General features: G+C 64.8%; 55 protein-coding genes (1 of these 55 running past the window's edge). 13 read left to right on the forward strand and 42 right to left on the reverse strand.

The genetic code is table 11. The features are described 5' to 3' along the window. Positions 1-72 precede the first annotated feature (72 nt). The gene (locus tag HUJ28_06490; GenBank protein MBD3619099.1) at positions 73-480 is read left to right on the forward strand and encodes an SRPBCC domain-containing protein; all 408 of its coding nucleotides are present in this window, start codon (positions 73-75) and stop codon (positions 478-480) included. Positions 481-642: 162 nt separating this feature from the next. On the opposite strand, the gene HUJ28_06495 is transcribed toward HUJ28_06490, so the two are convergent. The 8 genes from HUJ28_06495 to HUJ28_06530 form a co-directional block, all read right to left on the reverse strand. After that, complete coding sequence (locus HUJ28_06495; GenBank protein ID MBD3619100.1) at positions 643-1,008, reverse strand: hypothetical protein; 366 nt, start codon at positions 1,006-1,008, stop codon at positions 643-645. 480 nt (positions 1,009-1,488) lie between these two features. Next, positions 1,489-3,417, reverse strand: coding sequence for a PhoX family phosphatase (locus tag HUJ28_06500; GenBank protein MBD3619101.1), 1,929 nt, complete (start codon positions 3,415-3,417; stop codon positions 1,489-1,491). 287 nt (positions 3,418-3,704) lie between these two features. Next, positions 3,705-4,565, reverse strand: a complete 861-nt coding sequence (locus tag HUJ28_06505; GenBank protein MBD3619102.1) for a LysR family transcriptional regulator — start codon at positions 4,563-4,565, stop codon at positions 3,705-3,707. Continuing rightward, on the reverse strand, positions 4,559-5,569 hold the full coding sequence (locus HUJ28_06510) for an NAD(P)-binding domain-containing protein (protein MBD3619103.1): 1,011 nt from the start codon (positions 5,567-5,569) through the stop codon (positions 4,559-4,561). Before HUJ28_06510 ends, HUJ28_06505 begins: the two co-directional genes overlap by 7 nt. Positions 5,570-5,578: 9 nt before the next feature. After that, entirely contained in the window at positions 5,579-6,409 is an 831-nt protein-coding gene (gene phnE / locus HUJ28_06515) for a phosphonate ABC transporter, permease protein PhnE (GenBank protein MBD3619104.1), read from the reverse strand. Between the two features lie 8 nt (positions 6,410-6,417). After that, positions 6,418-7,281 carry a phosphate/phosphite/phosphonate ABC transporter substrate-binding protein gene (gene phnD / locus HUJ28_06520; protein MBD3619105.1) on the reverse strand — a complete coding sequence of 288 codons (864 nt, stop codon included), beginning with the start codon at positions 7,279-7,281 and terminating at the stop codon, positions 6,418-6,420. After that, positions 7,278-8,123, reverse strand: a complete 846-nt coding sequence (gene phnC / locus HUJ28_06525; protein MBD3619106.1) for a phosphonate ABC transporter ATP-binding protein — start codon at positions 8,121-8,123, stop codon at positions 7,278-7,280. The genes phnD and phnC overlap by 4 nt, the downstream gene beginning before the upstream one ends. Positions 8,124-8,263: 140 nt before the next feature. After that, the gene (locus HUJ28_06530) at positions 8,264-9,520 is read right to left on the reverse strand and encodes a DNA polymerase IV (protein MBD3619107.1); all 1,257 of its coding nucleotides are present in this window, start codon (positions 9,518-9,520) and stop codon (positions 8,264-8,266) included. A gap of 376 nt (positions 9,521-9,896) precedes the next feature. On the opposite strand from HUJ28_06530, the gene HUJ28_06535 reads away from it, so the two are divergent. The 3 genes from HUJ28_06535 (at position 9,897) to HUJ28_06545 (ending at position 13,017) form a co-directional block, all read left to right on the forward strand. Beyond that, positions 9,897-10,130: a type II toxin-antitoxin system VapB family antitoxin gene (locus tag HUJ28_06535; protein ID MBD3619108.1), complete on the forward strand. Its 234-nt coding sequence runs from the start codon at positions 9,897-9,899 to the stop codon at positions 10,128-10,130. After that, positions 10,130-10,537 (forward strand): PIN domain nuclease, encoded by a 408-nt coding sequence (locus HUJ28_06540; protein MBD3619109.1) that lies wholly within the window; start codon positions 10,130-10,132, stop codon positions 10,535-10,537. Before HUJ28_06535 ends, HUJ28_06540 begins: the two co-directional genes overlap by 1 nt. A gap of 515 nt (positions 10,538-11,052) precedes the next feature. Next, positions 11,053-13,017: a TonB-dependent receptor gene (locus tag HUJ28_06545; GenBank protein ID MBD3619110.1), complete on the forward strand. Its 1,965-nt coding sequence runs from the start codon at positions 11,053-11,055 to the stop codon at positions 13,015-13,017. Between the two features lie 575 nt (positions 13,018-13,592). Here the strand turns inward: HUJ28_06545 and HUJ28_06550 are convergent. The 7 genes from HUJ28_06550 to HUJ28_06580 all read right to left on the reverse strand — a co-directional run bounded on the left by HUJ28_06550 (position 13,593) and on the right by HUJ28_06580 (position 23,321). Beyond that, positions 13,593-14,405: a hypothetical protein gene (locus HUJ28_06550; GenBank protein MBD3619111.1), complete on the reverse strand. Its 813-nt coding sequence runs from the start codon at positions 14,403-14,405 to the stop codon at positions 13,593-13,595. A gap of 249 nt (positions 14,406-14,654) precedes the next feature. After that, the gene (locus HUJ28_06555; protein MBD3619112.1) at positions 14,655-15,404 is read right to left on the reverse strand and encodes a DUF429 domain-containing protein; all 750 of its coding nucleotides are present in this window, start codon (positions 15,402-15,404) and stop codon (positions 14,655-14,657) included. A gap of 2 nt (positions 15,405-15,406) precedes the next feature. Continuing rightward, positions 15,407-15,931: a bifunctional (p)ppGpp synthetase/guanosine-3',5'-bis(diphosphate) 3'-pyrophosphohydrolase gene (locus tag HUJ28_06560; GenBank protein ID MBD3619113.1), complete on the reverse strand. Its 525-nt coding sequence runs from the start codon at positions 15,929-15,931 to the stop codon at positions 15,407-15,409. A gap of 4 nt (positions 15,932-15,935) precedes the next feature. Further along, entirely contained in the window at positions 15,936-19,091 is a 3,156-nt protein-coding gene (locus HUJ28_06565; protein MBD3619114.1) for a type I restriction endonuclease subunit R, read from the reverse strand. 160 nt (positions 19,092-19,251) lie between these two features. Next, positions 19,252-20,001, reverse strand: a complete 750-nt coding sequence (locus HUJ28_06570; protein MBD3619115.1) for a DUF3800 domain-containing protein — start codon at positions 19,999-20,001, stop codon at positions 19,252-19,254. 9 nt (positions 20,002-20,010) lie between these two features. After that, positions 20,011-21,357: a restriction endonuclease subunit S gene (locus HUJ28_06575; protein ID MBD3619116.1), complete on the reverse strand. Its 1,347-nt coding sequence runs from the start codon at positions 21,355-21,357 to the stop codon at positions 20,011-20,013. Continuing rightward, positions 21,354-23,321 carry an SAM-dependent DNA methyltransferase gene (locus HUJ28_06580; GenBank protein ID MBD3619117.1) on the reverse strand — a complete coding sequence of 656 codons (1,968 nt, stop codon included), beginning with the start codon at positions 23,319-23,321 and terminating at the stop codon, positions 21,354-21,356. The genes HUJ28_06575 and HUJ28_06580 overlap by 4 nt, the downstream gene beginning before the upstream one ends. Before the next feature lie 329 nt (positions 23,322-23,650). Here HUJ28_06580 and HUJ28_06585 point away from each other — a divergent pair, with 329 nt between their 5' ends. After that, complete coding sequence (locus tag HUJ28_06585) at positions 23,651-23,935, forward strand: type II toxin-antitoxin system HigB family toxin (GenBank protein ID MBD3619118.1); 285 nt, start codon at positions 23,651-23,653, stop codon at positions 23,933-23,935. Positions 23,936-23,945: 10 nt separating this feature from the next. Further along, on the forward strand, positions 23,946-24,353 hold the full coding sequence (locus HUJ28_06590; GenBank protein ID MBD3619119.1) for a hypothetical protein: 408 nt from the start codon (positions 23,946-23,948) through the stop codon (positions 24,351-24,353). Positions 24,354-24,780: 427 nt separating this feature from the next. On the opposite strand, the gene rlmD is transcribed toward HUJ28_06590, so the two are convergent. The 3 genes from rlmD to cysM are packed head-to-tail and all read right to left on the reverse strand — an operon-like array spanning position 24,781 to position 27,786. Further along, on the reverse strand, positions 24,781-26,181 hold the full coding sequence (rlmD, locus tag HUJ28_06595; protein ID MBD3619120.1) for a 23S rRNA (uracil(1939)-C(5))-methyltransferase RlmD: 1,401 nt from the start codon (positions 26,179-26,181) through the stop codon (positions 24,781-24,783). Continuing rightward, positions 26,108-26,890: a 3'-5' exonuclease gene (locus tag HUJ28_06600; GenBank protein MBD3619121.1), complete on the reverse strand. Its 783-nt coding sequence runs from the start codon at positions 26,888-26,890 to the stop codon at positions 26,108-26,110. Before HUJ28_06600 ends, rlmD begins: the two co-directional genes overlap by 74 nt. Further along, on the reverse strand, positions 26,890-27,786 hold the full coding sequence (gene cysM, locus HUJ28_06605) for a cysteine synthase CysM (GenBank protein MBD3619122.1): 897 nt from the start codon (positions 27,784-27,786) through the stop codon (positions 26,890-26,892). Before cysM ends, HUJ28_06600 begins: the two co-directional genes overlap by 1 nt. Before the next feature lie 142 nt (positions 27,787-27,928). On the opposite strand from cysM, the gene HUJ28_06610 reads away from it, so the two are divergent. Beyond that, complete coding sequence (locus HUJ28_06610) at positions 27,929-28,693, forward strand: response regulator (GenBank protein ID MBD3619123.1); 765 nt, start codon at positions 27,929-27,931, stop codon at positions 28,691-28,693. A 9-nt stretch (positions 28,694-28,702) separates the two neighbouring features. Here the strand turns inward: HUJ28_06610 and HUJ28_06615 are convergent, their stop codons facing one another. The 14 genes from HUJ28_06615 to rpoE all read right to left on the reverse strand — a co-directional run bounded on the left by HUJ28_06615 (position 28,703) and on the right by rpoE (position 39,619). After that, entirely contained in the window at positions 28,703-29,089 is a 387-nt protein-coding gene (locus HUJ28_06615; protein MBD3619124.1) for a holo-ACP synthase, read from the reverse strand. Continuing rightward, the gene (gene pdxJ, locus HUJ28_06620; GenBank protein ID MBD3619125.1) at positions 29,089-29,805 is read right to left on the reverse strand and encodes a pyridoxine 5'-phosphate synthase; all 717 of its coding nucleotides are present in this window, start codon (positions 29,803-29,805) and stop codon (positions 29,089-29,091) included. The genes HUJ28_06615 and pdxJ overlap by 1 nt, the downstream gene beginning before the upstream one ends. A 19-nt stretch (positions 29,806-29,824) precedes the next feature. Further along, positions 29,825-30,508 (reverse strand): DNA repair protein RecO, encoded by a 684-nt coding sequence (recO, locus tag HUJ28_06625; GenBank protein MBD3619126.1) that lies wholly within the window; start codon positions 30,506-30,508, stop codon positions 29,825-29,827. Between the two features lie 18 nt (positions 30,509-30,526). Beyond that, entirely contained in the window at positions 30,527-31,414 is an 888-nt protein-coding gene (era, locus tag HUJ28_06630) for a GTPase Era (GenBank protein ID MBD3619127.1), read from the reverse strand. Further along, positions 31,411-32,088, reverse strand: a complete 678-nt coding sequence (rnc, locus tag HUJ28_06635) for a ribonuclease III (protein ID MBD3619128.1) — start codon at positions 32,086-32,088, stop codon at positions 31,411-31,413. The genes era and rnc overlap by 4 nt, the downstream gene beginning before the upstream one ends. Before the next feature lie 5 nt (positions 32,089-32,093). Then, the gene (locus HUJ28_06640; protein MBD3619129.1) at positions 32,094-32,465 is read right to left on the reverse strand and encodes a DUF4845 domain-containing protein; all 372 of its coding nucleotides are present in this window, start codon (positions 32,463-32,465) and stop codon (positions 32,094-32,096) included. A gap of 17 nt (positions 32,466-32,482) precedes the next feature. Beyond that, positions 32,483-33,313: a signal peptidase I gene (gene lepB / locus HUJ28_06645; GenBank protein MBD3619130.1), complete on the reverse strand. Its 831-nt coding sequence runs from the start codon at positions 33,311-33,313 to the stop codon at positions 32,483-32,485. Positions 33,314-33,479: 166 nt separating this feature from the next. Beyond that, entirely contained in the window at positions 33,480-35,279 is a 1,800-nt protein-coding gene (gene lepA, locus HUJ28_06650) for an elongation factor 4 (GenBank protein MBD3619131.1), read from the reverse strand. A gap of 5 nt (positions 35,280-35,284) precedes the next feature. Further along, entirely contained in the window at positions 35,285-35,551 is a 267-nt protein-coding gene (locus HUJ28_06655; protein ID MBD3619132.1) for a glutaredoxin family protein, read from the reverse strand. 5 nt (positions 35,552-35,556) lie between these two features. Beyond that, positions 35,557-36,972 carry a DegQ family serine endoprotease gene (locus HUJ28_06660; GenBank protein MBD3619133.1) on the reverse strand — a complete coding sequence of 472 codons (1,416 nt, stop codon included), beginning with the start codon at positions 36,970-36,972 and terminating at the stop codon, positions 35,557-35,559. A 52-nt stretch (positions 36,973-37,024) separates the two neighbouring features. After that, complete coding sequence (locus HUJ28_06665) at positions 37,025-37,492, reverse strand: SoxR reducing system RseC family protein (GenBank protein MBD3619134.1); 468 nt, start codon at positions 37,490-37,492, stop codon at positions 37,025-37,027. Continuing rightward, entirely contained in the window at positions 37,489-38,433 is a 945-nt protein-coding gene (locus HUJ28_06670; GenBank protein MBD3619135.1) for a MucB/RseB C-terminal domain-containing protein, read from the reverse strand. The genes HUJ28_06665 and HUJ28_06670 overlap by 4 nt, the downstream gene beginning before the upstream one ends. A gap of 7 nt (positions 38,434-38,440) precedes the next feature. Next, positions 38,441-39,013 carry a sigma-E factor negative regulatory protein gene (locus HUJ28_06675; GenBank protein MBD3619136.1) on the reverse strand — a complete coding sequence of 191 codons (573 nt, stop codon included), beginning with the start codon at positions 39,011-39,013 and terminating at the stop codon, positions 38,441-38,443. A 24-nt stretch (positions 39,014-39,037) separates the two neighbouring features. Further along, positions 39,038-39,619 carry an RNA polymerase sigma factor RpoE gene (gene rpoE, locus HUJ28_06680; GenBank protein MBD3619137.1) on the reverse strand — a complete coding sequence of 194 codons (582 nt, stop codon included), beginning with the start codon at positions 39,617-39,619 and terminating at the stop codon, positions 39,038-39,040. A 170-nt stretch (positions 39,620-39,789) separates the two neighbouring features. Here rpoE and nadB point away from each other — a divergent pair, with 170 nt between their 5' ends. From nadB to HUJ28_06695, 3 genes are read left to right on the forward strand one after another with little or no spacing between them, the layout of a single operon-like run. Next, positions 39,790-41,454, forward strand: a complete 1,665-nt coding sequence (gene nadB, locus HUJ28_06685; GenBank protein MBD3619138.1) for an L-aspartate oxidase — start codon at positions 39,790-39,792, stop codon at positions 41,452-41,454. A 14-nt stretch (positions 41,455-41,468) separates the two neighbouring features. Beyond that, on the forward strand, positions 41,469-42,281 hold the full coding sequence (locus tag HUJ28_06690) for a sulfurtransferase (protein ID MBD3619139.1): 813 nt from the start codon (positions 41,469-41,471) through the stop codon (positions 42,279-42,281). Between the two features lie 52 nt (positions 42,282-42,333). Beyond that, positions 42,334-43,209 (forward strand): AEC family transporter, encoded by an 876-nt coding sequence (locus HUJ28_06695; protein MBD3619140.1) that lies wholly within the window; start codon positions 42,334-42,336, stop codon positions 43,207-43,209. A 15-nt stretch (positions 43,210-43,224) separates the two neighbouring features. Here the strand turns inward: HUJ28_06695 and HUJ28_06700 are convergent, their stop codons facing one another. The 7 genes from HUJ28_06700 to HUJ28_06730 form a co-directional block, all read right to left on the reverse strand. Further along, on the reverse strand, positions 43,225-44,391 hold the full coding sequence (locus HUJ28_06700) for an MFS transporter (GenBank protein MBD3619141.1): 1,167 nt from the start codon (positions 44,389-44,391) through the stop codon (positions 43,225-43,227). A gap of 120 nt (positions 44,392-44,511) precedes the next feature. Next, entirely contained in the window at positions 44,512-45,270 is a 759-nt protein-coding gene (locus HUJ28_06705) for a glucose 1-dehydrogenase (protein MBD3619142.1), read from the reverse strand. Between the two features lie 21 nt (positions 45,271-45,291). Continuing rightward, positions 45,292-46,233 (reverse strand): SMC-Scp complex subunit ScpB, encoded by a 942-nt coding sequence (gene scpB, locus HUJ28_06710; protein MBD3619143.1) that lies wholly within the window; start codon positions 46,231-46,233, stop codon positions 45,292-45,294. A gap of 54 nt (positions 46,234-46,287) precedes the next feature. Then, entirely contained in the window at positions 46,288-47,118 is an 831-nt protein-coding gene (locus tag HUJ28_06715; protein ID MBD3619144.1) for a segregation/condensation protein A, read from the reverse strand. Between the two features lie 11 nt (positions 47,119-47,129). Further along, positions 47,130-48,347 carry a tryptophan--tRNA ligase gene (locus tag HUJ28_06720; GenBank protein ID MBD3619145.1) on the reverse strand — a complete coding sequence of 406 codons (1,218 nt, stop codon included), beginning with the start codon at positions 48,345-48,347 and terminating at the stop codon, positions 47,130-47,132. A gap of 26 nt (positions 48,348-48,373) precedes the next feature. After that, the gene (locus tag HUJ28_06725; GenBank protein ID MBD3619146.1) at positions 48,374-49,054 is read right to left on the reverse strand and encodes a site-2 protease family protein; all 681 of its coding nucleotides are present in this window, start codon (positions 49,052-49,054) and stop codon (positions 48,374-48,376) included. 73 nt (positions 49,055-49,127) lie between these two features. Beyond that, on the reverse strand, positions 49,128-49,751 hold the full coding sequence (locus HUJ28_06730) for a threonylcarbamoyl-AMP synthase (GenBank protein MBD3619147.1): 624 nt from the start codon (positions 49,749-49,751) through the stop codon (positions 49,128-49,130). Positions 49,752-49,879: 128 nt separating this feature from the next. Here HUJ28_06730 and HUJ28_06735 point away from each other — a divergent pair, with 128 nt between their 5' ends. The 3 genes from HUJ28_06735 to HUJ28_06745 all read left to right on the forward strand — a co-directional run bounded on the left by HUJ28_06735 (position 49,880) and on the right by HUJ28_06745 (position 51,756). Beyond that, complete coding sequence (locus HUJ28_06735) at positions 49,880-50,509, forward strand: septation protein A (GenBank protein MBD3619148.1); 630 nt, start codon at positions 49,880-49,882, stop codon at positions 50,507-50,509. Position 50,510: 1 nt separating this feature from the next. After that, complete coding sequence (locus HUJ28_06740; protein ID MBD3619149.1) at positions 50,511-50,810, forward strand: YciI family protein; 300 nt, start codon at positions 50,511-50,513, stop codon at positions 50,808-50,810. A 97-nt stretch (positions 50,811-50,907) separates the two neighbouring features. Continuing rightward, positions 50,908-51,756, forward strand: a complete 849-nt coding sequence (locus tag HUJ28_06745; GenBank protein MBD3619150.1) for a peptidylprolyl isomerase — start codon at positions 50,908-50,910, stop codon at positions 51,754-51,756. 69 nt (positions 51,757-51,825) lie between these two features. Here the strand turns inward: HUJ28_06745 and ligA are convergent, their stop codons facing one another. The 3 genes in view from ligA to smc are tightly spaced (at most 32 nt apart) and all read right to left on the reverse strand, a layout consistent with a single transcriptional unit that may run on beyond the window. Next, on the reverse strand, positions 51,826-53,844 hold the full coding sequence (gene ligA, locus HUJ28_06750) for an NAD-dependent DNA ligase LigA (protein ID MBD3619151.1): 2,019 nt from the start codon (positions 53,842-53,844) through the stop codon (positions 51,826-51,828). Between the two features lie 32 nt (positions 53,845-53,876). Then, positions 53,877-54,704, reverse strand: a complete 828-nt coding sequence (zipA, locus tag HUJ28_06755; protein MBD3619152.1) for a cell division protein ZipA — start codon at positions 54,702-54,704, stop codon at positions 53,877-53,879. Between the two features lie 6 nt (positions 54,705-54,710). After that, on the reverse strand, positions 54,711-56,498 hold the 3' portion of the coding sequence (gene smc / locus HUJ28_06760; GenBank protein MBD3619153.1) for a chromosome segregation protein SMC. The gene runs 1,719 nt beyond the window's last position; 1,788 of the gene's 3,507 nt are visible here — the last part of the coding sequence; its start codon lies off the right edge, out of view; its stop codon occupies positions 54,711-54,713.

Below are 56,498 nucleotides of genomic sequence, written 5' to 3' on the forward strand. Positions count from 1 at the left end.
TGGCCATGGTGGCCTGAGTCTACTTCTGGGTGCCTTTAGAAATGGGGGGATTACCGAAATACCGGAGTGATCATGAAGATTACGGTAGAAACCCTCGTTATGGCCCCTATTGCCTCGGTATGGAAGGCCTACACCACCCCTGACGACATCATCCAGTGGAACGCGGCATCGGATGATTGGCACACAACCAGATCTACCGTTGATCTCCGGCCAGGCGGCTCATTCTGTTCGCGCATGGAGGCGAAAGATGGCAGCTTCGGGTTCGACTTCGAGGGGACGTACACCAAGGTCGTGCCAAACAGCATCATCGAATACTCGTTCGGTGATCGTACGGCTACGGTCGAGTTCAGCGAGGGCGCTGGTGGCGTGTCTGTACGGGTCTCTTTTGATAGCGAGGAGACGCACTCCATAGAGCAGCAGCGCGAGGGCTGGCAGGCCATACTCAACCGCTTCAAGAAGCATGTCGAAGAAAAGGCCTGATTTCTGGCGGCAAGCCTTCGATAAAAACGAGAAAATGGCGAATTAGGCCATCCTTCCGTTACCCGGTAGTCAGTCGGCTCAAAGAACAACAGCCTTTAATATTAAAGCATCCTTCTCTCTGATCCGGGCTTGCCCTCCCCCACTACAGCCTCCTGGGCCAGATCAACGCCCAATCGAGAAATACAGACAGGTGCCGGGCTCCGGACAGGTCCGAAACATGAGGTGTACGCCCTCGTAGTAGTAACGGCCATGGCGTCGCAGCTCGGGACGGTGTTGCAGGTAGCGGTCCCATTCGTTCCAGGAACGCCAGTGGCCCTGGTAGACGTAGGCCTGGCCACGATGTTCGTGGTGACGGTTCCGGTAGTGATGGCGGTTCTGGTCGTAGGGGCGGTCCCGGTAGCCCTGGTAACGGTCGTACTCCCGGTAGCGTTCATAACCCTGGTCGCGATCACGGTCTGCCGATGATGCCGGCGTGGCCGCCAGCAGCATTGCCGCGAGACAGGTCGCAACAATCGTCATCTTCTTCATGGCGCACCTCGCAAGCCAGATACCCGGCCCGGTATCCGGCTACAGAATCCGATGGGTGAAACCAGCCCACTGGCGGCCACAGGCGTCGCGCCTGCGCCCAGGGACTTCCGTGTAAAGCATAGACGAGCTCGAGGATACTAGTCCGCACGGCAGGAGCCGGGGTTGACGCAGATCACGTACAGAAAAAGGTGACAGATTTATTTTCCTTCGCTGCAGCCGACGCTGAGTGACGGTGGCAATCGGGGGCAGACTGGACTAACTCCTGTTCGCAAGAAGCCGCACGGCTGCCCGCTCCCCGCCGGTATCGTCGATTTGAGCCGGATCGGAAATCGCTCTCTGCCCCGGTTTTTGTGTGCCGCCGGTTTCGATGCACACAGTCAAAGAAGCGGTAGCAGAACGTTCTGGCTCCACACAAACAACGGGCCCCGGCCAGTGTGCACCGGGGCCCGGGTCTTCCGGGCAATCAAGCCTTCTGATGGATTACGAGCCGATCACGCCGCCGTCTTTTCGCGTGATGACGACCGTGGCATCGCGTGGAACCGTGACGCCATCCGGCACGCCGTTGGGCACCGGGAAGTTGGTGGCCGACGGGTCGCCGCCACCGGGGTGCTGGACGTTGATGAACATGGTGCGACGGTCCGGGGTGACGGTGATGCCGGTGATCTCGCAGCCAGTCACGCCGGTGAACAGGCGACGCAATTCGCCGGTCATGATGTCTGCGACCAGCATCTGGTTGTTGAGGCCCTTCTTCTGGCCACCATCGGTCTGGATGAACAGGCGGCCATCCGGGTCGGCCCACAGGCCGTCCGGGTCGCTGAAGGTGTCCTCGTCGTCTGCACCGTGGGTGTCCTCGGCGATCAGGAAGATGTTCCAGGCGAAGGTCCGGCCACCGAAACCATTGGTCTCGCTCCAGCGGATGATGTGGCCATCCGCGTTCGGGGCCAACGGGTTGGCGGCGTCGGCCACGGTACGGCGGCTGTTGTTCGTCAACGCGCAGTACACCTGGTCGTCGGCCCCGACGGTGATCCACTCGGGACGATCCATCGGGGTGGCGCCCACGATGTCCGCCGCGATGCGCGTGTTCACCAGCAGTTCGCCCATGTCGCTGAAGCGCGCTGCCAGCGCCGGCACGTTGAGGCTCAGTTCCAGCCAGCGGCCGGTACCGTCCTCGTCGAAGCGCGCGACGTACAGGGTGCCACGATCCAGCGGGCTTTCGCCGCGGGCACGCATGGCCCGCCAGCTGTCGGCCGAGACGAACTTGTAGATGTACTCGAAGCGCTCGTCGTCGCCGGAGTAGACGACGACACGGCCCTGGTCGTCGACATGCACTGTGGCACCCTCGTGCTTGAAACGCCCCAGCGCGGTGCGCTTGACCGGCATCTGTGCGGGATCGAAGGGGTCGATTTCCACCACCCAACCGAAGCGGTTCTCTTCGTTGCGGTAGTCGGGATCACCCAGGTCGAAGCGCTTGTCGTACAGGTGCCAGCCGTAGCCGGAGCCGTTCTGGCTGAAGCCGTAGCGTACCTGCGACTCGCTTGCGGACCAGGCGGCATCCGTGCTGCCGAAATAACCGTGGAAGTTCTCTTCACAGGTGACGTAGGTCCCCCAGGGCGTATAGCCGTTGGCGCAGTTGTTCACGGTTCCGAGAACCACATTGCCGTTCGGCGTCTGCAGCAGCGGATGCCCGGCAGCCGGGCCGCTCACATTCATCGGGGTGTTCACGTGGATACGGCGGGCGAGTTCGCTTTCGACGGGCATCCAGCGCCCGTTACGGCCGGACTTCTTGATTTCCACCACGGAAACGCCATGGGCGTGCTGGGAAACGCGAACATCCTCCAGACTCTCGGGCGCCGACTTGCCCAGCACGTGGGTGTTGCCGCCGAACTCGTGGTTGAGGCAGAGCACGCCATGGTCGTTGCCCTGGCCGAAGACCATGGCGCGGCCGCGCCACGGGTTGTTCTCACGATCCTCGTCCCAGCCAGAACGCTTGCCCTGTCGGTCCAGGATCGGGAAGAACCACATCCCGTCGTGGCCGATGCCGAACTGGCGCGCCTGGTCCTCGGCGCTTGGCGGCCAGTTGAAGGCCGGGGCACCGGGCTCGATCGGGTCACCCCAGGGAAGAATGATGTCGTAGTCGTACTCGGGCGAGATGGCGGGCACCGGGCCGGTGCCGTCGGCGATGGCTACGGGCGTGAAGTTCATCAGGCCCCGGCCGCTCCTTCCCTGCTTGCCATACTTGTCGCGCAGCTGGTGTTCCATGGCGGACGCCATGGCGCTGGGTGCGAACAGGCAGCTCGCCGCCAGTGCGAGGCCGCCCTTGAGCAGTCCTCGACGCTCGAGGTTTACCTTGAGAACGTCCTGGAAGGGACGATTGCCGGATGTATTACTGGTCGTATCGTCGTCGCGCATGGTCAATGGGCCCCTGATCCGTCATTGGAGGTGGAAACAGCGCCCATTAAGATAGGTGGTCAAGGTTTCAGCACGGTGAAGACGATCTGCGTTCGCAGCTTGCAATCCACATGCCATTCGTGACAGCGCCAGCAGCCTGTCATGGCAGCGACCTGTTACCCGTCTCCAGGGAAGGGTGGCCATATAGGCGAAAGGCAGCCCGGGCCTGAGGGTAGTCATGCCTCCCCATGAGGGGTGATTGCTCTCCGACCCGGTTCTGCGTATGCGCCTCCCCTGCCGCATCCCTGCTAACTGCAGAGATGCCCGACGAATGAGGATACCGGCGGGTGCCTGGCCAGGGTGCCAGGGTAGATCACCATGAGTTCCTTGGCGAGCCCGGGTTCCCTTACCGGAATGGCAACCAGGCTTCCTGCCCGCACCTCTTCCTTCACACAGCTTTCCAGTACGAGAGACGCCCCCAGTCCCGCCTTGACCGCCTGCTTGACCGCTTCGGTGCTGCCCAGCTGCATGGATACGCTGGGGAATGGGCCATGGCCCCCGAAGAAGGTGGCCAGCAGTCGCCCGGTTCCGGTGCCTGGTTCGCCACCGATCAGACTCATGCCGGAAAGTGCGTCCCGATCGATATCGGCCCTGCTCGCCCACGGGTGATCCGGCGGAACGATCAGCACCACCGGCTCGTTCCGCCAGGGCTGCGCGTGGAAGCCGGGTGTCTCGTTCCACCACTCCATCACGGCGACATCCAGCTCCCCGTTGGAGAGTTGTTGCGCAATGGCCGGGTTGGAATCGATCACCAGGTCCACTTCCGGGCCGGTTCCCAGGTCCTTATAGGCCCGAACGTGTGGCTGCAGCATGTAGATCCCGATGTTGGAGCTGGCGCCTATTCGCAGACGGGTGTTCATAACCGATTCCCGCGCCCGCTCATCGAGCCGGAGCATGCTGCGGGCGAATGGCAGCAGGGTCAGGGCGGCCCGGGTGGGCTCGCACCGTGAGCGACCCCGCTGCACCAGCAACACGCCCAGTTGCTCCTCCAGCTTCTGGATGTGCTGGGACAGGGTCGGTTGCGCTATGCCCAGATGGTTTGCTGCTGGCCGGAATCCCTGGTGGTCGATCACTTCCACAAAACTCTTCAACCACACCAGGTTCAGCATGGACTCGCCTCACGGACCCGAGGCAGGTTGATGGCATCGTCCGGTTTCTCACCACGCAGGGCCTGCAATATGTTCCTGGCGGCGCGCTGCTCGATGGCCAGTCGGACACTCCTGACGGCTGATCCGATGTGGGCGGTGAAGAGCGTGTTGGGATGGCTGCGTAATCCCGGGGAAATCTCCCTGGGACGATCCTCTCGCGCCCAGTCCTCCATTTCGAACACGTCGGCTGCATACCCGCCGAGATGGCCAGACTCGAGTGCCTGCAAGACGGCGGATTCGTCCACCACCGACCCACGGCAGGGATTGATCAGGAAGGCGCCGGGCTTCATCTGGGCGAGCCGTGACGCGTTCATGGTATGGAGCGTGTGCTCATTGAGGGCCAGGGCAAGGATGACGATATCGGCCCGGGACAACAGCTGCTCCAGCGTCACATGGGTGACACCCAGATCCTGTTCATCCTGCGCCGACAGCGGCTGGGTTTCCGTGTACAGCACCTCGGCACCCCAGCCATTCAAACGCCGGGAGACGGCCTTGCCAATAGCGCCCATGCCGATGATGCCGCCGCAGGAACCCTCGATGCCGAGACCATAAAACTCGGGCGTCCAGCCAGCAAACTGCCCTGAACGGACATACTGGTCCGCCGCACGCACCTGCCGGGCGAGGCCGATGGTCAGCCCGATGGTGAGTTCCGCGGTCGGCACCGTCAGCAGGTCGGGTACGAATGTCAGCCAGACACCGTGGCGGGTGCAGGCGTTGACATCGAAATTGTCGTACCCCTTGAGTGCGGCCCCGATGACCTTCAACTGATGACAATCGGCCAGAAAGTCCTCGCCAACGCGGTCCGGCATGAAGGCCATTATTGCATCGGCATTGGCCGCCCTGGCCTTGATCTCGTCCCGCGGCAGGGTGGCGCCGGTCTGATTGGTGATGAGTTCGCAATGGGGCTCGAGGCTTTCCAGGATACTGTCATGCACCCGGTGAGTTATCACAACCTTGGGTTTCATATGGGGTCCTTACTTGAACTTTTTACGTAGATGGCCGCTGAGGCTGTCCACCAGGGTCACCATCAGAAGAATCACAATCAGGATGGCGCTGACTTCCTGGTACTGCATGATGCGCAGCGAGCCCATCAGTTCGAAACCGATGCCGCCGGCACCAACCATGCCCATCACGGTCGAGGCGCGGAAGTTGTATTCCCAGCGGTAGATCGACACATCGGCGAACTGCGGCAGCACCTGGGGCAGCACAGCGTGGTACAGCACCTGCAGACGGGTGGCACCGGCAGCATCGGCGGCCTCGATCGGGGCTTCATCCACGTGCTCGATCGCCTCGGCAAAGAACTTGCCGACCATGCCGATGGAGTGCAGCCCGAGTGCCAGCACACCCGGCAGGGCACCGAATCCCACAGCGGCGACGAAGATGATGCCCATGATCAGCTCGGGCACGGAACGCAAGCCGTTCAGAATCGTGCGCGTGACCTGGAATACCACCGGGTGGGGCGAGGTGTTCCGGGCAGCCAGGAACGCCAGCGGCACCGAGACAGTCACTGCAATCGCGGTGCCTGCGATACTCATTGCGAGGGTATCTATCAGGGGCGCGATCCAGTCTGCCACGTTGGTGAAGTCGGGCGGCAATGATTCGCCCAGCAGGGTGCCAATGGCGGGGATGCCATTGGCCAGCGTGTTGAAGTTGAACAGGCCCACATACCAGCTGGCGACAAAGATGATGCCCAGTACCAGCGCCGACTGTCCGATTTTCTTCCGCCAGCCTTTTGCGTGCTCATCGAGCACCGAGACTGACGGGGCCGGCGAGGAATTCGCCGGCTCCGTTGTCGAGTAATCCATGGGTTTCCTCACATCTTGGCAAAATCAAGGTTGAGCAGGCCGCCCATGGCACGGATCACGTTGTAATCCGCGTCGGTGATCGGCGCAAAACCCTCCGCCTTGAGGTTCTTCAGGATCTCCGGATCATCGATCTGGATGAAGGCGTTCTGGATGCGGGTTTTCAGCTCAGGGTTGAGATTGGAACGCATGGCCCAGGGATACTGGGGGAATTCATCGCTGTAGCCGAGCACCTTGACCTTGTTGCGATCAATCAGGCCACGGTCCGTCACGTGTTCGAAGATCACCTCGGACAGCCCGCCGGCATCGGCGTTGCCATTGGCCACGTTCACCGCCACGGCATCATGGGTGCCCACGAAATGGGCTTCGTAATCCTTGTCTGCCTCCAGGCCGGCCTTTTCGAGAAGGACGGTTTTGGGAATCAGATGGCTGGACGTAGAGGCACGGTCACCGTAGGCCATTTTCTTGCCCTTGATGTCGGCGAACGAGTCCAGGCCGGCATCGGCGTTGGCGATGATGATGGAACGGTAGGTGGGCTTGCCGTCCACCACCATGGCCGCGAAGGGCTCGATGTCGCTTTTGCTCTTGGCCATCACGTAGGACAGCGGGCCGAAGTAGGCAAGATCGATACGGCCAAAGCGCATGGCTTCGATCATGGAGGAGTAATCGGTGGTAACGATCAGCTGGATCTCTTTGCCGAGCGTGCGTTCGAGGTAGTCTTTCAGGGGCTGGTTGCGCTTGATCAGTTCCGATGCGTTCTCATCGGGCAGCAAGGCGACCTTCAGCAGATCCGGGTCCGCATCGGCTGCATGGGCCTGCAGGTTTACACCCACCATGATCAAAAGCGCGAACAGGGCGTGGATCATCGTCTTCATTGTGTAATCTCCAGAGGTTGATAAGTAACAGGGTTGGTCTGCGGTTGACGTACAGCGGACTTGTCCTGCTGGGTCGCCGCGGCGGGTGTGCGATGGTAGATCTCGTCCAGGTGGTGCGACTGCATCTGCTCCGGTGCGGCGTCGAACACGATTCGGGCGTTCGACAGGCCGATGATCCGGTTCGCAAAGCGCTGGGCATATTCCAGCTGGTGCAGGGAGATCACGGCGGTAATGCCGTCTTCCTGACAGATGTCCCGCAGCAGGCCCAGCACCCGCTCGGAGGTGGCCGGGTCCAGACTGGCCACGGGTTCATCCGCCAGGATCATGGAGGGCTGCTGGGACAGCGCCCGGGCAATCCCCACTCTCTGCTGCTGACCACCCGAGAGCTGATCCACCCGGCAGAGGGCCTTGTCGGCCAGGCCGACCCGATCCAGGCAGTGCAGCGCCAGTTCCAGGTCGTGTCGGGGCAGCGGCAACAGACTGCGCCAGGTGCCGTGATAGGCGAGCCGGCCCGTCAGCACGTTCTGCAATGCGGTGTATCGCTCGATCAGCTGGTGGTGCTGGAACACCATGGCGGTACGGCTGCGGTGCTGCCGAAGGGTTCTGCGGTTGTTGAGTTCGCCGAATTCCCCGGAGACCACCTTTCCCGTGGTCGGCTGGACCAGAAGATTGAGTGAACGAAGCAGGGTGGACTTGCCTGCGCCGGAAAGCCCCAGCAACACGGTGAATTCACCCTTGTGAAAATCAACAGTGGTAGGTTTGAGCGCGAGGACGTTTCCCGGATAGGTTACGCCCATCCCCTCTACCCGGAGCATCACGTCGGTTGGTTGAGCAGTGGCCATAGGATCACCTTTTGCAATGGATAAGCCCGCTGAATTGCGACTTACAATGAAAAGGTAAAGCTGGCGGATGACAGGGGCGTGTCGCGGGCGTGACAGGTTCGTGAAGTCAGGCGCGTGATCTGTTCTCTTGTTGCCCTCCCCTACACCGTCTTTCGATGCCCGCTCGGCTTCCACGCCGGTGCGATCACGTCCGGCATGTCGGAGCGTTCCAGCAGCCGGGCCGGTGTCAGCGCGAACTCGCCATAGCGGGCGTTCACGGCATCCATCACCTGGTTCTTGTCGCCACCCGCCCCGGCCTCGGCAAAGAGGTCGAGCTGCTGTCGCATCGGCCGCGGGTCGAGGGCGGTCACCTGGATCTGGTGCACGGGTTCGCCCCGCCAGTGGGTCTCGAGGGCGAACTGGCACAGCCGGTAGATGGCCTGGCCGTCATCGCTGGCCGTGGGCAGGCGCAGCTTGTCGCCCCGCCAGCCGTAGTCCCCTTTCCAGCCGACGAGAAAGCGCTGCGCCTCCATGTCATGCCGCCGCAGCCGGGCGCCGACCTTCTCGCTCATGTGCAGGAAGAAGGTGAGCAGCACGCCCCTGTCCCGGGTGCCGGGCGGGACCACCTTGCCATGGCCGATGGTCTTGGGCGGCGGGGCCTCCGGGTGTATCCGGTCCGGGTCCTCGCCCTGGCACATCAGCCAGATCCGCCGGCCCAGGTTGCCGAAGCGCCGGGCCAGCACGCTGACGGGCAGCCGCTGCATCTGCCCGCAGTACTGCACGCCGTGGCTGGCCAGAAAGGCACCGATGCCGTCGGCAATGCCGCTCAGGGCCGTGGTCGGCACGTTCGCCAGGCGCTCGCGCGCCTCCCAGGGCGGGATCACGGTGAAGCCGTCGGGCTTCTGCAGCTTGGCGGCGAACTTGGCGGTGGTCTTGTCCCCGCTCACCCCGATCGAGCACTGCAGGCCCGAGATCGTCTCCACCCGCTGCTTGACCAGCCGGGCGATGCGCACCGGCGTGCCATGCAGCCGCTGGCAGTGGGTCACGTCCAGAAAGGCCTCGTCGACCGAGTACACCTCCACGTCCGGGCAGATGTCGTGCAGGCCGGCCATGATCGCCGTCGAGACGGCCGCGTAGACCTGCGGGCGGCTGGGGCGCTGGATCAGCCCCGGGCAGCGCGCCCAGGCCTCCTTCAGGCGCATCCCCGTGCGGATGCCGTAGGCCCGCGCCTCGTAGGAACAGGTGATGATGGTGGTACCCCGCAGGCCATTGGTGACGGCCACCGGCAACCCCCGAAGCTCGGGGAAGTCCCGCTGCTCCACCGAGGCGAAAAAGGCGTTCATGTCCACCAGCACGATCGCCCGCGGCCAGTGGACGGGGCAGACCAGGGGTGCGGGATCGGGGACGGCGGGCGGCATGTGCGGGCGCAGGTTCTCTATCGGTTCTCCCTATCGTAGGGGCACGGCGTATGCCCTGGCAAGGGCCACGCAGGGGGACCTGCCTAAGCACTTGATTGAACAGAAAAACGCCGCGTAGCGACGTTTGATCAGGACGTGAAAGCGGGTTTGGGGGGCCCAGGGGCGCCGCAGAGAGGGGACTTGCCACAGAGGGCACAGAGGCCACAGAAAGAAAGGTGTGTCCTTGGGCGCCATAGGGCGGGCCGCGCCCGCCATCCCCGCGGAACGCGATCCAGCCAGGCATCTAGGCTGCTACAGTCCAGCCCCCCGAGCCAGGCTGGCGCAATACACATAAACTCGTATAATTTGTGTATCACCAAGCCCGCAGGAGGTCACCATGCAGACCGACGCCGACACCACCCGCACCAACATCGTCATCGACACCCGCCTGGTTCAGACCGGCCTCAGGCTCACTGGCCTCAAGACCCGGCGCGAGCTGGTGGACCTCGCCCTGCGCGAGCTCGTCCGCCACGAACAGCAGAAAAAGCTGCTCGCCCTCAAGGGCAGGATCGAGTGGGAGGGTGACCTGGACGCCATGCGTACCGACATCCCCGAGGACGACGCACGCTGATGCTGGTCGACACCAGCGTCTGGGTGGACTTCTTCGCCGGGCGCGACACCCCGCAGGTGCAGCACCTGGAGCAGGCCCTGCGCGACGGGGCAGACCTCGCCATCTGCGGCATCGTGCTCACCGAGGTGCTGCAGGGCATCCGCGACGACGCCCAGCACGACCTGGTGCGCCAGCACCTGAAGCCCCTGCTCATGTTGCCGATGGACGAAGACACCTTCGTCCTCGCCGCCGCGCTGTTTCGCGGCCTGCGCAAACAGGGGCTCACCATCCGCAAGACCAACGACTGCATCATCGCCGCCACCGCCATCCAGCACGGCCTGCCCCTGCTGCACAACGACCGCGACTTCGACACCCTAGGCCAACACAGCCCGCTGCAGATCATCGACCCGACCACAGCCAATACCTGAGAAGACGCAAGACAGGATTTGCCACAGAGGGCACAGAGGCCACAGAAAGAAAGGTGTGTCCTTGGGCGCCATAGGGCGGGCCGCGCCCGCCATCCCCGCCGAACGCGCTTCAACCTTCGGGCCTAGCCACAGAGGGCACAGAGATCACAGAGGGAAACCGCCCTGGTCGTCATTCCTGCGAAAGCAGGAATCCAGGAGTCCAAAAGAACCGTGGCCGGTACCGGTTGCTGCGGCCTATCCCCGGCTGTTGTGGCCGTCCAGTCAGTCGGTTAGATTGGTCCGACCACCCATCTGGCTGCAGCCTTCATGTCGTCAAGCCCGCGAGCCGATCGTTCACCCGCCGGAACGGCACTGGCACATCAACGCCCCTATTCCCTGACCACGCGATGCCCCCGCTGCGCCCAATAACCTTGCTGTCCGCCACCGTGCTGTGGTCAGCCCTGGCCACGGCACAGGAGCCTGATAGCGCACCGGGGCCTGATAACCCACAGGAGCCTGATGAACAGGCGCCGCTGGTGATCCATATCACGGCCCCCCTGATCGAGACCGAGTGGCAGCAGGCGCCGAGCGCGGTCACGCTGATCGACGATCGCGATATCGGCGATGGACGCGCCCCCATCCAGCCCACCGATGCACTGAACCTGTCGCCCGGCGTGCTGGTGCAGAACCGCAACAACTTTGCCCAGAACCCGCGCGTCTCCATCCGCGGCTTCGGGGCCCGCGCACCCTTTGGCATCCGCGGCGTGCGGGTGCGCCTGGATGGCATTCCCCTCACCACGGTCGATGGCCAGGCACAGATCGATGCCATCGATCCCAGCGCCATCCAGACCATCGAGGTGCTGCGCGGGGCCAACGCGGTACTGCATGGCAATGGCAGCGGCGGCCTGCTCGATTACAGCAGCCATGCAACACGGTCTGCCCCGCTCGCCCGGGCCGAGGCACAGGTCGGTGACCATGGCCTGCGCCGCCTCCACGCGGCCATCGGCGAACAGAAAGACGCCTTCGCCTTTCTGGGTGCCATCACCCAGCTGGAACAGGAAGGCTATCGCGATCAGAGCGAAGTGGAACGCCGCAACGTGAATCTCCGGCTCGACCATCGCCAGGGCGATCGCGACTGGTTCGTGCTGCTCAACCACCTCGACAATCCCCTGGCCGAAGACCCCGGCGCACTCACCGAGGCCGAGTTGCAGGAAGACCCCTCCCAGGCCGCCCCGCTCGCCAGCCTGATGGACGCCGGCCAGGAGGTCCGCCAGAACATCGTCTCGGCGGGGATCGAACAACGCCTCGGCGGGGCGAATCATCAGCTCAGCGCACAGGGCTGGCTGATCGGCCGCGACTTTGAGCAGCAACTGCCCTTTCCCGGCAGCAGCCTGATCCAGTACGACCGGCAGATCGTCGGCGGCGCGCTCTACTACCAGCGCCCGGTCGGCAAGCTCCTCCTGCACACCCACCTCAGCCTGGAAGACCAGGCGGACGACCGGCAGCGCTATTGTCGCGATATCGACCTGGAGCCGTTCAGTTGCATCACTGGCATCAGCGACGACCTGGCGCTGGACCAGCTGGAAACCGCCCGCAATGTCGGCCTGGGGCTGCAACTGGCCGGGCCGGTGGCGGATGAACGGGGTCGCTGGGTGATGGGACTGCGCTACGACCGGCTGCGCATGGCCATCGACGACAACCTGCAGGCCGGCGGCATCGACAACTCCGGCGAGCGCATCTACGACGAGCCCAACTACAGCCTCGGCTACAGCCATACCCTGAACAACCGGTGGACCGCCTTCGGCCAGTACGCCACCAGCTTCGAGGCCCCCACCTTCACCGAGTTCGCCAACCCGGCAGGCAGCGGCTTTCGCCCGGGCCTGGAACCCCAGACCAGCCAGACCCTGGAGGTCGGCGTACGGGGTCAGCTCTATACGGCGCAACTCGAGGCCACCCTGTTCACGGTACGCGTGGAAGACGAGATCATCGTGGACGACGATCCCGGCGCCGCCCCGGGTGACGAGCGCACCTTCTACCGCAACGCCGATCGCACCCGTCGCGACGGCCTGGAACTGGGCGCGCGCTGGCGGCCAGGCGCCCTGCCCGATCTACAACTGGCGGGCGCAGTCACCTACATGGATGCGCGCTTCGATGACGAGACCAACAACACCCTGCCGGGCCTGCCCGAGTGGACCGCGTTCATCGATGGAAGATACGAGTTCAAACAGGGCTATTTCGCCGGCCTGTCCACGCAATACATCGGCGGCCGCTATGCCGATGACGCCAACACCGTCGACGTGGCATCGCAAACCGTCACCAACCTGCGCCTTGGCCGCATCATCTGGGGCGGCCGCCATAAAACCCAGCTGGTCATCGGTGTCGAAAACCTGTTCGACGAAGCGTATCTGGATAACCTGAGGATCAACGCCACGAATGGGCGTTATTACGAACCGGGAGCCGAAAGGCGTCTGTATGCCAGCATCGATGTCAGCTGGTTTTGATGGTCAGGGTGAATAGCGCTCTGGCCACAGGGTTTTCCGGCCCTATCCATCGCCATCCCGCGCCCCCATAGGGTGGGCCGCGCCCGCCATCCCTGCCGAACACGATTCGGTCTTCGAAGGCTTGCCACAGAGAACACAGAGGGCACAGAGAGAAAGACGCGCCCTTGAACGTCATTCCTGCGGACGCAGGAATCCGGTAGACGAAGGGAAAGCCAAAAAATGGCACCTAGCAGCCTCGCGCTTAGACACGGGTTTTCTGGGCTAAAAACGGTCGTTTAAGGCCGTTTTTCACGTCAAAATTCGAAGATTGTGCAATCTGATCAGAGGGTTAGCTTGGTCCGACCCCGGCTCGATTGCGGCCGCTGGAATCCAGTAGACGAAGGGAAAGCCAAAAATGGCACCTAGCAGCTCCCCGCTTAGACACCGGTTTTCTGCGCTAAAAACGGTCGTTTAAGGCCGTTTTTCACGTCAAAATTCGAAGATTGTGCAATCTGATCAGCGGGTTAGCTTGGTCCGACCCAGAGTTATCAACCCCGGGTCACCAGGCACATCTCCTCTAACCCCTTGCCATATCACTAAAATGCAAGCGGCGCATCGTGGTCTATTTTCAAGTTACCCTGAGCAGTAGATTCCTCAATGAATTCGATTATCGAGATACCACCCGGCTCCCCATCTTCGTCGTCTCGATTATCGAAATTATTCGACTCACTTGAGCCCCGACCCTTTGGCTTCTCAAACTTACTTTTGATCTGATTTAAAGCGAATGAATCTGATATTGAATCAGCCCCACTGAGAAAGCATACCGCGCGTAGCCCACCACTTGCCGCTGACGCTCGCTTCATAAATAACGATACTCTTTGCCCTGTGATTTCAAGCAAGTCGTGAATCACGCGGCACCAGTCTATTTTCCGTCTCGGAGGCGGCGATTCGTACGGCTTTCCGGCGTTGCCGAGAATGAACTCAATAAGCTCGGAAGCAAAACAACGTGAGTTAATCAAACCATCTAAAGATGCCTGAGCCACGAGCACTGGCACCTGTATATTCCAATCTGGATAACAACGCCATTCCGGGAATTTCTTTGCGTAGACATCCATTTCCGGAATCAGCAGATACTGCGTGGCAGATGAAAGATTCACCCCTCGAATATGTCTTTCCTTCCCATTGAGCGAAGCGGTCGATCTGACGTATTCAAAGGTCGGCCAGTCTGAATACAGATAAAGCTGATTTCTATTACCTGGATCCAATGAAAAGCCCTTCGTCTTTTTGGCCTGAAGCAAAAGGGCACGGCGGTCGATTATGTTGCCATCCTGACTTATCCTAGATCGTATTAGCAACAGATCTCCTATCTCCACCGCTTTTGGCGATTTATCAGGGAACTTGTCTGACATGACAAGTGGCTGCGAGTGCACAAACACTCCGCCTGCGCGAAAGACAGGCCCACGATCCCACGCCACCCCATTCACAGCTTGAGGAATTTTCGTGACTAAGTTAGCTATAATCTCCGGCTCTGACTTCCGATAATCCCCAATTGCAGAAATACCGCATCCACGACCGCATTACTAAGGCGCCGATAACTTTCCTCGGAAACTCCACTTTTCATCTACACTTCCTTTTCTCTTTCAAAAATAGCTATCTAATTACCCACTCACGGGCCGCTCATTCACACCTCGCACCCAAATCCAGCCTTCTCGCTCTGCCAACTCCAGGTCCACTGGCTGCTCGGCAAGTCCATCCATAAAATCTTTTGCGGCGATCAAACATATACAGGCATCAAATACATCCACACTACCATCAAGATACGCATCTAATCCGACTATTTCCGCTGAGATACCCATGGAAATATCATGGCGAACCTCAGCTTGATCGAATTTCTTATAAGCAGAATGAGGAAGCCCTCGCGCTTTTAGCGTTGCAGCCGGATAGACTTCGATGGCCGCCGAAGAGGAAAAATTCCGGGACCAGGCCAACGGAATTCCCTCTCCCGTAGCTTCCCGCAGCATTTGAAGTGCGCCGAGCGCCGAATGAGCGGCCCGGGCGATCTTGTCCGCCCCAACTTCGAGAGGCTTCTTGGCAAGCCGCCTATGTATCACTCGGTCGGTTTCGCGATGAAACATCGCGTCTTTAGACTTGGAAATTACCTGACCAGCCTCATGGGTCTGGAGTGCTTCAGCCATTGACTTCGGCCAACCCAAAGGAGCATCAATGGCGATAAGCGCCTTATCCGCCGATTTTATTTTTGGCGCCACAGATGAAAGCAGTGCATTTGTGTCGTCTTTCGTCTTGATCAATCCGGCCTCTATGATCCCAACACGTCCGTCCTCATATTGCCCCAAGGCAAATCCAAACTTCGTAAAATCAGACGCGGCATCAAGCCCCACAAGCAGCATGATTATGGTCTCCGCGCATACGCCTCGTCGAAAATCCGCTCCAGCCGATCATGGGACCCTCTAACGTGATCGATAACCGCCTTCGCCCAGTCGAAATACTGGCGCTTTCGATCCAAATCCCAGTCTGCGGGAGGAGACGCGACGATATCTCGTAGGTTACAGATTTTATCGGCGAGTTTAACGAGCTTGGCTTTATGGCAGGCATGCGCGGCATGCTCTATTTGGCAACGCTTGCGCTCTTCCTTCGGAAGCATTTTATCGTCAGTTACATCCATTACGATAGATAATATCTCCGCGCCAAAGGCTCGTTCGAGCTCCTCCGGAGTAGTTTCTGTGTCCTCTATCGTGTCATGCAAAAGGGCCCCACAGACTACTGCGACATCATCAACTCCTGCCTCATCTACAAGAACACTCGCCAAAGCAATCGGATGATTGATATAGGGTGACGCCTGAACATCCTTTCGGCGTTGATCGCGATGCTTATGCGCAGCGAAGCTAAGAGCTCGGAATATCAATGCAAGATCCATTTAATCACCCACCCATGTTTCTCATATCGTGAAGAATCAGATCCATCAGCACCTTCGCCGATGCCCTCAATACGTAAGGGTCGCGCAGAATGCGCCCGGCCAAATCCTGATGATTCTCCAAACTATCGATCACAGCCGCCTGGAAGGCCTCTGGGAAATCACCCAACATCACCTGCTCTGGCGTATTGTTCTCGAGCTGCGCGACCACGGCGCTGTTTTCCATCACCTTGTCTTTGATCGTCCGCAAGTAGTTGAGCCGGTCGGCATCGGATAGCCCCTCCCCTGCGAACAACTCATTAAGCCTCGCAATGATCTCGGCCAGGGTCTCCTTTTCGGGATCACGGGCCTGGCCGCCGCCCGGACCTTCTCCCCGGATTTTGTATTCGGTTTCGCCTTCGGCCAGGTTGATGCGGTGTTCGCCCTGCTTCTTGAGGCGATAGTGGGTCAGATCTACACCTGAGAGGTCCAACGGCTGATCGAGCTCTGCCTGCCGCAGCAACGGTCGCAAGTGCCGGGCGTAAACGGCGAGCTTTTCCAGGTCGCGGTCGTCCAGGGCGACGATCTGGGAGATGAACTCGTAGTAGCGCACGAAGCTGCCGAGGTCTTTGCGGAAGAGGTCGAGGACGCTCTTTTCCTCGCCGGCGCTCTGGACGGCGCGGTTGGCGTTGGCGGCGCCGACCTCATCGCCGTTCATTTTTGCCTGGCGTTCTTCGCGCTGGGCATCCTGCAGTGCCTGGGTGGCGGATTTGTAGCGTTCTTTGTAGCGGTCGACGGCGGGGCGCACGTGGTAGTTGAGCTTGTCCTGGGTCTGCTTGGGGTCGAAGAAGGCGTCGGCGAAGGCTTCCACCTCCTCCCAGCGGAAGATGCGCTCGGCCTCGAGCTTTTCCTGCAGGTCGTAGATCAGGTTGGGATCGGAGACGTCCTCCAGCTCGGCCGTGCGGTAATAGGGCTTGAAGGCGGCCAGTACGTCTTCGGGTTTGTTGACGAAATCCAGGACGAAGGGGTCTTCCTTGCCGGGATAGGTGCGGTTGAGGCGCGAGAGCGTCTGCACGCAGTCCACGCCGGAGAGCTTCTTGTCCACGTACATGGCACAGAGCTTAGGCTGGTCGAAGCCGGTCTGGAACTTGTTGGCAACGATCATCACCTGGTATTCGTCGGTGTCGAAGGCGTCGCGCAGGTCGCGGCCCTTGAGGCCGGGGTTCATGTTGCGCTCGTTGAACGCTTCCGGGCCGCTTTCCTTGTCCTCCACATCACCCGAGAAGGCCACCAGGGCGTGCACGTCGGTGTAGCCGTGCTCGGTCACGTATTTGTCCAGGGCGAGCTTGTAGCGCACGGCAGCCTTGCGTGAGTCGGTCACCACCATGGCCTTGGCCTGGCGGTTGAGCTGGGCGGCCACATGCTGGCGGAAGTGCTCGACGATCACCTGCACCTTCTGCTCGATGTTGTAGGGATGCAGCTTCACCCACTGGTAGAGCTTGGTGGCGGCCTTGCCCTTGTCCACCTCCTCTTCCGCCGCCTGCTTCTGCTCCAGGCGGAAGGCCATGCTGTAGGTGGTGTAGCGCTTGAGCACGTCGAGGATGAAGCCCTCCTCGATGGCCTGCTGCATGGTGTAGACGTGAAAAGCCTCGGGCAGGTTGTCCGGTCCCGGCTCCTGGGTGGGATCGGGCGGGCGGCCGAAGAGCTGCAAGGTCTTGGCCTTGGGCGTGGCGGTGAAGGCGAAGTAGCTGATGTTGCGCGCCTGGCTGCGCGCGGCCAGGGTGGCGTCCAGCACGTCCTCGGCGGTGATCTCGGCATCCTCCTCCAGCTCATCGGCCATCAGCACCTGACGCAGCTTGCGGGCGGTGGCGCCGGTCTGGGAGGAATGGGCCTCGTCGGCGATCACGGCGAAGCGCCGCTCCTTGAGGCTGGTCTGCTGCTGGATGGCCTCCAGCACAAAGGGGAAGGTCTGCAGGGTAACGATGATGATGCGGGTGTTGCCCATCAAGGCCTCGGCGAGCTGGGCGGACTTGCTGCCCTCGCCCTCCTCGCGGCTGATGCGGCACACCACCCCCTCGGCGTGCTCGAACTGGTAGATGGTCTCCTGCAGCTGGTCGTCCAGCACCGTGCGGTCGGTGATGACGATGACCGAATCGAACACCCGCTGGTCGTGGTCGTCGTGCAGCGAGGCCAGCCGGTGGGCCGTCCAGGCGATGGAGTTGGACTTGCCGGAACCCGCGCTGTGCTGGATCAGGTACTTGTGGCCCGGCCCCTCCGCGCGGGCGGTGGCCACCAGCTGGTTGACCGCATCCCACTGATGGAAGCGCGGGAAGATCAGGGTCTCCTTGGTGTAGCGCTTGCCGAAGCCGTCCTCCTTCTCCTCCTTTTGCAGGTGGATAAAGCGGCCCAGGATGTCCAGCCAGGCATCGCGCTGGAAGACCTGCTTCCAGAGGTAATCCGTGGCATAGCCGTCCGGGTTGGGCGGGTTGCCGGCCCCGCCCTCGAAGCCCTTGTTAAAGGGCAGGAAGAAGGTGTCCCGGCCGGCCAGCTTGGTGGCCATCCACACCTCTTCCTGGCTCACGGCAAAGTGCACCAGGGCGCGCTTGCCGAAGACCAGCAGCGGCTCGGGCTTGCGGGTCTTGGGGTCTTTGGGCGGGCGATCCTTCTTGTACTGCCACTTGGCGTTGTCGATGGCCTGCTTGAACTCAGACTTGAGCTCCAGGGTCGCCACCGGCACGCCGTTGACGAATAGCACCAGGTCCAGGCGCGGGTTGTATTCCCCCTGGCGGGCATAGGGGGAGTAGGAGACCTCCTGCACCACGCGCAGGCGGTTGGCCTCATAGCGGGCCAGGGTCTCGGGATTCAGGCCGTGGTCGGGCTTGAAGGGGCAGAGCCGGATCTTGGCGCCCCGGTCCTTGAAGCCGTGGCGCAGCACGTACAAGGCGCCGTGCTTGTCCATCTGCTCGGCGGCCCGGGCCAGTAGTTTTTCCTCGACCTTGTCGCCGTAGAACTTGGTGAGCTTTTCCAGCGCCTCCGGCTGGGTGTCGCGCACATAGCCGACCAGATCCTCCGGGTAGAGGGCCAATTCGCGATGATAGTGCTCCGACTTTCCCTCCAGCCAGCCCTGCCCCACCAGATCGGTGATGATGGCCTGCTGAAAGATATTCTCCCTGGCCTTATCCATAAATTATTTTAATATCAATTGATTAGACTATTATGCGAAACAAGGGGTTGTAATCTGACAGCATTCCCCTCATGATTAGCCGCACACGGATCGGGAATGCCCGATCGGCAATAGGCCTCGGCGAATTCGTCGGGGCCTTTTGTTTTCTGGCCCCTTGATCTCAGGGGTAGCACTTCAACCCCCACCCCTCGATTTGCCCGTGTCTGTTGCGGCGGAATTTCGGCTCCAGGATCTCATAGGCCCGGTTGTCCTGGTCGGGATTCAGCAACCGTCTGCCGATGGGCCTCGCCACCATATCGGCAAGCTGCAACCCCGCAGAATTCGATTTTTTGTCCGCCAGTACGAGAGACAGGGTATCGGCCATCCCCACCATCCCGCTCTCATCCATAATCCGGCGAAACTCCAGTTCCAGTTCATCGTCTTCCCGGCGACCTCGCCTTTCGAAGATCACATGGGTGAGTTTTCCTCGCTGGCCCCGTGACTGCAATTCAAGAAAGACGCGCTCCAGACCAAACTCCATAGCCACATGGTAAGGATTATGGTCATGTCCACGCCTGGCAACGAATCCTTCCTTGAGAATACAGCTCGCGATGATTGTAAAGGGAGCTGCTCCAACAAGGGCATTTAGATCGCGGAAAAACGGCTCGCGGATCTCTGGATTCAGCAGCATATCGAACGGACGTTTTGACTTGCGTATATCCGCCTCATGCAAAACCACCATGTCATGGCCAAAATAGCGGAACTTGAACGCCTGAACGGCCGGCACCACCTGTTCGATATACGCCCGCTTATCGAATATGCAAAACGCCAGCACGAATACCGGAAACTCCGGGTTGATGTGCTTGAGACCGTGATCCCCGCTCTCGTCCACATAGACTACGTAGTCGCCAAATTCCCTGGCCTTATCCATGACTCCCCTTTAGGCGCTGGCGGCTTCTGCCGCTTCTTCTGGTTCGGTGTTGGGTTTCTGCCAGCCACGGACGTCGATCTTGCCGGTGACGGCGGCGGAGATTAGCGCCGTCCTGTGTTCTTTCAGCAGCGAGATCATCAACTGCGCACGTTCACTCAACTGTGCAAAACGATCGAGCTTCGACAGCAGGTGATTGGTGATTTCCACCTGTTCTTTGAGTGGGGGGAATGTACCCCACACTTTTAGTAGGTTTTGGATCGATAAGCGCCTGAGCGCAGCCCCCTTTACGAAGCTCTCCACTTGCTCTTGAACGGCTTTACCTTGCATCAGAAAATCAAGGAACTTGGGAGTTACCACTTTCAAATTGGGCTTAATAATTATCAGGGACGATGCCACTACGAACTCTGGTTCATGGGGTGTTATCGCCGTCTCACCGATTGTCCCATCCTTACTGAACAGGAGGTCACCCGGCGCGGGTTGGCAGCCAGTCCTAGCCAAGTATTCGTAATTTTCAATCGCTGTCAGAAGACAATCTTCGAAATCGATCTGCCCATCCTTAATGTCTCTGATCGAAACGAAGTAGTGCTCTCCATTTTCCGTGACAGGAGAGATATGAGCACCATCGGTTATTTCTTTGCACTTGTGTTTAACCAGACAGACATCCCAATGCGCCGGCACTTCACCCAGCCACTCCACACCGGAGTCCTTCATCGGCGCGTCGGGGTTGAGGCCCTTGGTGACGGCATGGGAGATCACCGCCTGCCGCTTTTCCTTGAGCAACTCGATCAGCCGCTCCTGCTTGGCGATCAGCCGGTCGATCTTGGCGGTTTCGTGGTCGAGGAAGGCGGCGATTTCACGTTGTTCTTCGATCAAAGGGAATGCGACAGGGGCACTACCGAACTTTCCCCATGTAACATGCTGCATAGTTGAGCCGTGAGTCTCGTTATCGAGTTCACCCACAAACCATTTAGAAAGCCAAACCAAAAACCCTTTGGAAACGATTCTTTCGTCAGGAACCACTTTAAAAATGTGCTGATTTAGCCACGCATCCTCTCGATCCCAAGTATGGACGCTTAGAGACGCTGACCACGAAATCAACATATCACCAGACTCGACGCGGTACTTATCAGGCACGCTACGGTTCGTCCGATTTATATCTGCATTCGCATCCGTTAGATTTTGGATTCGAATGATGGGCGTACCCTCTTCTCCCCAGTCAGCCGGCTTAAAGGCGAATCCGTTTATGTACTCCGCTACATACTTGGCCTTACTCAATCGCCAATGGGAAGGAATAACGGGCAGCTTTCGCTCCGCTGTCTCTCGATAGTCTGGATACGGGGGCCATTTCGCCATCAGGCATGCACCTCAGCCAACAGCCCCATGATCTCCCGGCTGACCTGATCCAGGTCCGCATCGATCTCCTCCAGCGGGCGCGGCGGCACGTATTGGTAGAAGTGGCGATTGAAGGGGATCTCGTAACCGACGATGCCCACCTGGCCGTCCTGCTCGTCCTTCTTGGACTCGTCGATCCAGGCATCGGGCACGTGGGGCGTGACCTCGCGGGCGAAATAGGCATGGATGTCCTCGCCCAGGGGGACGTTCTCGTTGTCGCGCAGATCGGGATTAGGCTCGGGCTGGCCCTTGGTCTTGCAGACCTCGGCCGCCTCGTCGTGCTCGCCCAGGTGCTTCTGCAGTAGCTTGAAGGCCGGGGCCGGCAGCGCTTGGCCATCCATGTGCACCTTGAGCCATTTCTTGAAGGTGCTGCGGGAGAGGATCTTGTCTTCCTCGAAGCGCGGCAGGGCGTCGAGTATGGCCTGGCGCAGGGCTTCGTCCAGCTTTTCCCAGCCCTTGTCAGCCTGCAGGGCGGCCAGGCGGGTTTCGTCCTTGGGGTGGAAGGCGAGCTGCAGTGGGCGTTCGACGGTGATGCGGCGGTAGCCGAAGGCCTGCGTGTGGAAGATCTTGCTGGTCTCGGTCTCCTCGAAGGCGCCGTAGAGGCGCACGATGGCCTCGATGCTGTCTTCGGTGAGGTACTTGCGCTTGGAGCCGAGGGACTTGCGCATCTTCTCGCCCATGTCGGTGGCGTTGATGAGCTGCACCCGGCCCTTGCGCTCGGGCCGCTTGTTGTTGGACAGCACCCACACGTAGGTGGCGATACCGGTGTTGTAGAACATATCCGTGGGCAGCGCGACGATGGCTTCAAGCAGGTCGTTCTCCAGGATGTAGCGCCGGATCTCGGACTCGCCGGAGCCGGCGCCGCCGGTGAAGAGCGGCGAGCCGTTGAGGATGATGCCGATGCGCGAGCCCTGCTCCTTGGCATCCCGCATCTTGCTCATCAGGTGCATGAGGAACAGCAGCGAGCCGTCGGAGACGCGCGGCAGGCCCGGCCCGAAGCGACCGGCGTGGCCCTTGAGCTTGTGCTCGTCCTGCACCTGCTTTTGCACCTTCTTCCAGTCCACGCCGAAGGGCGGATTGGAGAGCATGAAGTCGAACTGCTGGCCGGGCAGCTGGTCGTCGGACAGGGTGTTGCCCAGCTTGATGTTGTCGATCTCGTGGCCCTTGATGAGCATGTCCGCCATGCAGATGGCGTGGGACTCGGGGTTGAGCTCCTGGCCGAACACCCGCACGCGGGCATCCTTGGAGATGGAGTGGATGTATTCCTCCCCCTCGGACAGGAAGCCGCCGGTGCCGGCGGTGGGGTCATACACGGTGACGATCTTGCCGGGGGCGATCTTCTCCTGCTGGTCGGTGAACAACAGCGCCGTGGTCAGGTGCACGATGTCGCGCGGCGTGAAGTGCTCCCCGGCCGTCTCGTTGGAAGATTCCGCGAATCGGCGGATCAGTTCCTCGAAGATCAGGCCCATCTCATAGTTGCTGTGGGCCTTCGGGCTCAGATCGGTGCTCGCGAAGCGCTGGATGACCTGATACAGCAGATTGGCCTCATCCAGCTTCTCCAGGAAGCCGTGAAAGCCGAAGTGCTCGAAGATCTCCCGCGCCTCGGGGCTGAAGCTGCGGATGTAGGTATCGAGGTTATCGAGTACCTGGGTCTCGCCCAGGCTGGCAAGGTCCATGGGCGAGGTGTTGTAGAACTTGAGCCCGCCCGAGGCCTTCTCCAGGAACGGCCCCAGCGGCAGGTCCTGATCCTTGCGCTTCTCATACTCGGCCAGCACTGCGGGCTTGGTAGGCGCCAACACGCACTCCAGGCGGCGCAGCAGTGTGAACGGCAGGATGATGCGGCCGTACTGGGATTGCTTGAAGTCGCCCCGCAGGAGGTCGGCGACGGACCAGAGGAAAGAGGCTGTGGTGGAGAAGTTTTCGGTCATTTGTCGTTATTGTTCTGAGTAATTGGAAGCCATAACGCCCAAGTCTGCCGGAATTCTAACATCTGTAAAGGCGGTGGCGGGGTTCCTGGAGACCTGGTTTTCAGTTGTTGCCAGCCATCTGGCCCGGTTTTCCGTTAATTATTGCGCCATTTGGCCCATGAACCGCCTCAAGATACTCGCGCCAGAGCCTAGATGCTTTACTTTTACCATACATAACAATACGTTAGCTTTCACCACATACCCGAAGAGCTGAAAATACTGCCCCCAGATCGGTATTCCCTTTCTGGTAATTATTGCTATTATTCCCAAATCGGGAACCCGGGGAGCCTATGAAGGTCTTAGGACGAGACAAACTCACGAAATTCAGCAGAAAGCATGCGGCGGCCAAGCCCGCCCTGGATGCCTGGTTTCAGGAGGCGGTAGAGGCCGACTGGCGGAAACCCCAAAACATCAAGGATCGCCATCGCAGTGCCGACTTCCTCGCTGGCAATCGCGTGATCTTCAACATCAAGGGAAATCATTTCCGCTTGGTGGTTAAGGTGCGATATCAAAATGGCATTGTCGTTGTGGAATGGGTGGGTACCCATGCGGAATACGACAAGCAGCGATTCTAAGGAGAGGGCCATGACTCACATCAAACTCATCAAATCCGAACAAGAGCATGAACAGGCGCTCGCACGCCTGATGCACTCGATGGATGTTGATCCGGAGCCGGGCAGCGCGGAAGCGGATGAGCTGGAGGTGCTGTCAGTGCTGATCGAGCGCTATGAGGAAGAACAGTTCCCCATGGACCCGCCAGATCCGATCGAGGCCATCAAATTCCGCATGGACCAGCAAGGGCTCAAGAACAAAGACCTGGTCCCCTACATCGGCTCCGCGCCGAAGGTTTCGGAGGTGCTGAATGGCAAGCGCCAACTCAGCCTGAAAATGATTCGCAGGCTGAGCGATGGGCTGGGGATACCGGCCGAGGTGTTGATTCGGGAGCCTGCGCAGCAGGTAGCCCCGATGAAACGCAATGGAACGCGTGGGTAATCGGGGAGTACCGAACCAAACACCGGATTCGGTAATCGCTGCATCTGGGATACGAAGTCTGGGTCGCGGTCGCAGGGGTGGCGGGCATGGCCCACCCTATCAGGGCTGGGTGTAAGCCGTGATGGCTATGTATGACTTTGCTGCCAGCCCTTGATCGCGCCTTTCGGCGCTCCTACGAAACTTCGCCTTCTCTGTGACCTCTGTGCCCTCTTTGGCGCATTGGTCTTTTTCCTGACCACCGGCGCGGCGGCCACGGGCCGCCCTATGGGGCGTGGTGCTGATTGTGTGTCGGTGCGGCGTTTAAGCGCTCTGAGTGTAGGCCGTGATGGCCATGTCGGGCCTGGCTGCAGCCCTTGATCGCGCCTTTCGGCGCTCCTACGAACCCTTGCCTTCTCTGTGTCCTCCGTGCCCTCTGTGGCGCCCCTCTTTAGTCCTTTACGAACAACGCGATCGACTCCACGTGCGCGGTGTGCGGGAACATGTCCATGACCCCGGCGCTCACCAGGCGGTAGCCGTGTTCCTTTACCAGCAGGCCGGCGTCGCGGGCCAGGGTGCCCGGGTGGCAGGAGACGTAGACGATGCGCCTGGCGCCGAGCCTGCCGATGTGGGCGATGACTTCCTGGGCGCCGAGGCGCGGGGGGTCGAGGAGGATCTTGTCGTAGGCCTGCTTGAGCCAGGGCGCGCCGGTCATGTCGCCCATGAGGTCGGCAGCATAATAAGCGGTGTTTTCGATGCCGTTGGCGAGCGCATTGGCCTTGGCCCGGGCGACCATCACCTCGTCGCCCTCCACGCCCACTACCTGTCTGGCCCGGCGGGCGAGCGGCAGGGTGAAGTTGCCCAGCCCCGCGAAGAGGTCGAGCACCACGTCCTCGGGTTGTACGTCCAGCAGCTCCAGGGCGTAGGGCACCATCTTGCGGTTGATGCCGGCGTTCACCTGGGTGAAGTCCAGGGCCTGGAAGTCGACGCGCACGTCATAGGCCGGGTGTTCGTAGTAGAGCGGCTGCGCCTGCGGGTACAGCGGGGTGACGGTCTCGGGGCCGCCGGGCTGGAGGCTGATGAAAAAGCCGGTGGCCTTGGCGAAGTCGATCAGGCGCTGACGGTCGGGGGCGTCGAGCTCCACCAGGTGGCGGAAGACGAGCTGGGTGGCGTTGTCGCCCACGGCCACCTCGATCTGCGCGATCTGCTCGCGCGCGGCCATGCCCTCGATGAGGGCGGCGAGGTCCAGCAGGCGCTCGCCCACGCTCGGGTGCAGCACGGCGCAGCGTTCGAGCTCGGCCAGATAGTTCGCGCGCTTTTCGCGAAAGCCCACCAGCACCCGGCCCTTCTTGCGCACGTAGCGCACGCCCAGGCGCGCCTTGCGGCGATAACCCCAGGGATCGGCCGTGAGCGGGGCGAGGATATGCTCCGGTTGCACGCCGCCGATGTGCTTGAGGGCATCGAGCATGGACTGCTGCTTGGCCGCGATCTGCGCCACCGGGTCGAGGTGCTGCAGGCTGCAGGCGCCGCACACGCCAAAGTGCGGGCAATGCGGCGTGACGCGATCCGGCGAGGCCTCGAGCACGGTCTCCACCCTGCCCTCGTCGTGCCGCCGGGCCTGGTGGGTGTAGATAAAGCGCACCCGCTCGCCGGCCAGGGCGCCGTCGACGAACACGGCCTTGCCGTCGATGTGGGTGACGCCGCGCCCGTCCTGGGCCAGCGATTCGATGACGGCCTCCACCGGCGTGGCCGGCGGTCTTCTGCGTCGTCGCGCCATGTTACTGCGCCTCGTCGGCCTGCCAGGCGGCGAGGAACTCGCGCAGGTGCATCTCCTCCGCGCCGGCCAGGGCATCGCGCACCACCTGGCATTCGGCGGCGTAGCCCTCGGGCGTGAGGTTGCCGCGCATGAGCTCGAAGCGCAGATAGACGAGATAGGTGTTGAGCACGTCCGTCTCGCAGTAGTCGCGGATGCCCTTGAGGTCGCCCTGCTGGTAGTGATCCCACACCTTGGCCCCGCTCATGCCCATCTTGCCGGGGAAGCCGAGCATGGTGGCGATCTGGTCCAGCGGGGCCACCGCGCGCGCCTGGAAGCCCGAGAGGGCGTCCATCAGGTCCACGTGGCGCCAGTGGAAGCGCGAGAGGTAGTTGTTGTAGCGAAAGCTCTGGTCCTCCTGGCCGATCTCCCAGTAGCGCGGGGCGGCGATGGCGTGCTGCAGAGCGCGGTAGTGCAGCACCGGCAGGTCGAAGCCGCCGCCGTTCCAGGACACCAGAGTGGGGGTGTAGCGGTCGATGCCGTCGAAGAAGCGCTGCACCAGCTCCTTCTCGTCGGACTCGAGCTCGCCCAGCGACCAGACCTTGAAGGTGTCGCGCGAGCGGAACACCACGGAGATGGCGCAGATGCGGTGCAGGTAGTGCGGCAGGAAGTCGGAGCCGGTCTTGAGCCGGCGCAGGGCGAACAGCGCCTCGGCGACCTCGGCATCGTTGAGCCCGTCGAAGTCGTTGAGGCGGCGGGCGGAGGCGACATCCGGAATGGTCTCGATGTCGAATACCATCACGTTCATCATGCCGGGAACACCCCCGTGGAGATGTAGCGGTCGCCGCGGTCGCAGACGATGGCGACGATGGTGGCCCCCTCCACCTCCGCGCTCAGGCGCAGCGCGGCGCTCACCGCCCCGCCCGAGGACACGCCGCAGAAGATGCCCTCCTTTGCTGCCAGGGCGCGCATGGTCTCCTCGGCATCGGCCTGGTCGACGTCGATCTGCCGGTCCACGCGCGCGGCATCGAAGATGCGCGGCAGGTATGCCTGCGGCCAGCGGCGGATGCCCGGGATGCTCGAGCCCTCGGTGGGCTGTACGCCGACGATCTGCACGTTCGGATCCTGTTCCTTGAGGTACTGCGACACGCCCATGATGGTGCCGGTGGTGCCCATGGCGCTGACGAAGTGCGTGACCGTGCCCTGCGTGTCGCGCCAGATCTCGGGGCCGGTGCCCTCGTAATGGGCCAGCGGGTTGTCCGGGTTGGCGAACTGGTCGAGCACGCGGCCCCTGCCCTCGGCCTGCATGGCCTGGGCGAGGTCGCGCGCGCCCTCCATGCCCTCCTCGCGCGTGACCAGGATGATCTCGGCGCCATAGGCCTTCATCGAGGCGCGGCGCTCGGCGCTCATGTTGTCCGGCATGATGAGCACCATGCGGTAGCCCTTGATGGCCGCCGCCATGGCCAGCGCGATGCCGGTGTTGCCGCTGGTGGCCTCGATCAGGGTGTCGCCCGGGCGGATCTCGCCGCGCTCCTCGGCGCGCCGGATCATGTTCAGCGCCGGGCGGTCCTTCACCGAACCGGCCGGGTTGTTGCCCTCGAGCTTCACCAGCACGGTGTTGCGCGGGTTGGGATTGAGGCGTTGCAGGCGCACCAGGGGCGTGTTGCCGACGAAGGCCTCGATGGTGGGATAGTTCAGGCTCATGTTCGCTCCTTGGAATGCACCGATTCTAGGGAAATCGCTGCCGCGAATACAGTAACGGGGCGAGTCTGGCTATACTGTCGCCAGATTCGTGCCGGCGGCGCGCTGCTGCAATCGATGGATTTCAGGGATTCAGGACGACAACATGGACGCACCCGACAACGACACGCTGCAGGGCCTGCGCCTGCTGGTGGCCGACGACAACAGCGTGAACCGCACCCTGCTCTCGGCCCTGGCCGCCAACCTCGGCGCCCACTGCGAGACGGTGAACGACGGCAACCAGGCCATCGCCCGCGTCCTCGAGCAACGCTACGACTGCGTGATCCTGGACCTGCGCATGCCCGGGGTGGACGGCTACACCGCCGCCCGCGCCATCAGCCAGCTGGCCGGCGCCCCGCCGCTGCTCGCCTTCTCCGCCGACGCCGACCCCGAAGTGCACGCGGCCATCCGCGAGGCCGGCTTCAATGGCCTGCTGCAAAAGCCGCTGTCCGAGGCGCGGCTGCGCGAGGCCGTGTTTCGCTGCGTCGAGGGCGGGGATGCGGCCGCGGACGCCCCGGCCGCCGACAGCGGGGCGGTGCACGATCGCGAGGCCGCCATCGAGGCCGCCGGCGGCAATGCGGCGCTGGCGGCCGAGCTCTTTCAGATGCTGCGCGCCGACCTGGCGCAGAAGCGCCGGGAGCTGCCGGCACAGCGGGAGGAGCCGGCGGTGTTCCTCGACCTGGTGCACCAGATCCACGGTGCCGCCGGGCATTGCCGCGCCGACCGGCTGAGGCAGGCCGCCGCCCAGCTCGAGGCCGAGCTGCGGCGGCGCGACCGCGCGCCGCGGCCGGACCTGGTGGACGCGCGCCATGCGCGGCTGCTGGAAGAGATCGACGCCCTGCTGGCCCTGCCCGACCCGTTTGCCGGGTAAGCCTACCCCTCAGGCCTGACGCACGGCCGTGACGTAGGCGATGGCCAGATCCTTCTCGTCGGCCAGGCTGATGAACCAGGCATCGATACCCTGCTCCACCGCCACCTCGGCCGCCCGCCCGCTCAGCGCCACCAGCGGGCGCCCCAGGGCGTCGTGGGCCACGCCCACCTCGGCCAGGCGCATGCCGTCGCGAAACCCCGTGCCCATCGCCTTGCTCACCGCCTCCTTGGCGGCGAAACGCTTGGCGAGGAAGGCGGCCGGGTGCGGGGTCTTGCCGAACTCGGCGAATTCGGTCTCGCCGAGGATGCGCCGGGCGAAGCGCTCGCCGTGACGCGCCAGCAGCCCCTCCATGCGGGCGATGGCGACGATGTCCACCCCGATGCCGACGATGTGCATCAGGCCGCCGGCGTCATCAGGGCCTTCATCTCGGCCACGGCCTGGCGCAGGCCGACGAACAGCGCACGCGCGACGATGGCGTGCCCGATGTTGAGCTCGACGATGTCCTGCATGGCGGCCACCGCCGGCGTGTTGTCGTAGTCCAGCCCGTGGCCGGCATTCACCTGCAGGCCGATGGCCGTGCCGTGGGCCACCGCGGCGCGGATGCGCTCGAGCTCGCGGGCCTGGGCCGCGCCGCGCTCGTTGGCATAGGCCCCGGTGTGCAGCTCCACCACCGGCGCGCCGATCTCGCGCGCCACGTCCAGGTGTGCCGGCTCGGGCTCGATGAACAGCGAGACCCGCGCGCCGATGGCCGCCAGCGCCGCGCAGACCTCGGTCAGCCGCGCCCGCTGGCCGATCACGTCCAGTCCGCCCTCGGTGGTGAGCTCCTCGCGCCGCTCCGGCACCAGGCAGCACTCCTCGGGGCGTACCTGGCCGGCGATGCCCACCATCTCGTCGGTGGCGGCCATCTCCAGGTTGAGCCGGGTGGTGAGCACCTCGCGCGCGGCGAAGACGTCGGCATCCTGGATGTGGCGCCGGTCCTCGCGCAGGTGCATGGTGATGGCGTCGGCGCCGCCGGCCTCCGCCTCGCGTATCGCCTGCATCAGGTCGGGATACGCCGTCCCGCGCGCCTGGCGGATGGTGGCGACGTGATCGATATTCACACCAAGCTTCATGACGATGGCCCTTCAGGAATCAACAGGTCAGTGACGACGGCAACAGGGCGCGCGTGCGCAGACGGCGTCCGGCCAGGTAATGATAAAACAACGCGTCCAGCAGCTGGCGCAGCTCGGCCAGCACGGGCCCCGCGAGCGGGACGTCCTCCCCTTCCAGGATCTGTTCCGCGACCCGGGCCGCCGCCGCCGACAGCGGCGGGATGCGCCCGCGGGGCGCCTGCCCCGCCGCCATGCCCATGTGCTCCATCCCGGCATCGGGCTCCAGGCCGTAGCCCAGCGCCTGCAGCAGGGCGATCTCGAAGCGCGTGGCGACCGCCCAGGCCGGGGCGCCGGCCGACCAGCCGAGCAGTGCCTGCTCGTAGGCCTCGAACACCGCCGGCTCGGCCTCGCCGCGCGGCAGCAGACGCATCATCAGCTCGTTGATGTACAGGCCGAACAGCAGCCGCTCGCGCCCCAGGTCCAGGTTGCCGGCCTGCTCCAGGCCGGTGAGGGTCTTGAGCTCGCCGCGCCCGCGCCAGCGCAGCCGCAGGCGGCGGAAGGCCTCGTAGGCGATGGGCGAGGCCGCCTTGCGCCCGCTGCGCTTGCGCGCCACCAGCGACACCAGCCCCTGGTCGCGGCTGAGCACGTCGAGGATCAGGCTGTTCTCGCGATAGGCCCGCCGGTGCAGGATGTAGGCGAGCGAGGCGTCATCGTCTGCGCGCATGGCGTACCACCGGCCGGACTAGGGGGCATCCACACCGAACTGCTGCCAGCGCCGCGGATCGTTCTGCCAGTCCTCGCTCACCTTCACCCACAGACGCAGGTACACCTTCTGTTCGAGAAAGGCCTCGATGGCGGTACGCGCCCCCGAGCCGATGGCCTTGAGCATCTGCCCCTTCTTGCCGATGACGATGCCCTTCTGCCCGTCGCGCTCCACCCAGATCACCGCGCCGATGCGTACCAGCGATTCCTGCTCGTCGAACTCCTCCACCTCCACGGCCACCGAGTACGGGATCTCCTGGTGCAGGCGCTGCATGACCTGCTCGCGGATGAGCTCGCCGACGATGAAGCGCACCGACTTGTCGGTGATCTGGTCCTCGGGGAACAGCAGCCCGGATTCCGGCAGGTAGGCCTTGAGCGTCTTCACCAGCTCGTCGCAGTTGGCCCCGGTCTGCGCGGACAGCGGCACGATCTCGGCGAAGTCGTGGCGCTTCTGCATGCTGTCGATGAAGCCCAGCACCTCGTTGGGCGACTTCAGGCGGTCCACCTTGTTGATCACCAGCACCAGCGGCTTGTTCAGGTGCTTGAGGCGCTTGAGCACGTATTCGTCCTCGGCCGTGAAGCGTCCCGCCTCCACCAGCAGGGCGACCACGTCCACCTCCTCCAGCGCGGCCACGGCCGCGGCGTTGAGCGAACGGTTGAGCAGGGTCTTCGCGTCCTCGTGCAGCCCCGGGGTGTCGACGAACACCAGCTGCGCATCGTCCTGGGTGACGATGCCGCGGATCTGGCTGCGCGTGGTCTGCGGCTTGCTGGCGATGGCCGCCACCCGGTAGCCCACCAGGCGGTTGAGCAGGGTGGACTTGCCGACGTTGGGTCGGCCGACCAGGGCGACGAATCCGGCACGCATCATGATTTTTTCTCCTGCAGGAGGTGGAGCGCCTCGGTGGCGGCGGCCTGCTCGGCCTTGCGGCGGCTGCTGCCCTCCCCCTCGGTGACGATGTCGAGCGCCGGGATCAGGCAGCGCGCCGTGAATTTCTGGTTGTGTGGCTTGCCGCGCACGTCGATCACCTCGTAGCTGGGCAGTTCCTGCTCGCGGCCCTGCAGGAACTCCTGCAGGCGGGTCTTCGGGTCCTTGAGGTCGTCGACGCTGGGCAGGCTCGCCAGGCGCTCGCGATACAGGGCGAGGACGAAGTCGCGGGCCTCGGCGAAGCCGCGCTCGAGAAACACCGCACCGATGATCGCCTCCAGCGCATCGGCCAGGGTGGAGTCGCGGCGAAAGCCGCCGCTCTTGAGTTCGCCGGCACCGAGTCTGAGCCAGTCGCCCAGGGCGAGGTCGCGCCCCAGCTCGGCCAGGCTCTCCTTCTTCACCAGCGAGGCGCGCAGGCGGCTCAGCCCGCCCTCGTCGCAATCCGGGCAGTTCTCGTGCAGGTAGGCGGAGATCACCAGCCCCAGCACGCTGTCGCCCAGGAACTCCAGGCGTTCGTTGTGCCGGCCGCCGGCGCTGCGGTGCGTGATCGCCTGCTGGAAACGCGACGAGGCCAGAACGGCCTCGTCGAGCAGCTCCCGCAAAGGGCTGGATGCCATGGTGCTCAGTTGGCCTTGACCTGCGTGTCGAACACCGCCACCACGTCGAGATTGCCGATGAGCTTGCTGCGTTTTTCGTAGGCGATGCGCAGCGTGGCCATGTTGTTGTTGTCGATCTCGACGGTGAGGTTGTCGATCTTGATACCGGTCACGTCGTTCACTTCGAAACGCTTTTCAATACGATCCCAGATGTAGCGCTTGCTCTTCTTGCTCACGCCCGCCTCGGCCGCCACGTTCTCCAGCGTGGTCTTCACCGTGAAGTATTCGAGATAGATCGGCATCAGTCGCAACCCGACGACGACGATGACGCCGGCCAGACCGATGGCGATCAGCCAGCCGAAATAGGACATACCTGCCTGACGTGCGGGTCCCCTCATGACCGTCCCTTCCCCTGTTAGTTGATGGTATTGCCGATGCGCGAAAAGTCGTGCTCGCCGTTGGCGAAATCCCAGTTTAGCCAGATGAAAAAGGCTTTGCCAACCAGGTTCTCTGCCGGCACGCTGCCCCAACGCCGGCTGTCGTTGCTGTTGTCGCGGTTGTCGCCCATGACGAAGTAATGCCCCTCGGGCACGGTGTACTCGCCATCGCCGAACACCCGGCTGTGCTCGATCAGGATGTGATGGGAGACGCCATCCAGGTTCTCCTCCCGCAGCGACACGGCATTGCCGCCGTGCAGGCCATAGAAACCGAGACTGGTCTGCGGTTGCGGCTCGCCGTTGATGTGGATGACCTTGTTGCGATAGGCGATGCGGTCGCCGGGCAGGCCGACGATGCGCTTGATGTAGTTGACCTTCGGGTTCTCGGGATAGCGGAACACCATGACATCCCCGCGCTGCGGCGCCTCCCCTTCCGTGATCTGCGTATTGATCACCGGCAGGCGCAGGCCATAGTGGAACTTGTTCACCAGGATGAAGTCGCCCACCAGCAGGGTGGGCATCATGGAGCCGGAAGGAATGCGAAAGGGCTCGACCACGAAACTGCGCAGCAGCAGCACGACCAGCAGCACCGGGAAGAAGGAGCGCGCGTATTCCACCAGCAAGGGTTCGCCGCCGGCCACCTTACCCTTGCGGCGGCGACGCAGCACGGCGGCATCCGCCAGCCAGACAATGCCGGTGGCCAGCGTCGCCAGCACCAGGAACAGCTCCAGGCCCGCCCAGGCAATGAGCAGGATGACCGCGCAGACCACGGCGATGAAGCCCGCATACTGGGCCAGCTGATAGCGCATGCCCGTCGGCTCGCCGGCCGGCGCGGCCTCGCCGTCGCCCTGCAGGGCATAGCGGCGCACCAGCAGCTCGGCCAGCCAGATCACCCCGGTGACGACACCGGTGGCCAGCAGCATGAATTGAAAACTGGGGCTCATTTACACGGCTTCCCTGTTGTTTACTGTTCGATTACTTGTTGTCGACCTTGAGCACCGCGAGAAACGCCTCCTGCGGGATCTCGATCTTGCCCACCTGCTTCATGCGCTTCTTGCCCGCCTTCTGCTTCTCCAGCAGCTTGCGCTTGCGGCTCACGTCGCCGCCGTAGCACTTGGCCAGCACGTTCTTGCGCAGGGCCTTCACGTTGGAGCGCGCGATGATGTGCCCGCCGATGGCCGCCTGGATGGCGACCTCGAACATCTGCCGCGGGATGATGTCCTTCATCCGTTCCACCAGCTCGCGACCGCGCTGCTGGCTCACGGACTTGTGCACGATGATCGACAGGGCATCCACGCGCTCGCCGTTGATCAGCACGTCCACGCGCACCAGCGGTTCGGCCTGGAAGTGCGAGAGCTCGTAGTCGAAGGAGGCGAAGCCGCGGCTCACCGACTTCAGGCGATCGAAGAAGTCGAGCACCACTTCCGCCAGCGGCAGGTCGAAGCTGAGCTGCACCTGGCTGCCGAGATAACGCATCTGCTTCTGCACGCCGCGCTTCTCGATGCACAGGGTCATCACGTTGCCGACGTATTCCTGCGGCATGAGGATGTTCGCCGTGATGATCGGCTCGCGGATCTCCGCGATCTCGTTCACCGGCGGCAGCTGCGACGGGTTGTGGATGTTGAGCACCTCGCCCTTGGTGGTCTCCACCTCGTAGATCACGGTGGGCGCCGTGGTGATCAGGTCGATGTTGTACTCGCGCTCCAGGCGTTCCTGCACGATCTCCATGTGCAGCATGCCGAGGAAGCCGCAGCGGAAACCGAAGCCCAGGGCCTCGGAGGTCTCGGGCTCGAAGTTGAGCGCCGCGTCGTTGAGCTTGAGCTTTTCCAGCGCCTCGCGCAGGTCCACGTAGTCGTCGGCGCTCACCGGGAACAGGCCGGCGAAGACGCGCGACTGCACCTCGCGGAAGCCCGGCAGGGGCTCGCTGGCGGGATGGTCCATGCTGGTGAAGGTATCCCCCACCTTGGCGCCGTCGATGTCCTTGATGCCGGCGATGACGAAGCCGACCTCGCCGGCCTGCAGGGCCTCGCGGTCCACCGGCTTGGGCGTGAAGATGCCCACCTTGTCGACCTGGTAGGGCCGGCCGATGGACATGGCCTGGATCTTCTGCCGGGGACGGATCTCCCCTTCCATCACACGTACCAGGGCCACGACGCCCAGGTAGTTGTCGAACCAGGAATCGATGATCAGCGCCTTGAGCGGCGCACTGCGGTCGCCGCCCGGCGGCGGGATGCGCTTGACCAGCGACTCCAGCAGATCCTTGATGCCGACCCCGGTCTTGGCGCTCACGCGCAGGGCGTCGGTGGCCTCGATGCCGATGACCTCCTCGATCTCGCCGATCACCCGGTCCGGCTCGGCCGCCGGCAGGTCGATCTTGTTGAGCACCGGCACCACCTCCAGGCCCTGGTCGATGGCCGTGTAGCAGTTGGCCACGCTCTGCGCCTCGACGCCCTGCGAGGCGTCCACCACCAGCAGCGCGCCCTCGCAGGCGGCCAGCGAACGCGACACCTCGTAGGAGAAGTCGACGTGCCCGGGGGTGTCGATGAAGTTCAGCTGGTAGGTGTGCCCGTCCTCGGCCGGATACAGCAGCGAGACGCTCTGCGCCTTGATGGTAATGCCGCGCTCGCGCTCGATGTCCATGGAGTCCAGCACCTGCTCGGCCATCTCGCGGTCGGTGAGGCCGCCGCAGGTCTGGATGAAGCGATCGGCGATCGTGGACTTGCCGTGGTCGATGTGGGCAATGATCGAAAAATTGCGGATGTATTGCTGTTCCATGTGCCCTACGTCAGTGCGTCTAGAAGTGAGCGTTCGTCGAGAAAGTGACAGCAGATGATGTCGTCACCCAGGGCGAGCACCGGAACCTTCACGTTGAAGCGTTCGCGCAGTGCCGCGTCCTCGTCGATATCGATCACCTCGAATTCGAAATTCCATTGCGACTGCAGGCGCATCAGTTGCGCCTGCATGTCTTCACATAAATGACAGCCGATGCGGCTATAGACCGTGAGCCGGGCCGTCGGCCCCGGGCGTCGCGTCCCGCCATCCGGCATCGGCCTTACTTTTCCAGCTGCAGGGCCAGGAACACGGGACCGGCGGTGCGCTGCACCAGCACCGGCACCGAGCGGCCCTTCGGCAGGCCGGCGACCACCCGGTCGAAATCCTCCAACGAGCGGATCTCCTCCCCGTTGATCATGAGGATGATGTCGCCGCGGCGGATGCCGGCCTGGTTGGCCGGCCCGTCGGCGATGCCGGTCACCAGCACGCCGCCCGCCTCCAGGCCGTAGGCCGACAGGGTCTCGGCGTCCGGCTGGGTGACGCTCAGCCCCAGGGCGTTGCGCGTGTCCGGCCCGGCCGGTGCCGACTCCTGGCTGGCGAGTGCGTCATCCTCCGGCAGGTTCTCGATGGTGACGCGCAGGGTGCGTTCGCGCCCCTGGCGCAGCACCTTCACCGGCACCTTCCTGCCCACCGGCGTGGAGCCGACCAGCGGCGGCAGGCGCGAGGAGCTCTCCACCTCGCGACCGTTGAAGCTCAGGATCACGTCGCCCACCTTGATGCCGGCCTTCTCCGCCGGGCTGCCCGGCAGCACGCGGGCGACCAGGGCACCGCTGGGCTTGTCCATCTTGAAGGATTCGGCCAGGTCCTGGGTGACTTCCTGGATGTAGACGCCGAGCCAGCCGCGGCTCACCTGGCCGGTGGTCTTGAGCTGCTCGACCACGTCCATCGCCACCTCGATGGGGATGGCGAAGGACAGGCCCATGAAGCCGCCGGTGCGGCTGTAGATCTGCGAGTTGATGCCCACCACCTCGCCGTCGAGGTTGAACAGCGGGCCGCCCGAGTTGCCGGGGTTGATGGCCACGTCGGTCTGGATGAAGGGCACGTAGTTCTCGCTCGGCAGGCTGCGGCCCTTGGCGCTGACGATGCCGGCGGTGGCCGACAGCTCGAAGCCGAAGGGCGAACCGATGGCCAGCACCCATTCGCCGACCTTGAGGTCCTCGGAACTGCCGATGCGCAGCGTCGGCAGGTTCTCGCCCTCCACCTTCAGCAGGGCCATGTCGGTGCGCGGGTCGCTGCCCACCAGCTCGGCCTTCAGTTCACGGCGGTCGCTGAGCTTGACCACGATCTCGTCGGCGTCCTTCACCACGTGGTGGTTGGTGACCACGTAGCCGTCGCTGGAGACGATGAAGCCCGAACCCAGCGAGGTGGTGTCGAATTCCTCCGGCTCGCCGCCCTCGCCGAAGAAGCGGCGGAACAGCTCGTCGAACATCTCGTGCTCGGGCAGATCGAGCCCCGGCGGCATGCCGCGGGGCACGGAGACCTTGCGGGTGGTGCCGATGTTCACCACGGCGGGGCTGTTGGCCTCCACCAGCGGGGTGAAGTCGGGCAGCGCGGCGCGTGCCGCCATCGCGGGGCTGGCGAGAAGGCCGAGGCAGAGAAGGACGACTATCAGGGCATGCCGGACAGGCTTGCGCATCATGAACACCATGATCAGCTAATGCGTGTGAAACAGCGGGGTATTATGACAATCAGGGGGCAAAAACGCCATGCGCCCGCAGGGCCGGCGCAGGCAGGCGACGCAGGATCACCGGCTGGTAGCGCCGGTCGTTGCCGATACGGCGGGTGAAACGCGCCACCCAGGCAAAGCCGGCGGCCAGGCCCAGCAGACCGCCGAGCACCGACAGGGCGTCGCTGCCGCCCAGCCACTCGCCCAGGATGGCGCCGAGCAGCAGGGTGACCAGCGGCAGGGCATAGACCGCGAGGGAGCCGCGCACGAAGGCGCCCTCCCCCAGGCCGATCACCACCTCGTCGCCGGGCGCGGCGTCCACCGGGTTGAGCACCCGCACCACGCTTCGGCGGCGCCCGAGCACCTTGTCGAGCACCGAGGTGCCACAGCCCTTGCGCGCTGAACACTGGCCGCAGGCGGACTTGCGCTGGGTCTCCACCCAGGCGTAATCGCCTTCACGGCGGACGACGCGGGCGTTCTCCTCGATCACGAGTCGGGGTCCTCGTAGACCAGGGCATCGCCGATCAGGCGCACCGTGGCCTCCGGCACCTCGCCCACCACCGTGACCTGGTGGCCCTCGACGACGCGCGCGAAGGCATGCAGGGCACCGGCCCCGGTCACGCCCTGGTAGTACTGGTCGTCCATGCCCGGCTCGGCGATGAACACGGACACCGAGGCCAGCCCGTCGGAGACGATCATCTGCTGCACCGGGTCGCTGCCCTCCTTGAGCGGGCGACTCACCACGGCACGCAGGGCGAAGCCCGGCGGCAGGGTCGAGAGCTGCCAGCCGGCATCCACCGGGTGGCTGTCATCCACCGGCCTGGGGCGCGGGGTATCCGCCTGGTCGGAGGTGAAGCGCTCGGGGTCGATGGCCTCGTCGAAACGGATGCTGGTGAACATGAGCTGCTCGATGGACCGGCCCTGCTCGTCGAGCATGGTCGACTTGAGCAGCATGGCGTTGTCCTCGGCGATGCAGAGGCGGTAGCCGAAGCGATAGGCATCACGCGGACGGACCTCGACCTGCCGGCAGTTGAGCCCCGCCACGCGTTCGCGGTCCTTCACGGCCAGGCTGTAGTTCGTCTCCAGGGGCATGGCCTGCGTATCGATGGGACGGGCCAGGCCCTTGCTGGTACGGGCGGGCTCCACCACCACCGAGCGGCTGCCGGGCCAGATGCAGGTGAGCACGCCATGGTCGCGGATCATCTCGCGGGCCTCGCCGGACAGCGAGACCAGGCGTTCGCGGGGGCCATCGGGGCCGGGGGCGTGGACGATCTGCATGGTCTCCATCTGACCGTCACGCGAATAGACGAAGGTGCCTTCGTAGCTCAGGCCCTGTACGGCCTGGTTCATGCGATCCAGCCACTGGCGGGCGTCTTCCGTGGCCAGCGCCAGCGCCGGCGAGAGGGCGAGGATCAGGACGGCCAGACGCATGAGGCGGCTATTCACCCTGGACGGTGTAGCCGACCACCCGCGCCTGCGGCAGCATGCCGTGCTGGGAGGCATACTCGGTGTGACGGACGATGTAGTTGTTCAGGTTGACGGTGGTGCGCCGCGTATCGCCGGCCGCCTGGGCCTCGACGGGCACGCGGGTGATGGCGACCTGGCGCACGGCCTCGGGGGCGGCCGCCGGGGCCTGGGCGCTGAGGGTGGCCCCGCTGCCCGGCGTCTGTTCCGGCCCCATCAGGCCCTGTACGCCCAGCACCGTGGCCACGGCCACCGAGGCGGCCATCGCGAAGCCGACCACCGGGCGGGTGAGGCGCCGCGCCTGCAGCGAGGCCGGTGCGGCCTCCATCTCCTCCTCGGCGATCGCCGCGCTGATGCGTGCCGCAAAACCCGAATCGAGCATGGCGGGCGCCTCGCCGCGCATCACGTCACCGATCAGGTGATAGCGGGACCAGCGTGCCCGGTCGTCCGCGTTGTGGATGAGTTCGTCCGTCAGGCGACGACGTTCGAAATCACCGGCCTCGTCGTCGACCAGGGCCGACAGATGTTCGTCTTTGCTAACACCCATGGCAGTGCTCTCTTGCAGTGTTCACTAATTCGTCTCGATCAGGGGCCGCAGACTGCGGTCGATCGCTTCACGTGCCCGGAAGATGCGGGAACGCACGGTACCGATGGGGCATTCCATGGCCTCGGCAATTTCCTCGTAGCTCATGCCTTCGAGTTCGCGCAGCGTGATCGCCGTGCGCAGGTCGTCCGGCAGGGCCTCGATGGCGTCGAAGATCGTCTTCTCGATCTCCTCGCTCAGGAGCTGACGCTCGGGCGAGGCATACTCCTTGAGAGCCGATTCCCCGCCGTATTGTTCCGCCTCCTGCGCATCCACGTCCGTCGCCGGCGTGCGGCGATTCTGCGCAACCAGGTAATTCTTGGCCGTGTTGATGGCGATCCGGTACAGCCAGGTGTAGAACGCGCTGTCGCCGCGGAACCGCGCCAGCCCCTTGTAGGCCTTGATGAAGGCCTCCTGGGCGACGTCCTGGGCCGTGTGCGGATCGTGCACATAACGCGACACCAGGTTGACGATCTTGTGCTGGTATTTCAGCACCAGGACGTCAAAGGCCTTCTTGTCGCCGGCCTGAACACGCTTGACCAGTTCAAGGTCGGAAGGCTTGTTGCCCATCAGGGCGCGGCCCTCCGCTTCGCTGTCCTGTCATGTTCAAGCATTATCGACCTGTTCGCGGCTGCAAAGTTCATGGGGGAGAAATGGGGAATGGGGCCGTTCGTCGGGGGGCCGAAATTCCGTCCCGGTGCGATGCTGGCCGCCACAAAGTGTGACAAAATACCCCACTCATGACCCAGCCTCAAGCAAACTCGGTCTTTCACGACCACGACGTCCTCGTCATCGGTAGCGGTGCGGCCGGTCTCAGCCTGGCCCTGCGCCTGGCCGAGGATCTGCGTGTCGCCGTGCTCAGCAAGGGGCCGCTGACCGAGGGCTCCACCATGTACGCCCAGGGCGGCGTCTCGGCCGTGATGAGCGAGACCGACTCGGTCGAGTCGCACGTGCACGACACCCTGGAGGCCGGGGCCGGGCTCTGTGACCCCGGCGTGGTGCGCCATGCCGTGGAGAACTCGCGCGACGCCATCGAGTGGCTGATGCACGAGGGCGTACCCTTCAGCATGGAGCAGACCGACAAGGGCGTGACCGGCCTGCACCTCACCCGCGAGGGAGGGCACTCGCACCGGCGCGTGGTGCATGCCGCCGACGCCACCGGCCAGGCCATCGAGACCACCCTGGTCGGCGCCGCCCGCCAGCACCGCAACCTCGATCTCTATGAGCGCTACATCGCGGTCAACCTCATCACCACGGCCAGGCCCGGCACCCGCCCCAACCGCTGCGCGGGGGCCTACGTGCTCAACCGCGACAGCGGCCACGTGGAGGTGTTCCGCGCCCGCTTCGTGGTGCTGGCCACCGGCGGGGCCAGCAAGGTCTACCTCTACACCAGCAACCCGGACACGGCCACCGGCGACGGCATCGCCATGGCCTGGCGCGCGGGCTGCCGGGTGGCAAACATGGAGTTCATGCAGTTCCACCCGACCTGCCTCTACCACCCCGAGGCAAAGTCCTTCCTCATCACGGAGGCCGTGCGCGGCGAAGGCGGCCGGCTGCTGCTGCCCAACGGCGAGCGCTTCATGCCCCGCTTCGACAGCCGCGGCGAGCTGGCCCCGCGCGACATCGTCGCCCGCGCCATCGACCACGAGATGAAGCGCCTGGGCATTTCCAACGTGCTGCTCGACATCAGCCACAAGCCGGCCGACTTCATCCTCGAACACTTCCCCACCGTGCACGCCCGCTGCCTGGAATTCGGTTTCGACATGACGAAGGAGCCGATACCGGTGGTGCCGGCCGCCCACTACACCTGCGGCGGGGTGATGACCGACCTCGACGGCCGGACGGACATCGACGGCCTCTATGCCATCGGCGAGACCGCCTTCACCGGCCTGCACGGCGCCAACCGCATGGCCAGCAATTCGCTGCTGGAATGCCTGGTGTTCGCCAAGGGCGCGCGCGACCACATCATGGCCCATCGCGACCGGCCGGCCGCCGACATCCGGATCCCGCCCTGGGACGAGAGCCGCGTCACCGATTCCGACGAGGAGGTCGTGGTCTCGCACAACTGGGACGAGCTGCGCCGCTTCATGTGGGACTACGTCGGCATCGTGCGCAGCACCAAGCGCCTGAAGCGCGCCAAGAGCCGTGTCGACCTGCTGCTGCACGAGATCCACGAGTACTACAGCAACTTCCGCGTCACCAACGACCTGATCGAGCTGCGCAACCTGGTGCTGGTGGCCGACCTCATCATCCGTTCCGCCCTGGCCCGCCGGGAGAGCCGCGGTCTTCACTATACTCTCGATCATCCGGAGACCGACCCGGCCCTGGACGGCATCAACACCGTGCTGGACCCCGTCGCTTCGCCCGAGACCGCGCCGCCACCTGCCATGGCCGCATCCGACTGACCCGGAGGAGACGCATGCCCGACTGCCCGCTGCTGATGGAGCCCGAGGAACTCGAGTCCCGCCTGGACGATTCCGGCCTGCTCATCGTCGACCTGTGCAAGCCCGAGATCCACGCCCACGGGCACATCCCGGGCGCCCTGCACCTGGACTACGGCGAGATCGTGCGCGCCGAGCCGCCGGTGATGGGGCTGCTGCCGGATGCCGACACGGTCTCCCGGCTCGCCTCGCGGATCGGCCTCACCCCCGACCGCTGCGTGGTGGCCTACGACGACGAGGGTGGTGGCCGCGCTGCGCGGCTGCTCTGGACCCTGGCCGCCTACGGCCATGCACGGATCAGCCTGCTCAACGGCGGCCACCATGCCTGGGCCCGGGAGGGCCACCCCCTCACCCAGGACGAGGAAACCACCTGCCCGAGCGACTACCGGGCGCGCTACGTCGGCGACGTGGTCGCCGATGCCGACTACATCCGCGATCACCTGAGCGATGCGGACGTGGTCCTGCTCGATGCGCGCAGCCCCGACGAGTTCCGCGGCGCCGACCGGCGCGCCACCCACGGCGGCCACATCCCCGGCGCGGTGAACATGGAATGGACCCAGGCCATGGACAGCAGCAACAACCTGCGGGTGAAGAACCCCGAGGTGCTGCTGCCCATGCTGGAACACCTGGGCATCACCCCGGAGCGGGAGGTCATCACCTACTGCCAGACCCACCACCGCTCCGCCCATACCTGGCTGGTGCTCCGGGCCCTGGGCTTTGCGCGGGTGCGCGGCTATCCCGGCGCCTGGTCGGACTGGGGCAACCGCAACGACCTGCCGGTGGAGAACTGACGCACCGGCGGCGCATGCCGCCGACCGCATCCGTCAACGAGCAACATCCCGCGTGAACCTGCTGCCCGTCCTGCAAACCGTCCTGCCCGTCTTTCTCATCGTCGCCCTGGGCTACGGCTACGGCCGGCGCTTCCATACCGAGATCGACACCGCCAACCGGCTCAACATGGACGTCTTCACCCCGGCGCTGATCTTCAGCGCGCTGTCGGCGCAGGGCTTTCACCTGGCGGACTACTCCGAGCTCGCGCTGGCTGCCGCACTGGTGGTGCTGGGTTCGGGGCTGCTGGTGCTGCCCTTCGTCTGGCTGCTGAAGGTGCAGTGGAAGACCTTCGTCCCGCCCATGATGTTCACCAACAGCGGCAACATGGGCATCCCCATCCTGCTGCTCGCCTTCGGCGAGGCCGCCCTGCCCGCCGCCATCGTGCTCTTCATCGTGGAGAACACGCTGCACTTCAGCGTGGGCTTTTACATGATGAATCACCGCGAACGCATCTGGACGATGCTGCGCAACCCCATGATCGCGGCGAGCATCGCCGGCATCGGCGTGAGCCTGAGCGGATTGACCGTGCCGCAGATCATCGCGGTGCCGGTGGAGATGGTGGGGCAGATCGCCATCCCGCTCATGCTCTTCACCCTGGGGGTGCGCATGGTGGATGCCGATCTCTCGGACTGGCGCCTGGGTCTCTGGGCCGCGGTGCTGGCGCCGGGCAGCGGGCTGCTCATGGCCCTGCTGCTGCAGCCCGTCATCGGCCTGTCGAGCCAGCAGTTCGCCTACCTGCTGATCTTCGCCGCCCTGCCCCCGGCCGTGCTCAACTACATGGTGGCGGAAAAATTCGGGCAGGAGCCGCGACGCGTGGCCTCCATCGTCTTCATCGCCAACCTGGCGAGCATCGTCAGCCTCTCGCTGGTGCTCGCCTGGGCCCTGTAGCCGGGCACCGCCCGCTCAGGCCCCGTCGCGGCGCCGTGGCCGCAGCAGCGGCAGCATCGCCAGTACGCCGAGCACCGCGCCCGGCAGCATCAACCAGCTCACCTGCACGCCGAGCCGGTCCCACAGCCCCGAGACCAGCGGGATGGCCAGGGCACTCAGGGCGAAGCCGATGCTGTTCATGATGGCGAGCGCACTGGCCACCCCCTCCGGCGGGGCATGCTGCGAGGCCAGCGCCGAGTACTGGGCCGAGTCGGCGATCACCGCCAGCCCCCACAGCAGCAGCGCGGCCAGCAACAGGGGGGCGGGCAGGCCCTGCAGCCAGGGATAGACCAGGCAGAGCAGGCCGGAGGTGGCGAGCGCGATGACCGCCACCGGGGCGCTGCCGATGTGCCGGCTCCAGCGCCCGGCCAGCACGCAGCCCAGCGCACCGATGCCGATCACCGCGAAGGCGAGCAGCGAGAGGCCGTGGCGCGACGCATCGGGATAGATCCCGGCCAGCAGCAGCGGCACCAGCACCCACAGGGCATAGAGCTCCCACATGTGACCGAAGTAGCCGAAGGCCGCGGCGCGAAACCCCGGGCGGCGGAAGGCGGCGAACACCCCGCCCCAGTTGAGGCGCGCCGCACGCGGCAGGTGCGGTCCATCGCCGAGCAGCACCACCATCACCCCGCCGAGCACGGCCAGGGCCGAGGCGAGGCTCACCACCCAGGGCCAGCCCAGTCCCACGCCCAGCCCCTGCAGCAGATGGGGCGTGGCGGTGCCCAGCGTGAGCATGCCCACCAGCCAGGCCAGGGCCTCGCCGCGCCGCTGTGGCGCCCAGCTCACCACCAGTTTCATGCCCACCGGGTAGATCCCGGCCAGGGCCAGGCCGGTGAGGAAGCGGAAGACCAGGGCCGAGGTCAGCGAGTCCGCCACCCAGGCAAGCCCCAGGTTGGCGAGCGCGCCGCAGAGCGAGGCTGCGAGGAACAGGCGGCTGGCATGAAAACGATCGGCCGTGCCGGAGACGGCGAACAGCAGGGTGCCCGCGATGAAGCCGAGCTGCACCGCCGAGGTCAGCGTGCCCAGGTCGCGCGTGGACAGCCCCCAGGCGAGCAGCAGCTGGTCCCCCACGCCGTTGGCGCTGAACCACAGCGAGGTGCCGAAGAGCTGGGCGATGACGATGAGCGGGACGGCGTAACGCATCGGCCTATGCTAACCGCCGCGGCCGGCGGCGGCGAGGTGCGGGGTGTTTTTCTGGCCATAGAGGCGATGTGTTTGCCTCTGAGTGCCCCGTGCCTTCCGCGGCAAACCCCGTCTTCCCCGCTACTCCTCGTAGATCATCTTCACCGTCATGCCACCGTCGATGACGAGGTTCTGGCCGGTCATGAAATCGGCCTCTTCGATGAGGAAGCGGCAGGCGCGGGCGATGTCCTCGGGCACGCCCACGCGTCCGACCGGATGCTGCAGGCGGTCGCGCTCGCTGTGCTGCGGAGTCTGCGCGCGCGCCGAGTACTGCCAGTCGCCCACCTCGATCCAGCCGGGGCTGATGCAGTTCACGCGGATGCCGTGTTCTCCGAGGCTGATGGCCATGCCGTGGGTGAGTGCGACGATGCCGCCCTTGGATGCCGTGTAGGCCTCGGTGCCGGGTTCGGACATGAGCGCGCGGGTGGAGGCGATGTTGACGATGGCCCCGCCGCGGCCCAGAGCCACCATGCGCCGGGCCACGGCCTGGGCGCAGAGAAAGCTGCCGCGCAGGTTCACGGCGATCACGCGGTCGAAGTCATCGGGGGAGAGTTCGAGAAACGGGGCGTTGCGCTGGATGCCGGCATTGTTCACCAGCGCGTCGGGACAGCCGAAGGCGGCCTCGGTGCGCGCGATCCATTCCGTCACCGCCTCGGCGTCGGCGACATCGACGGGCAGGTGCATGGCGCGACCGCCGGCCGCCTCGATCATCGCCACCAGCTCGGCGCCGGCATCCACCGCCGGATCGGCGAAGGAGACCGCGTAGCCCCGCTGCGCGAAAAACGCTGCAATGCCGCGCCCGATCCCCTGGGCGCCGCCGGTGATGGCGATGGTCTTCATGGAAGGACCACCACCCGGTGACTAGTGCAGCCGCTGCGGGTCATCGTCCCCGGCGGTCGCATCGTCCTCGTCCTCAGACTGATCCTCATCCTCAGGGAAGGACTCGACGTCTTCCTCGTCATCCCGGTCCGCGTCGCCTTCCGCGGGTGAATCATTCTGCGCCGGGGCCTCGTCGAGGACCGGCTCCATGGAGCCCTGCGACTCGGCCTCGGCATCGGCGTCGGTGAACATCGGCATCTCGATGGTGGGCTCGTCCTCGTCGGCGTCGGCGTCAGCGGCGGACGCCTCCCCGGCATCGGCCGCAGCGGACATCGATGCGGCCTCCGTCTCCTCGAAGCGCTCCTCCTCTTCGGCCCCTTCCCGGGCCGCAGGACGCGATGGCGCCTCCTGCGGCTGGTCCGGGTTGTCGAGGCCGAGCTCGGGGTGCAGCTTGTCCAGGTCGCGCAGCTCGGCGAGCGTCGGCAGCTCGTCGAGGCTCTTCAGGTTGAAGTAGTCGAGGAAGCCGCGCGTGGTGCCGTACATGGCCGGCTTGCCCGGCACGTCGCGGTGACCCACCACGCGGATCCAGTCGCGCTCGGTGAGGCTCTTGATGATGTTGCTGCTCACGCTCACGCCGCGGATCTCCTCGATCTCGGCGCGGGTGATGGGCTGGCGATAGGCGATGAGCGCGAGGGTCTCGAGCGTGGCGCGCGAGTAGCGCGGCGGCTTCTCCTCCCACAGGCGCCCCACCCAGTGCGCGAACTCCTGGCGCACCTGGAATCGATAGCCGCTGGCCACCTGCTTGAGCTCGTAGCCGCGCTCGGCGCAGTCGCCCTCGAGATCGCTCAGCGCCTCGCGGATCTCGTCGCGCGTGGGCCGCTCCTCGCCCTCCACGAACAGCTTCTCCAGCTGCTCGACGGCCAGCGGCTGGCTGGCCGCCAGCAGCGCGCCTTCGATGATCTTCTTCAGTTTGGTGTTATCCATGAATGTCCTGCCCCTGATCTCGAGTACACCCTGTTCCATCTCCCGCCGTCCCCGTCACGGCCCTTCGTCCGCCTGGGCGGCACCGGCCGGGCTGACGTAGATCGGCGCGAAGGGCTCGGCCTGCACCAGCTCGATGAGGTGTGCCTTGAGCAGTTCGAGCACGGCGAGGAAGCTCACGACCACGCCGAGGCGCCCTTCCTCGGCCGTGAACAGGGTGGTGAATTCGATGAACTTGTTCGGCTCCAGCTTGCTCAGCACCTGCGACATGCGCTCGCGCACGGAGAGCGACTCGCGCTGGATGTGGTGGTGCGTGAACATGTCGGCGCGGCGCAGCACCTCGGAGAGCGCCAGCAGCAGCTCGCGCAGGTCGACGTCCGGGTCGGGCCGGTCCTGCTTCAGGTCCGGCGGCTGCACCGAGGCCAGGTGGATGTCGCGCTCCACGCGCGGCAGCTCGTCGATGTCCTCGGCGGCCTGCTTGAAACGCTCGTATTCCTGCAGGCGACGGATGAGCTCGGCGCGCGGGTCTTCCTCGTCGTCGGCCTCCACCGGGCGCGGCAGCAGCATGCGCGACTTGATCTCGGCGAGCATGGCGGCCATCACCAGATACTCGGCGGCCAGCTCCAGGCGCAGCTCCTTCATCACCTCGACGTATTCCATGTACTGCCGGGTGATCTCGGCGATGGGGATGTTGAGGATATCGAGGTTCTGACGCTTGATCAGGTACAGCAGCAGGTCCAGCGGCCCCTCGAAGGCCTCGAGGAACACCTCCAGCGCGTCGGGCGGGATGTAGAGGTCCTGCGGCGGCATGGTGAGCGGCTCGCCCAGCACGATGGCGAACGGCATCTCGTGCTGCCCGGCGCCCATGACGGTTGGCTGCTCACTCATGGTGCATGATCTCAACGGTAGGCAAGGCCCATGGCCTTCTTCACTTCGTCGAGGGTCTCCTCGGCGATGTCGCGGGCGGCCTCGCAACCCTCGGCGATCACGCTGCGCACGGCGCCCGGGTCGTCGATGTACTCCTGCGCACGCTCGCGGATGGGCTTGAGCTCGGCAAGCACGGCCTCGATCACCGGGCCCTTGCATTCCACGCAGCCGATGCCGGCGGAGCGGCAGCCCTGCTGCACCCACTCCTTCGTATCCTCGTCCGAGTAGACCTCGTGCAGGGGCCAGACCGGACACTTGGCCGGGTCGCCCGGATCGGTGCGGCGCACGCGCGCCGGGTCGGTGGGCATGGTGCGCAGCTTCTTCTCCACCTCGGCCGGGTCCTCGCGCAGGGCGATGGTGTTGCCATAGGACTTGGACATCTTCTGGCCGTCCAGGCCCGGCATCTTCGAGGCCTTGGTGAGCAGGGCCTGGGGCTCGGGCAGGATGATCTTGCCGGAGCCTTCCAGGTAGCCGAACAGGCGCTCGCGGTCGCCGATGGAGATGTTCTGCTGCGAATCCAGCAGCGCGCGGGCCACGTCCAGGGCCTGGTCGTCGCCCTGCTCCTGGTAGCTCTTGCGCAGCTCGCGATACATCTTGGCGTTCTTCTTTCCCATCTTGTCGATGGCGGCCTCGGCCTTCTCCTCGAAGCCCGGCTCGCGCCCGTAGAGGTGGTTGAAGCGGCGCGCGACCTCACGGGTGAGCTCCACGTGCGCCACCTGGTCCTCGCCCACCGGCACCAGGCCGGCCTTGTAGATGAGGATATCGGCGCTCTGCAGCAGCGGGTAGCCGAGAAAGCCGTAGGTGGCCAGGTCGCGCTCCTTGAGCTTTTCCTGCTGGTCCTTGTAGGTGGGCACGCGCTCCAGCCAGCCCAGCGGCGTGATCATGGACAGCAGCAGGTGCAGCTCGGCGTGCTCGGGCACGCGCGACTGGATGAAGAGCTTGGCGGCCCCCGGGCTCACACCCGCGGCCAGCCAGTCGATCACCATGTCCCAGACGTTGTCGGCGATGACGCCCGGCTCTTCGTAATGCGTCGTGAGGGCGTGCCAGTCGGCGACGAAGAACAGGCACTCGTAGCTGTGCTGCAGCTCGATCCAGTTCTTCAGGACCCCGTGGTAGTGACCGAGATGCAGACGGCCGGTGGGCCGCATGCCGGAGACGACACGTTGGTTTTGCGCGGGAATGCTACTCAAAACAACTCCTCAGGACAGGTTATCTCTCATCCCCACAACGAGCGCACGAACAGCAGCACGTTGGGGAGATTGAAGGCCGATTCGATCAGCCCCGTGAGGTACATCAGCGGCGGCCAGAGCAGATAGCCCAGCAGGCCGACCAGCAGCAGGAACAGCAGGATGAAGAAACCGAAGGGCTCCACCCGGTCCAGCAGGGCCGCGTAGCGCGGCGGCACGATGCCGGCGAGCACCCGGCCGCCGTCCAGCGGCGGGATGGGCAACAGGTTCAGCACCATCAGGATCAGGTTGAGGAAGATGCCCACCGCACTCATGTACATCAGCGGCTCGCCGATGAACGGCGTGCCCGTGTGCAGCATCATACCCAGTTTCATGAGGATGGCCCAGATGAGCGCCATGCCGAGGTTGGCCATGGGCCCGGCCAGGGCCACCAGGGCCATGTCCCGCCGGGGATTGCGCAGGTTGCGAAAGTCCACCGGCACGGGCCTGGCCCAGCCGAAGATGAAGCCGGTGAAGGCGAACAGGGCGATCGGCACGATCACGGTGCCGACGGGATCGATGTGGCGCAGGGGATTGAGCGAGAGCCGACCGAGCTGCTCGGCCGTGCGGTCGCCGTAGTGGCGGGCCACCAGGCCGTGCGCCACCTCGTGCAGGGTGATGGCGAACAGGATGGGCAGCGCGAGGATGCTGATGGCCTGGATGATGCTCATGTCCGGCGCATTATACGTGAAAGGCGGGGGGCGGTATCAGCGAAAAACGCCGCGGCCCGGCAGGCCACAGGGGCTAGTGCTGGTTGAGCCAGCTGATATCGCCCAGCCCCTTGCGCAGCACCTCGGGATGGCCCTCGGTGAGATCGATCACGGTGCTTGGCTCCAGGCCGCTGAAGCCGCCGTCGATCACCAGGTCCACCTCGTGCTCCAGGAACACCCGGATCTGGTAAGGGTCGGTCAGGGGCATGTCCGCATCGGGCATGATGAGCGTGGTGCTCATCAGCGGCTCGCCCAGCTCGGCCAGCAGGGCCTGGCAGATGGCGTTGTCGGCGATACGCACGCCGATGGTCTTGCGCTTGGGCTGCAGGCGCCGCGGCACCTCGTGGGTGGCCTTGAGGATGAAGGTGTAGGGGCCTGGGGTAAGGCCCTTGATCAGGCGGTGGGCGATGTTGTCCATCTTCGCGTAGGTGGAGATATCGGACAGCTCGCGGCACATGAGGGTGAAGTTGTGCTTGTCGTCCAGGTCGCGGATGCGGCGGATGCGCTCCATGGCGTTCTTGTCGCCGATCAGGCAGCCGATGGCATAACAGGAATCCGTCGGGTAGACGACCACTCCGCCCTCCTGGATGATCTTCACCGCCTGGCGGATCAGCCGTACCTGGGGGTTTTCCGGATGGATCTCGAAATACTGGCTCATGCCCGACCTGAAAAACGTTGGAAAAACGGCATTTTACAGAAGCCCACCCGCGATGCCAGCCTCCGCATGGTGTTTTTCGTCCAGACGGCTTCGGGTATGATGGCGCTTTGGGAACCGACGCCGCCCGCATGAAATTCCTCTTCGACTTCTTCCCGGTACTGCTCTTCTTCGTGGCCTACAAGGGCTACGCGGCCCTGCCGGCCCCGGTGGTGGACGCCATCAACACCGTGCTGCCGCTGGGCCTGCGCGCCGGCGAGGCCCAGGATGCCATGTTCTTCGCCACCCTGGTCGCGATCCTCGCCGCCTTCGCCCAGGTGGGCGTCCACTGGCTGCGCACACGCCGCGTCGAGACCATGCACCTGGTCTCGCTGGCCCTGATCGCGGTCTTCGGCGGGCTCACGCTGGCCCTGCACGATCCGCTGTTCTTCAAGTGGAAGCCCACCCTGCTCAACTGGCTGTTCGGCATCGTCATCATCGGCAGCCAGTTCATCGGCCGGAAACCGATCATGGAACGCCTGATGGCCCACGCCATCACCGTACCCGCCGAGGCCTGGCGCAGCGTGAATCTCGCCTGGGGCGTGTTCTTTCTCGCCATGGGCCTGCTCAACCTCTACGTGGCCTACGGCTACAGCGAGGAGGTCTGGGTGAACTTCAAACTCTTCGGGCTAACGGGACTGACATTTGTCTTCGTTATCCTGCAATCCATGTACCTGGCGCGCTTCATGTCCGACGAGACGCCGCAGAACCAGGAGGACTGATATGCTGTACGCCATCATCGGCGAGGACGTCGAGGACAGCCTGGAAAAACGGCTCTCCGTGCGCCCCGCCCACCTCGAACGCCTCGAGGCGCTCAAGGCCGAGGGCCGCCTGCTGGTGGCCGGCCCCAACCCGGCCGTCGACAGCAGCGACCCGGGCGAGGCCGGTTTCACCGGCAGCGTCATCATCGCCGAGTTCGACTCGCTGCGCGAGGCGCAGAACTGGGCCGATGCCGACCCCTACATCGAGGCCGGCGTCTATCGCCAGGTCACGGTAAAGCCCTTCAAGAAGGTATTGCCGTAAGCATGCTGTGAAACCGGTCCCGGCAGACTGCCTCGGCATCTGCCAATCTATCGGGCTTCACGCCACACCCACCACCAAGGACTCAAGGAAATCATCCATGCACATGCGTCATGCAGCCCCCCTCGTCCTGATCGCCGCCCTGGGCCTTGCGGCCTGTAATGATCAGGACCGCGCCACGACCGGCAAGGACAGCACCAACGCCGTGGCCCTCGTCAACGGTCAGCCCATCGACCGGACCACCTTCGACGAGTACATGAACATGAAGCAGCGCATGCAGCCCGGCATGCCGCTCAACCCGGACGTGGTGCTGGAAGAGCTCGTGAACATGGAGCTGCTGGAACAGGCCGCCGAACGCGAGGGCGTGCACGAACAGCCCGAGGTCGTGGCCCAGCTCGAACGCCAGCGTGCCAACGTGCTGATCAACACCCTGCTGCGCGGAAAGCTCGAGAGCATGGAAGTGGACCAGGCCAGGCTCGACGCCGCCTACCAGGAACTGCTGGCCAGCATCCCCTCGCAGGAATACCACGCCCGCCACATCCTGGTGGAGACCGAGGATGCCGCCCGCGCCCTCATCGCCAGGCTCGGTGACGGTGCCGACTTCGTCAAGCTCGCGAAAGAAAACTCCACCGGCCCTTCCGGTCCCAACGGCGGCGACCTCGGCTGGTTCACCGCCGACATGATGGTGCCCGAGTTCTCCGCCGCGGTGGAGTCCCTGGACAAGGGCGACCATACCCGCGAGCCGGTGCACACCCAGTTCGGCTGGCACGTCATCCTGCTCGAAGACGTGCGTGATACGCAGAAGCCGGAACTCGCCGAGGTGGAAGAACAGCTGCGCAACGAACTGCAGCGCGACTTCATCGACGAGTACCTGAACGAACTGCGCGAGTCGGCACTGATCGAGACGCGCCTGGACAAGCCCGCGCCGGAGAGTCCGGACGCACAGTAAGCGTCATCCTCACCGACACGAAAAAGGGGCGTCATCGACGCCCCTTTTTCGTATCCACCCGTCTCCGGCTCAGTCGCCCAGCAGTGCCTTCAGATCCTCCTCGCTCAGGATCTCCACCCCCAGGGACTCGGCCTTGGCCAGCTTCGAACCGGCCTCGGCGCCGGCGATGACGGCCGTGGTCTTCTTCGACACGCTGCCCGAGACCTTCGCCCCCAGGGCCATGAGGCGCGCCTTCGCCTCGTCGCGGGTCATGGACTCGAGCGTGCCGGTGAGCACGTAGGTACGACCGGCCAGGGGCTGCTCGCCGGCCGGTGTCACCTCGATGGCCTCCCACTCGATGCCGGCGGCCAGCAGCCGGTCGATCACCTCGCGGTTGTGCGGCTGGTGGAAGAAGCTCACCACGTGGCGGGCGACGATGGGGCCGACGTCCGGCACCTGCTGCAGGGCCTCCTCGTCGGCCTGCATGAGCGGCGCGAGGTCGCCGAAGTGCAGCGCCAGGGCGCGGGCGGTGGCCTCCCCGACCTCGCGGATGCCCAAGGCGAAGATGAAGCGCTCCAGCGTGGTCTGGCGTGAGCGGTCGATGGCCTCGATCAGGTTCTGTGCCGACTTCTCGCCCATGCGCTCGAGTGAGGCGACCTGCGCCGGCGTGAGACGGTAGAGATCATCCACGTGATCGACCAGCCCTGCCTCGACGAGCTGGTCGACGAGCTTGTCGCCCAGGCCCTCGATGTCCATGGCGCGCCGCGAGGCGTAGTGCTTGATCGCCTCCTTGCGCTGCGCCGCGCAATAGAGCCCGCCCGAGCAGCGGGCCACGGCCTCGCCCTCGGCGCGCACCACCTCGGAACCGCAGACCGGGCATAGCGCCGGCAGCCGCACCGGACGCGCGTCCTTCGGCCGGCGCTCGGCGACCACGCCGACGACCTCCGGGATCACGTCGCCGGCGCGCCGCACGATGACGGTATCGCCGATGTGCACGTCCTTGCGCTCGATCTCGTCCATGTTGTGCAGCGTGGCGTTGCTCACGGTCACGCCGCCGACGAAGACGGGCTCCAGGCGCGCCACCGGCGTGAGGGCGCCGGTACGGCCGACCTGGAACTCGACGTCGCGCAGGAGGGTGATCTCCTCCTGCGCAGGGAACTTGTGGGCGATGGCCCAGCGCGGGGCGCGCGAGACGAAGCCGAGGTCTTCCTGCAGGTCGATGCGGTTGACCTTGTACACCACCCCGTCGATCTCGTAGGGCAGCCGGTCGCGCTGCGCGCCGATGCGCCGGTAGTAGTCGAGGCAGCCCGCCGGCCCCGTGACCACGTCGCGCTCGGGGCAGACGCGCAGGCCCCAGTCCTGCAGGCGCTCGAGGATGGCGCTCTGGCGGTCCGGCAGCGCGGCGCCCTCGACCTTGCCGACGCCGTAGCAGAACATCGCCAGCGGCCGCTCGGCGGTGATGCGCGGGTCGAGCTGGCGCAGGCTGCCGGCGGCGGCGTTGCGCGGGTTGACGAAGGTCTTCTCGCCGCGCTCGCGGGCGCGGGCGTTGAGCGCCTCGAAGCCCTTGCGCGGCATGTACACCTCGCCGCGCACCTCCAGCACCCGCGGCCAGTCCTCGCCGTGCAGCGCGAGCGGGATGGTCTTGATGGTGCGGATGTTCTGCGTGATGTCCTCGCCGGTCACGCCGTCGCCGCGCGTGGCCCCGCGCACCAGCTTCCCGTCCTCGTACAGCAGGCTCACGGCCAGGCCGTCGAGCTTGGGCTCGGCGGCGAACTCGATGTCGTCGTCCGTGCCCAGGCGATCGCGGATACGCTTGTAGAAGGCGTTGAGGTCGTCCTCGCTGAAGGCATTGGCCAGCGAGAGCATGGGAATCACGTGGCGCACCTCGCCAAACCGGTCGGCCGGTTCGGCGCCGACGCGCTGGGTGGGCGAGTCCGGGGTGACGAGCTCGGGGTGCGCGGCCTCCAGGGTCTCCAGCTCGCGCATCAGGCGGTCGTACTCAGCATCCGGTACGGAGGGGTCGTCGAGCACGTAGTAGCGGTAGTTGTGTTCGCGGATCTCGCGACGCAGGGCCTCGATGCGACGGACGATGGAATCAGGCGCGGGCATGGGGGTTTGTTCCTCGGGGATCGCGCGCGGCGTCAGTGACGCGCACGCTCCATTTCCAGGCTGAAGGCGCGCACCCGGTCGCGCATGTGTTCGCTGAGCTGACGGGTGAGCGGGATGCGGTTCTCGGCCAGCAGCTGGCCGTCGATCTCGGCGGCCAGCCGGCCGGCCACCGCGAGCATCTCGTCCAGCGCCTCGAGCGGGCGCAGTGGTCCGGGCAGGCGCATGAAGAGGCTGAGCCCCGGGGTCTGCAGGCCATCGAGGTCCTGCGCGCGCAGGGTGCCGGGCTTGATCATGTTGGCCGCACTGAAGAGCTGGCGGCGCTCGCCGCCGACCTGCGAGTAACAGTGGTAGATGTCCATCTCGCCGAACTCCAGGCCCGCGACCTCCAGCGCGTCGCGCAGGGCCTGGCCGCTCACCCGGCCCTGCCCTTTCGCGGCCACGTGGAGCACGATGATGAGTTCGGGCTCGGGCACGAGTCGGGCCGGCTTCTCCGCCTTCGCCTTGCCGCGACCGAGTTTCGGCACCGCGGCGGCGAGCGGTGACGGCTTCGAGGGCCGGGCCGCGCCGGTGTCCGTCGCTGCCGGCGGCGTCGACTCGACGGGGGCGGGTTCGGGCTGCGGGCGTTCGGCCGCCTCCTCGCGCACCTGGTCGGTGAGCGCGGCGAGTTCCTGGCTGAGATCGCTGTCCAGCGTCTCTTCCTGCTCGGCGCGCACGATGAGACGCACGTCGGAGACGTCGTCCTCGTAGTCGTCCGCCACCGGCAGCTCGCGATGCCGCGGGCGCTGATGACGGCTCACCAGGTAGACGACGATGGCCAGCAGGACGCCGGCGCCGAGGATGATCCAGCGCAGGGTATCCATGAGGGATCAGGCCGTGGCCATCTGCGCCGCTTCCTCGACGTCCACCGCGACCAGGCGGGAGACGCCGGGTTCGCGCATGGTCACGCCGACCAGGCGCTCGGCCAGTTCCATGGTGGTCTTGTTGTGGGTGATGAAGATGAACTGCACCCGCTCGGACATCTCGCGCACCAGGTCGCAGAAGCGGCCGACGTTGGCCTCGTCCAGGGGCGCGTCCACCTCGTCGAGCATGCAGAACGGCGCGGGGTTCAGCTCGAAGATGGCGAAGACCATCGCCACCGCGGTGAGCGCCTTCTCGCCGCCCGACATGAGGTGGATGTTGGAGATGCGCTTGCCCGGCGGGCGCGCCATGATCGACACGCCGGTGGTGAGCAGGTCGTCGCCCGTCATCTCCAGGTGGGCGTGGCCGCCGCCGAAGAGCTTGGGGAACATCTCCTGCAGGCGCGAGTTGACCAGCTCGAAGGTGTCGCGGAAGCGCTGGCGCGTCTCGCGGTCGATCTTGGCGATGGCGCTCTCCAGCGTCTCCAGCGCCTCGATCAGGTCGGCGTGCTGCGCATCGAGGTATTCCTTGCGCTGGCTCTGTTCCTTGTACTCGTCGATGGCGGCGAGGTTGATCGGCCCCAGGCGCTGGATCTTCTGTTCCAGGTCCTGCACCCGCGCCTGCCAGTCGCCGATGCTCGCCCCCTCGGGCATCTCGGCGAGCAGGGTCTCGAGCTGGAACTCGGTCTCGGCCAGCTGCTCGACCACCGTCTGCTGGCGCACCTTGAGCTCCTGCCAGGCCATGCGCAGGCGCTCCAGGCCGCTGCGGGTGTCGTCGGCGCGGCGCTCGGCGGCCATGCGCTGCTGGTCGCGCTCGCGCATGTCGGCCTCCACCGACTGCACCTTCGCCCGCGCCTCGTTGAGTTCCTTTTCCACCTGCATGCGACGCCCCAGCAGCGCCTCGAGCTCCTGCTCCAGTTCCGCCACCGGCGAGCCGCCCTCCTGCATGGCCTCGCGCAGCTCCTCGCAGCGCCCCTCCAGCTGGCCGAGCTGCTCGTGCATGCGCTCAAGGTTTTGGCGCGTGCCCTGCTGGGCGGTGCGCAGGGATTCCATCTTCAGCGCGATCTCGTGGGCGCGCTGGCGGTGTTCCTGGGCCTGACGGCGGGCCTCGTCGAGCGTGGCGCGCAGCTGCTCGCGGCGCCCGTCCAGCCCTTCGCGTTCGTGCGAGAGCTGCTCCATGCGCTCCACCGCCTCGTTGCGCCGGGCGGTGGCCTGCTGCAGTTCCTCCTGCGCCTGCTGGATCTGCGCGCGCAGCTCCTCGGCCTCCTCGGTCACCTTGCCGCGGCGGCCCTCGATCTGTTCCAGGCGGCCTCGGCGGCTGGTGAGCTGGGCGTTGAGGTCGGCATGGGCGCGGTGCAGGCGGTTGACCTCCACCTGCAGGGCCTCGCGCCGGGCCTCGACCTCGCGCAGGCCGTCGCGGCCGGCCGCCAGCGCCTCTTCCAGCGCCTCGATGCGGGCGGTGAGCTCCTCCAGCTGCTGCTGCAGGCCGCGGATCTCCTGCTCGCGGGCGAGCACGCCGGCATGGGCGTCGGCGTCGCGCGAGACACGCAGCCAGCTGGCCCCCAGCCAGATGCCGTCGCGGGTGATGACCGACTCGCCGGCCCCCAGGCGGGGGCGCAGGGCGAGGGCCTCGTTGAGGGTATCCACGGCATGCACGCCCGCCAGCAGGCCGGTCAGCGACCAGGGGGCCCGGACCCGGGTGGCCAGCAGGTCGCCCGTGGCGGCGGAATCCGCGCCTGCCTGACGGGTGTCGAACAG

It is taken from the genome of Chromatiales bacterium (genome assembly GCA_014762505.1).
GTDB lineage: Bacteria > Pseudomonadota > Gammaproteobacteria > SpSt-1174 > SpSt-1174 > SpSt-1174.

Coding starts and splice junctions, on each gene's coding strand:
- HUJ28_06490 (MBD3619099.1), top strand. CDS start 73: ATGAAGATTACGGTAGAAACCCTCGTTATGGCCCCTATTGCCTCGGTA.
- HUJ28_06495 (MBD3619100.1), bottom strand. CDS start 1,008: ATGAAGAAGATGACGATTGTTGCGACCTGTCTCGCGGCAATGCTGCTG.
- HUJ28_06500 (MBD3619101.1), bottom strand. CDS start 3,417: ATGCGCGACGACGATACGACCAGTAATACATCCGGCAATCGTCCCTTC.
- HUJ28_06505 (MBD3619102.1), bottom strand. CDS start 4,565: ATGCTGAACCTGGTGTGGTTGAAGAGTTTTGTGGAAGTGATCGACCAC.
- HUJ28_06510 (MBD3619103.1), bottom strand. CDS start 5,569: ATGAAACCCAAGGTTGTGATAACTCACCGGGTGCATGACAGTATCCTG.
- phnE (MBD3619104.1), bottom strand. CDS start 6,409: ATGGATTACTCGACAACGGAGCCGGCGAATTCCTCGCCGGCCCCGTCA.
- phnD (MBD3619105.1), bottom strand. CDS start 7,281: ATGAAGACGATGATCCACGCCCTGTTCGCGCTTTTGATCATGGTGGGT.
- phnC (MBD3619106.1), bottom strand. CDS start 8,123: ATGGCCACTGCTCAACCAACCGACGTGATGCTCCGGGTAGAGGGGATG.
- HUJ28_06530 (MBD3619107.1), bottom strand. CDS start 9,520: ATGCCGCCCGCCGTCCCCGATCCCGCACCCCTGGTCTGCCCCGTCCAC.
- HUJ28_06535 (MBD3619108.1), top strand. CDS start 9,897: ATGCAGACCGACGCCGACACCACCCGCACCAACATCGTCATCGACACC.
- HUJ28_06540 (MBD3619109.1), top strand. CDS start 10,130: ATGCTGGTCGACACCAGCGTCTGGGTGGACTTCTTCGCCGGGCGCGAC.
- HUJ28_06550 (MBD3619111.1), bottom strand. CDS start 14,405: ATGTCAGACAAGTTCCCTGATAAATCGCCAAAAGCGGTGGAGATAGGA.
- HUJ28_06555 (MBD3619112.1), bottom strand. CDS start 15,404: ATGCTGCTTGTGGGGCTTGATGCCGCGTCTGATTTTACGAAGTTTGGA.
- HUJ28_06560 (MBD3619113.1), bottom strand. CDS start 15,931: ATGGATCTTGCATTGATATTCCGAGCTCTTAGCTTCGCTGCGCATAAG.
- HUJ28_06565 (MBD3619114.1), bottom strand. CDS start 19,091: ATGGATAAGGCCAGGGAGAATATCTTTCAGCAGGCCATCATCACCGAT.
- HUJ28_06570 (MBD3619115.1), bottom strand. CDS start 20,001: ATGGATAAGGCCAGGGAATTTGGCGACTACGTAGTCTATGTGGACGAG.
- HUJ28_06580 (MBD3619117.1), bottom strand. CDS start 23,321: ATGACCGAAAACTTCTCCACCACAGCCTCTTTCCTCTGGTCCGTCGCC.
- HUJ28_06585 (MBD3619118.1), top strand. CDS start 23,651: ATGAAGGTCTTAGGACGAGACAAACTCACGAAATTCAGCAGAAAGCAT.
- HUJ28_06590 (MBD3619119.1), top strand. CDS start 23,946: ATGACTCACATCAAACTCATCAAATCCGAACAAGAGCATGAACAGGCG.
- rlmD (MBD3619120.1), bottom strand. CDS start 26,181: ATGCCCTGGCCGGCGCGGAGGAGATGCACCTGCGCGAGTTCCTCGCCG.
- HUJ28_06600 (MBD3619121.1), bottom strand. CDS start 26,890: ATGAACGTGATGGTATTCGACATCGAGACCATTCCGGATGTCGCCTCC.
- cysM (MBD3619122.1), bottom strand. CDS start 27,786: ATGAGCCTGAACTATCCCACCATCGAGGCCTTCGTCGGCAACACGCCC.
- HUJ28_06610 (MBD3619123.1), top strand. CDS start 27,929: ATGGACGCACCCGACAACGACACGCTGCAGGGCCTGCGCCTGCTGGTG.
- HUJ28_06615 (MBD3619124.1), bottom strand. CDS start 29,089: ATGCACATCGTCGGCATCGGGGTGGACATCGTCGCCATCGCCCGCATG.
- pdxJ (MBD3619125.1), bottom strand. CDS start 29,805: ATGAAGCTTGGTGTGAATATCGATCACGTCGCCACCATCCGCCAGGCG.
- recO (MBD3619126.1), bottom strand. CDS start 30,508: ATGCGCGCAGACGATGACGCCTCGCTCGCCTACATCCTGCACCGGCGG.
- era (MBD3619127.1), bottom strand. CDS start 31,414: ATGATGCGTGCCGGATTCGTCGCCCTGGTCGGCCGACCCAACGTCGGC.
- rnc (MBD3619128.1), bottom strand. CDS start 32,088: ATGGCATCCAGCCCTTTGCGGGAGCTGCTCGACGAGGCCGTTCTGGCC.
- HUJ28_06640 (MBD3619129.1), bottom strand. CDS start 32,465: ATGAGGGGACCCGCACGTCAGGCAGGTATGTCCTATTTCGGCTGGCTG.
- lepB (MBD3619130.1), bottom strand. CDS start 33,313: ATGCGCTATCAGCTGGCCCAGTATGCGGGCTTCATCGCCGTGGTCTGC.
- lepA (MBD3619131.1), bottom strand. CDS start 35,279: ATGGAACAGCAATACATCCGCAATTTTTCGATCATTGCCCACATCGAC.
- HUJ28_06655 (MBD3619132.1), bottom strand. CDS start 35,551: ATGCCGGATGGCGGGACGCGACGCCCGGGGCCGACGGCCCGGCTCACG.
- HUJ28_06660 (MBD3619133.1), bottom strand. CDS start 36,972: ATGCGCAAGCCTGTCCGGCATGCCCTGATAGTCGTCCTTCTCTGCCTC.
- HUJ28_06670 (MBD3619135.1), bottom strand. CDS start 38,433: ATGCGTCTGGCCGTCCTGATCCTCGCCCTCTCGCCGGCGCTGGCGCTG.
- HUJ28_06675 (MBD3619136.1), bottom strand. CDS start 39,013: ATGGGTGTTAGCAAAGACGAACATCTGTCGGCCCTGGTCGACGACGAG.
- rpoE (MBD3619137.1), bottom strand. CDS start 39,619: ATGGGCAACAAGCCTTCCGACCTTGAACTGGTCAAGCGTGTTCAGGCC.
- nadB (MBD3619138.1), top strand. CDS start 39,790: ATGACCCAGCCTCAAGCAAACTCGGTCTTTCACGACCACGACGTCCTC.
- HUJ28_06690 (MBD3619139.1), top strand. CDS start 41,469: ATGCCCGACTGCCCGCTGCTGATGGAGCCCGAGGAACTCGAGTCCCGC.
- HUJ28_06700 (MBD3619141.1), bottom strand. CDS start 44,391: ATGCGTTACGCCGTCCCGCTCATCGTCATCGCCCAGCTCTTCGGCACC.
- HUJ28_06705 (MBD3619142.1), bottom strand. CDS start 45,270: ATGAAGACCATCGCCATCACCGGCGGCGCCCAGGGGATCGGGCGCGGC.
- scpB (MBD3619143.1), bottom strand. CDS start 46,233: ATGGATAACACCAAACTGAAGAAGATCATCGAAGGCGCGCTGCTGGCG.
- HUJ28_06715 (MBD3619144.1), bottom strand. CDS start 47,118: ATGAGTGAGCAGCCAACCGTCATGGGCGCCGGGCAGCACGAGATGCCG.
- HUJ28_06725 (MBD3619146.1), bottom strand. CDS start 49,054: ATGAGCATCATCCAGGCCATCAGCATCCTCGCGCTGCCCATCCTGTTC.
- HUJ28_06730 (MBD3619147.1), bottom strand. CDS start 49,751: ATGAGCCAGTATTTCGAGATCCATCCGGAAAACCCCCAGGTACGGCTG.
- HUJ28_06735 (MBD3619148.1), top strand. CDS start 49,880: ATGAAATTCCTCTTCGACTTCTTCCCGGTACTGCTCTTCTTCGTGGCC.
- HUJ28_06740 (MBD3619149.1), top strand. CDS start 50,511: ATGCTGTACGCCATCATCGGCGAGGACGTCGAGGACAGCCTGGAAAAA.
- HUJ28_06745 (MBD3619150.1), top strand. CDS start 50,908: ATGCACATGCGTCATGCAGCCCCCCTCGTCCTGATCGCCGCCCTGGGC.
- ligA (MBD3619151.1), bottom strand. CDS start 53,844: ATGCCCGCGCCTGATTCCATCGTCCGTCGCATCGAGGCCCTGCGTCGC.
- zipA (MBD3619152.1), bottom strand. CDS start 54,704: ATGGATACCCTGCGCTGGATCATCCTCGGCGCCGGCGTCCTGCTGGCC.